Below are 48036 nucleotides of genomic sequence, written 5' to 3' on the forward strand. Positions count from 1 at the left end.
CATTGGAGCTCTTCTACGTGGTGTTGATCGTGAGGGGATTGAGCGTGGTCAAGTTTTGGCGAAGCCCGGTTCTGTTACGCCTCACACTCGTTTTAAAGCAGAAGCTTATATTTTGACGAAAGATGAAGGTGGTCGTCATACTCCGTTTTTCACGAATTATCGTCCACAATTTTATTTTCGTACAACGGATGTTACAGGAATTGTGACCCTTCCCGAGGGAACGGAGATGGTTATGCCAGGTGATAATGTTGCTATGGATGTTTCTTTGATTGTTCCGATTGCTATGGAAGAGAAGCTTCGTTTTGCTATTCGCGAAGGTGGTCGTACTGTTGGTGCAGGTATAGTTTCTAAGATCATTGAATAAAGAATGGTGAGTAAAAGACGTCTTTGTCGTTAAAGACGTCTTTCGTGACAAGGAAATAAAAGAGCATGAACAATCAGAATATCCGCATTCGTTTGAAAGCGTTTGATCATAGAATTCTTGATGCTTCGACGCGTGAGATTGTGTCGACTGCTAAGCGTACTGGTGCGAATGTCCGTGGTCCGATTCCGCTTCCAACGCGGATTGAGAAGTTTACGGTTAACCGTGGACCGCATATTGATAAGAAGAGTCGTGAGCAGTTTGAGATGCGCACACATAAACGTCTTCTTGATATTGTTGATCCAACACCTCAAACGGTAGATGCGCTTATGAAGCTTGATCTTTCTGCTGGGGTGGATGTGGAAATTAAGCTCTGAAGTTTGAGGACAGAAGGAACGATCAGATGCGTTCAGGTGTAATAGCACAGAAGCTGGGTATGACCCGCGTTTATAATGATGCTGGTGAGCATGTACCGGTGACAGTACTTCGTTTGGAGAATTGTCAGGTTGTTGCTCAGCGTACAGTTGAAAAGAACGGTTATACTGCTGTTCAATTAGGTGTGGGATTTTCTAAGGTTAAAAATACTTCGCAGGCTCTTCGGGGGCATTTTGCTAAGGCTTCTGTGGAGCCAAAAGCGAAAGTAGCGGAGTTTCGTGTAAGCCCTGAAAATCTTCTTGATATTGGTACGGAGATTACAGTGGAGCATTTTGTTCCAGGGCAGAGAGTAGATGTGACGGGTACGAGTATCGGTAAGGGTTTTGCTGGTGTTATGAAGCGGCATAACTTTGGTGGGCATCGTGCGTCACATGGTAACTCGATTACACATCGTGCTCATGGTTCTACAGGTCAGTGTCAGGATCCGGGTAGGGTCTTTAAAGGTAAAAAGATGGCTGGCCATATGGGGCAGGTCCGTGTAACAACACAGAATATTGAAGTTGTTTCCACAGATGTTGAACGTGGTTTAATTTTAGTTCGTGGTGCTGTTTCTGGTTCTAAGGGTGCTTGGATTTTGATGCGAGATGCTGTAAAAAAGCCTCTTCCTAGTAATGCGCCAAAGCCTGCTGGTATTCGCCAACGTGCGAAAGAGAAAATGGAAGGGGTTGCTCCAGTTATGGAAACCTCTGACGCTGAGGGAGCCGTATGATGGATCTTGTAATTAAAACCCTTGATGGTAATGAGGCTGGTAAGTTAGAGGTTTCTGAGAATATTTTTGGTCTTGTTCCGCGTGAAGATATTTTACAGCGTGTTGTTCGTTGGCAGCTTGCTCGTCGTCAGCAGGGAACGCATCAAACGCAGGGGCGTTCAGATGTGTCGCGAACAGGAGCAAAGATGTTTAAACAAAAAGGAACGGGTCGTGCTCGGCATTCATCTGCTCGTGCACCGCAGTTTCGGGGGGGGGGTAAGGCGCACGGTCCTGTGGTGCGTAGCCATATGCATGATCTGCCTAAAAAAATTCGCGCTTTCGGAGTGCGTCTTGCTTTGTCAGCGAAATTGAAAACGAATGATTTAATTATTGTTGATGATCTGAGTGTTAAGGATTCTAAAACGAAGACGCTTGTTTCTCGTTTTTCTATGCTTGGGTTGGATAATGCTCTTTTAATTGGTGGAAAAGAAATTGATGTGAATTTTTCTTGCGCTGCATCGAATATTCCTAATATTGATGTTTTACCAATTCAAGGGATTAATGTTTATGATATCTTGCGTCGCAGCAAACTTGTTTTGTCAAAAGCGGCTGTTGATGCTCTTGAGGAGCGTTTTAAATGACAGATCTTCGCCATTATGATATAATTGTTAGTCCAGTTATTAGTGAAAAGTCGACCATGGTTTCTGAGTACAATCAGGTTGCTTTTAATGTTGCACCGAAGGCGACAAAGCCTGAGATTAAAGCTGCTGTTGAGGCGCTTTTTAATGTTAAAGTTAAAGCGGTTAACACGATAGTTCGCAAAGGTAAGGTAAAACGTTTCAAAGGGATTGTTGGTCGGCAGAGTGATGTGAAAAAAGCGATCGTGACTTTGGCTCAAGGTCAGTCTATCGATGTTTCAACAGGTCTTTAGAGAGGCTCGGAGATAAAAATAATGGCACTTAAGCACTTTAATCCAACTACGTCCGGGCAGCGTCAACTTGTTATTGTAGATCGCTCTTGTCTTTATAAGGGTAAATCTGTAAAGACTTTAACTGAAGGGTTGTCATCAAAAGGTGGGCGTAACAATCATGGTCGAGTTACTGCTCGTTTTCAGGGTGGTGGACATAAGCGCAGTTATCGGTTTGTTGATTTTAAGCGTCTTAAACGTGGTGTTCCTGCGAAAGTTGAGCGTTTAGAATATGACCCAAATAGGACGGCATTTATTGCTTTAGTTCGTTATGAAGATGGGCAATTAAGTTATATTCTTGCACCACAGCGCCTTGCTATTGGTGATACCATTATAGCTGGTTCAAATGTTGATGTTAAACCGGGTAATGCTATGCCACTCGGTAATATGCCTGTAGGTACAATTGTTCATAATGTTGAAATGAAACCGGGAAAAGGTGGCCAGATTGCGCGTTCAGCTGGTACTTATGCACAGTTGGTTGGACGAGATCAAGGAATGGCTATTCTTCGTCTTAATTCCGGGGAGCAGCGTTTGGTATCTGGCAGTTGTTTTGCAACTGTTGGTGCAGTTTCTAATCCTGATCACGGGAATATTAATGATGGTAAAGCGGGTCGGTCGCGTTGGCGTGGTAGACGTCCACATGTTCGTGGTGTTGCTATGAATCCGGTTGATCATCCACATGGTGGTGGTGAAGGTCGTACATCGGGGGGGCGTCATCCAGTGTCTCCTTGGGGTAAACCTACAAAAGGTAAGCGTACGCGCTCTAATAAAGCCACTGATAAGTTTATCATGCGTACGCGTCATCAGCGCAAGAAATGAGAAAGGTAGTCTGAAGTGGTTCGTTCAGTTTGGAAAGGTCCGTTTGTTGACGGCTATCTTCTTGGAAAAGCAGAAAAGGTCCGTGCGAGTGGGCGCAATGAAGTTATTAAAATATGGAGTCGTCGCTCTACTATTTTGCCGCAATTTGTTGGTTTGACTTTTGGTGTTTACAACGGTAATAAACATATTCCTGTTTCTGTTTCTGAAGAGATGGTTGGGCATAAGTTTGGTGAGTTCGCTCCCACTCGGACTTATTATGGGCATGGTGCAGATAAGAAAGCGAAGAGGAAATAGGTGATGGGAAAAGCTAAGGTTCCGCGCCAGCTTAAAGATAATGAGGCGAGAGCTATTGCTCGGACAATTCGTGTTAGCCCACAAAAACTTAATTTGGTTGCTGCTATGATTCGTGGTAAAAAGGTTAATGTTGCGTTGGCTGATTTGACGTTTTCACGTAAACGTATTGCGAGTACAGTGAAGAAAACTCTTGAATCGGCGATTGCAAATGCAGAAAATAATCACGATCTTGATATTGATTCGCTTATTGTTGCAGAAGCCTATGTTGGTAAGTCGATCGTGATGAAGCGTTTTCATGTTCGTGGTCGTGGACGCGCTAGCCGGATTGAACGTCCGTTTTCACATCTTACTATTATTGTTCGTGAAATTACCGAAAAAGTGGAGGCCGCATAATGGGTCAGAAGATCAATCCAATAGGACTTCGTCTTGGAGTTAATCGGACTTGGGATTCCCGTTGGTATGCTGATAGTGGTGAGTATGGGCGTCTTCTTCATGAGGATTTGAAGATTCGTTTGTATGTACTTGAAGAGCTTAAACAAGCAGCTATTTCCAAAGTTGTTATTGAGCGTCCGCATAAGAAATGTCGTGTGACGATTCATTCTGCACGTCCAGGTTTAATTATTGGCAAAAAAGGTGCTGATATTGAAAAACTTCGTCGTAAACTTTCGGAAATGACAAATGCTGAAACTTCATTGAATATTGTGGAAATTCGTAAGCCTGAAATTGATGCCACGATTATTGCACAATCAATTGCTCAGCAGTTGGAACGTCGTGTTGCTTTTCGGCGTGCAATGAAGCGTGCAGTTCAGTCGGCTATGCGTCTTGGGGCAGAGGGAATTCGTATTAACTGTTCTGGTCGTTTAGGTGGTGCTGAAATTGCTCGTATGGAGTGGTATCGTGAGGGGCGTGTTCCTCTTCATACTTTGCGTTCTGATGTTGATTACGGTACAGCAGAAGCTAAAACTGCTTACGGTGTTTGTGGTGTTAAGGTTTGGGTCTTTAAAGGTGAGATTTTGGAGCATGATCCGATGGCTTCAGAACGTCGTGCTACAGAGGCTGACCATTCTGGTTCTTCGTCGAATCGTCGCCGCGAAAGTGCTTAGTTTTTATGATTGAACTAAAATTTGGAGTAGAGAGCAATGTTGCAGCCAAAGCGCACAAAGTTCCGTAAACAGTTTAAAGGCCGTATTCACGGTGTTTCGAAGGGTGGTACGGATTTAAATTTCGGTGCTTACGGTTTGAAGGCTGTTGAGCCAGAGCGGATTACTGCCCGCCAAATTGAAGCGGCGCGTCGTGCGATCACGCGTTATATGAAACGTTCTGGTCGTGTATGGATTCGTATTTTTCCGGATCTTCCGGTTACGTCTAAGCCGACCGAGGTTCGTATGGGTAAGGGTAAGGGAAGTGTTGATTATTGGGCTGCACGTGTTGCGCCTGGGCGCGTCATGTTTGAGCTTGATGGGGTTTCTGAGGATGTGGCACGTGAGGCGCTAAGGCTTGGTGCTGCAAAGTTGCCTATTAAGACACGTTTCATACAGCGTATTGCTGAATAAAGAGGTTAAGCGATGAGAGCCACAGAATTACGGGCGCAAACGCTCGACCAAATGAAAGATGAATTGGCTAAGTTAAAGAAAGAGCAGTTTAATTTGCGCTTTCAAAAGGCGACGGGTCAATTGGAAAAGACTGCACGTGTTAGGCAAGTTCGTCGTGATATTGCGCGTGTGAAAACTTTTCTTCATCAGAAGATAAATGAAAGTAAGGTTTGAGGAAATAGAGAGATGCCTAAACGCATTTTGCAGGGTGTTGTTGTTAGCGACAAAAGCGATAAAACTGTAGTTGTTAAAGTGGAACGTCGTTATTCTCATCCACTTCTTAAAAAGACTGTTCGGCAGTCTAAAAAGTATAAGGCGCATGACGAAAGCAACCAATTCAAGATTGGAGATCAGATTTCTATTCAGGAATCTAAGCCAATTTCGAAAGATAAGTGTTGGATTGTTGTTAAAGGCAGTGTAGCGTAGTTTAACTAGGTTTATTGTCTTAGAATTTAGCAGCGGCTTTGCTTCCATTGGTAGATTTGAAGGCAGTGGCTTTATCATTGTTTGGCAGGCAGATCCGGATGTTTTAGAGGCAAAACCGGATATAAATATTTGAGAGAAGGTGGCCAGTCATGATTCAGATGCAAACAAATCTCGACGTTGCCGATAACTCTGGTGCTCGTCGTGTCATGTGCATTAAGGTGTTAGGCGGTTCAAAGCGGAAATATGCTTCGGTCGGTGATATTATTGTTGTTTCGGTTAAGGATGCTATTCCTCGTGGCCGCGTTAAGAAGGGTGATGTGATGAAGGCTGTAGTGGTTCGTACTGCTAAGGATATTCGTCGCGCAGATGGGAGTGTCATTCGTTTTGACAGTAATGCTGCTGTTTTGGTGGATAATAAGAAAGAGCCGATCGGTACACGTATCTTTGGACCAGTTCCTCGCGAACTTCGTGGTAGGAATCATATGAAGATCATTTCGCTCGCTCCTGAAGTGTTATAAGGAGTTGATGTTATGCAGAAGATTCGAAAAGGTGATAAAGTTGTTGTTTTATCCGGTAAGGATAAAGGGTGTAGTGGTGAAGTAATTAAGGTGAATCCGAAGGAGAATAGAGCTTTTGTTCATGGGATTAATATGATCAAACGTCATCAACGTCAGACACAAAAGCAAGAGGCTGGGATTATTTCTAAGGAAGCTTCGATTCACTTATCTAATTTGGCGATTGCTGATCCTAAGGATGGTAAGCCAACACGTGTGGGTTTTCGGATGAATGCAGATGGTAATAAGGTTCGTTTTGCCAAGCGTTCGGGAGATTTGATTGATGGCTGAGGAAAAACAGACGCCGCGTATGAAGGTGCATTATTTTGAAGTGGTTTGTAAAACTCTTCAAGACAAATTTAATTATAAAAATGCGATGCAAATTCCGCGTGTTGATAAAATTGTGGTCAATATGGGGATCGGTGAAGCAACTACTGATTCTAAAAAGCCTTCTATTGCTGCTGAGGATCTGGGATTAATAACAGGTCAGAAGGCTGTTGTTACTCGTGCACGTAATTCTATTGCAACCTTTAAGGTTCGTGAAGGTATGCCTCTTGGGGCTAAAGTTACGTTGCGCAAAGATCGTATGTTTGAGTTTTTGGATCGTCTTGTTACGATTGCGCTTCCGCGAGTTCGTGATTTTCGTGGTTTGAATCCAAAAAGCTTTGATGGTCGTGGTAATTTTGCTATGGGTATCAAAGAACACATTGTATTCCCAGAAGTCAACTATGATAAAGTTGATCAAATTTGGGGTATGGATATTATCGTTTGTACGACAGCGAAGACGGATGATGAAGCGCGTGAGTTATTGCGTGCTTTTAATTTTCCTTTTCGTTCGTAACGGCAAACGTAGCGAGGTAAGATTATGGCCAAAGTGAGTGCCGTTGAAAAAAATAAACGTCGTGAGGTGATGGTAAAGCGTTATGCTGCACGTCGTGCGCGTTTGAAAGCGATCGTTATGGATCAGAAACTTTCTCTAGAAGAGCGGTTCAGAGCTTCTGTTCAGTTAGCGGAGTTGCCACGTAACTCTGCGAGGGTTCGTGTTCGTAATCGGTGTGAGGTTTCGGGGCGCCCACGGGCCTATTATCGTAAATTAAAAATGTCGCGGATTGCGTTGCGTGAACTTGGCTCTATAGGCCATATTCCGGGCATTGTTAAGTCTAGTTGGTAAGAGGAGATTGCTCAATGTCTATGTCGGATCCTCTTGGTGATATGTTAACGCGTATTCGGAATGCGCTTGCTCGTAGAAAAAACAAAGTGGTTACACCTGCTTCGAATCTTCGTGCCCATGTTCTTGATGTTCTTAAATCGGAAGGTTATATTCGCGGGTATAATCAGGTTGATTTAGGTGATGGAAAATCTGAGATTGAAATTGAATTGAAGTATTTTGAAGGTTTAGGTGCTATTCGTGAGATTTCACGTGTTTCAAGACCAGGGCGTCGTGTGTATGTTTCTGCTAAATCAATTCCTCAGGTAGCGAATGGTCTTGGTATTTCGATTTTATCGACTCCTAAAGGCGTTATGGCTGATCATGAAGCACGTGAACAGAATGTTGGCGGGGAACTTCTTTGTCGTGTTTTCTAAGTGGTTGTAAGAAAACAGAAGAAAAATAGGTTAGAACAATGTCTCGTATTGGAAAAAAGCCCATTTCAGTTCCTTCTGGGGTTACGGTGACTGTTGAAGGTCAGCTGGTTAAGGCAAAAGGACCAAAAGGTGAATTAAGTTACATCGTTAATGATGAAGTTTTGGTAAAGCTTGAAGAAAGTATTGTAACGGTTTTACCACGGGATCAATCGAAAGATGCTCGCTCTAAATGGGGAATGTCACGCTCAATGATTGAGAATCTTTTTTGTGGTGTGAAGGATGGTTTTGAGAAGAGGCTGGAGATTAATGGTGTTGGTTATCGTGCTGCTTTGCAGGGTAAGGATGTTCAACTTTCATTAGGATTCTCACATGATGTGGTTTATAAAGTTCCATCGGGTGTGACTGTAACGGTACCTAAGTCTACTGAAATTGTTATTTCTGGGATTAATAAACAGCAAGTTGGGCAAGTTGCTGCGGAGATTCGTGAATATCGCAGACCTGAGCCTTACAAAGGCAAGGGTATTAAACATGCAGATGAACGTATCTTCCGTAAAGAAGGTAAAAAGAAATAAAGGTTTTGCATCATGGTTTCATCTAAGAATATCATTCAGCGTCGTGCACGGCGTGTTCGTCGTAGAATTAAGATGGTTTCTAATGATCGTCCGCGGCTTAGTATTTATCGTTCGAATCAAAATATTTATGCTCAAATTATTGATGACTTGCGGGGGTGTACGCTTGTTTCGGCATCTACCATTGAGGGTGATTTGAAAAAGACATTAAAACGTGGTTCAGATAAAGAAGCTGCTTTAGCTGTTGGTAAATTAATTGCGGAACGTGCAAAAAAAGCTGGTGTGAATGAAGTGGTTTTTGATCGTGGTGCATATGTTTACCACGGTAGAATAAAAGCTTTGGCTGAGGCTGCTCGTGAAGGTGGTTTAAGTTTCTAAAATGCCTTATAAAAATTTTAGTAAGGTTTTTTTTAGGATATATCGTATAGGTTTCTCTGGTTTGATGGGGAAGCTTTATTGTGGTGCTTCCGGAAAAGAAAAAGGAATTAGGAATGGCACAAAAAGAACGTAGTGAACGAGATGAGCGGGATAGTGAGTTGGTCGATAGACTTGTTCATATTAACCGTGTTGCTAAAGTTGTGAAGGGTGGTAGGCGTTTTGGCTTTGCTGCTCTTGTTGTCGTTGGAGATCAAAAGGGGCGTGTGGGCTTTGGTCATGGTAAAGCGCGTGAAGTGCCAGAAGCGGTTCGTAAAGCTACGGAATCTGCAAAGCGTGGGATGATTTATGTTCCGTTGCGTTCTGGGCGTACGTTGCATCATGATCTTGAAGGTCGTCATGGAGCAGGTCGTGTTCTGTTGCGTTCGGCTTCCGCTGGTACCGGTATTATTGCTGGGGGGCCAATGCGTGCTATTTTTGAAACTCTTGGTATGCAGGATGTTGTTGCAAAATCATTAGGATCATCTAATCCTTATAACATGGTACGTGCAACTTTTGATGCGTTAAAGAATCAAATGCATCCTAGAGATATTGCAGCTCAACGTGGTCTTAAATATTCGACTTTGCAGGTGCGTCGTCAACATTTAGTTGATGCAGAAGGGTAGTTTCTGAGATTATCAGAAAAGGAATTAAGAAATGGTTCAGGAAAAATCTCAGAATGGTAGGACTATAACAGTCGAACAAATTGGGAGTCCGATTCGGAACTCACAGGTGCAGCGTGCGACCTTAAAGGGGCTTGGATTGAATAAAGTCCGGCGGCGGCGTGTTTTGGAAGATACGCTTTGTGTTCGCGGTATGATTTCCAAGGTTCGGCACCTTGTTCGCATTGTAAATGAAGCTTAAAGATTGCGGGAGAAGAAGATATGAAACTCAATGAGCTGCGTGATCGTGAAGGTGCAACAAGGAGTCGTAAACGTGTCGGGCGTGGTATTGGCTCCGGCATTGGTAAAACTGGTGGTCGTGGTGTGAAAGGACAAAAGTCTCGTTCTGGTGTTTCCCTTAATGGTTTCGAGGGTGGGCAAATGCCTGTTTATCGTCGTTTGCCAAAGCGTGGGTTCAGAAATTTTTTTGCTAAGACCTATAACGAAGTTTCGTTGGGGCGTATTCAATTGGCTGTTGATTCTGGTAAATTGAATATTGAAAGAGCTGTTGATATTATTACCCTAAAAGAGGCTGGTATTATTCGTCGTGCGAAAGATGGGGTGCGTCTTCTTTCTGACGGTGAATTAAAGTCAAAAATTGTATTTCATGTTTCTGGTGCTTCTAAGGCGGCCCGTCTTAAGATTGAAAAAGTTGGTGGTCAGGTTGTTTTTCCTGAGACTGCGCAGTGATTTTGGGATATGAATGATGTTCTGAAAGTGTATGTGCACTTTATTTGAGGACGTTTTTTGTGGAGAATTCTTTAAATTTTAGATTTATTTATGTAGTATAGTGTTTTTAAATTATACTGCTGTGATTTTAAAGAACTGGAGTGGTGGAGACGTTTTATGGCATCAGCGGCAGAGCAATTTGCTTCCAATATAAACTTCGGGACTTTCTCACGTGCGACCGAGTTGAAAAAGCGCATTTGGTTTACTCTAGCTGCTCTTCTCGTGTATCGTTTTGGTACTTATATTTCTCTTCCTGGTATTAATATTGATGCTTTACGACAGACGTTTGAGCATCATGCGTCTGGCGTTTTGGGTTTGTTTAATATGTTTGCTGGGGGTGCTGTTGGGCGTATGGCGATTTTTGCACTGGGGATTATGCCTTATATTTCAGCATCAATTATTGTCCAGTTGCTCACTTCAATTATCCCTTCGTTGGAAACTCTTAAAAAAGAAGGTGAAGTGGGGCGTAAGGTTATTAATCAGTATACTCGCTACGTCACAGTGGTATTGGCGATACTGCAGGCTTTTGGTATTGCGGTTGCGCTTGAAAGTGGTATAGGAACAGGGCTTCAAATTGTTATGGAGCCGGGTCTCATGTTTCGCGTTTCTTCTGTCATTACACTTGTTGGTGGAACGATGTTTTTGATGTGGCTTGGTGAGCAAATCACATCGCGCGGTGTTGGGAATGGGGTTTCTCTGATTATTTTTGCAGGTATTGTGGCTAATCTTCCTTCAACTTTTGCTCAACTTTTGACTGCGCATAGTCAAGCTGATTTGTCAACTTTTTTGTTGATAGTGATCGTTGTTGTTGCTGTTTCTGTTATAGGGATTATTGTTTTTGTAGAGCGTGCACAACGGAGAATTCTTATTCAGTATCCAAAACGCCAGGTTGGTAACCAGATGTTTCAAGGTGATATGTCGCACCTTCCTTTGAAGTTAAATACGGCTGGTGTTATTCCACCTATTTTTGCTTCATCTTTGTTGTTATTGCCTGCAACTGTTAATAATTTTTCTGATAAAATGCCACAGTGGGTTCAGTCTGTTTCTTATTCTCTCGGTCATGGACAGCCGCTTTATATGATTGTCTATGCACTTTTAATGGCGTTTTTTTGCTTTTTTTATACGGCTGTTGTATTTAATCCAAGCGATACAGCGGATCAGTTGAAAAAGCATTCTGGTTTTATTCCTGGGGTTCGTCCTGGCGAGCGTACGGCTGAATATATTGATTATGTTTTGACACGTATTACTGTTGTGGGGGCGGTTTATATTATTTTGGTTTGTTTGTTGCCGGAGTTTATGATATCTGCCCTACAGGTTCCTTTTTATCTTGGGGGCACATCTTTATTGATTGTTGTTACTGTTACACTTGATACTATTGCTCAAATTCAGGGGCATCTTGTTGCACACCAATATGAAGGGTTGATTAAAAAGTCAAAACTTCGTGGAGGTAAGCGGAATCGATGAGAATTGTTCTTTTAGGTCCTCCTGGGGCAGGCAAAGGTACACAGGCTAAAATGTTAACAGAGTTGTATCATATTCCTCAGCTGTCAACAGGTGATATGTTACGTGAAGTTATTATAAAAGAGACGGAAATTGGTAAACAAGCTAAGGCTATTATAAGTTCTGGTGCTTTGGTTTCTGATAGTATTGTTAATCAAATTGTATCTGAGCGAATCGATGAGAGTGATTGTGTAAACGGTTTTATTTTGGATGGATATCCACGAACTGTTGGGCAAGCAAAAGCTTTGCAGGGGAATCTACAATCAAAAAATATGCAGCTTGATGCTGTTATTGAGCTAACTGTTGATGAGAATGCGTTGATTGAGCGGATGAAGAAACGTGTTCAGGAAACGATAGCTACTGGTGGTCATGTTCGTTCAGATGATAATCCTGTTGCTTTTGCAAAGCGATTAGTGGAATATCGTGAAAAAACGGCGCTTCTGTCACAATTTTATTTAGAAAGGGGATTATTGAAGGTCGTTGATGGAATGCTTGATATTGTTGAGGTATCAGATATGATTAGAAAGTTTCTTCAATAAGAAAATTCTCAGAAATAAATGAAAAGTGTTGACTTTTGGGATAAAATCTATCAGAAAATGCTTTAATTTATTTTACTAAAGTAGTCGGATTCGGAGTATATTTATACCGAGTCACTTTTCTGTAAAGTACATCAGGTATTTTATGGTTGATTGTCAATGTTACCAAGGAGAATAGGCGTGGCTCGTATTGCTGGCGTCAATATCCCGGCAAATAAGCGTGTAGTTATTGCGCTTCAGTATATCCACGGGATTGGACCAAAATTTGCTCAAGAAATTACTAAAAAGGTTGGCATTCCTGTGGGACGTCGTGTGCACGAGCTTTCAGATGCAGAAGTGTTGCAGATTCGTGAAGCAATAGATCAAGGTTATCAAGTTGAAGGTGATCTTCGTCGCGAGGTTGCGATGAGTGTTAAGCGTTTAATGGATCTTGGCTGTTATCGTGGTTTACGTCATCGCCGTTCTTTGCCTGTTCGTGGACAGCGTACGCATACAAATGCGCGTACGCGTAAAGGTCCAGCTAAGGCGATTGCCGGTAAGAAGAAATAATAATCTCTTTAATTTACAAAAGGGTTTATTTATTACATATTCTGTTTCTTGTTAAAATTTTTAACAGAAATAAGAAAGGTGGAGCTGCTGGTGTTACGGCGGTGAGGAGATCATTGAAAGGAAAATTATGGCCAAGGAAGCCACACGTGTTCGTCGTCGCGAGCGTAAGAATATTTCGTCAGGTGTTGTGCATATCAATTCAACATTTAATAATACAATGATTACCATTACGGATGCTCAGGGAAATACGATTGCTTGGTCGTCTGCTGGTGCTCAGGGATTTAAAGGTTCGCGGAAATCTACGCCTTTCGCTGCGCAGGTTGCGGCAGAAGATTGTGCTAGAAAAGCGCAGGAACATGGTATGCGTTCCTTGGAAGTTGAAGTTTGCGGACCGGGCTCGGGTCGTGAGTCTGCTTTGCGCGCATTGCAATCTGTCGGCTTTGTGATTACTTCTATTCGTGATGTAACACCAATTCCTCATAATGGATGTCGTCCACGGAAAAGGCGGCGTGTTTAATTGGGTATTGTTTTTTGTTGTCAGAGATTTCTCTGATGTTCACATTGGCCGTTACGATTGAATGGTGGCGGAACTAAAGAACGGGAATAAAAATATGATCCAGAAAAACTGGCAGGAACTGATTAAACCCAATAAGGTTGAGTTTTCTAGGCATGATAATTTGAACGTGTCGAGTATGGTTGTGGAACCTCTTGAACGCGGCTTTGGTTTGACGTTAGGAAATGCGCTTCGTCGTGTGTTGTTGTCTTCATTGCGGGGTGCGGCAATTACGGCTGTACAAATTGATGGGGTATTGCATGAGTTTTCATCGATTCCAGGTGTGCGTGAGGATGTCACAGATATTATTCTTAACATTAAGGAAATTGCACTTCGTATGCAGGAAGAGGGTCCTAAGCGGGTTGTTCTCTCTAAAGAGGGGCCAGGCGTTGTGAAAGCTGGAGATATCAATGTTATTGGAGATATGGAAGTTTTGAATCCAGAGCATGTTATCTGTACGCTTGATGAAGATGCTGAAATTCGTATGGAGTTTATTGTCAATACAGGCAAAGGTTATGTTCCATCTGATCGCAATTCCGTTGATGATGGGCGGATAGGGCTTATCCCCATTGATAGTCTTTATTCACCAATTCGTAAGGTGTCTTATAAAGTAGAGAATACCCGTGAAGGTCAGGTTCTGGATTATGATAAGTTAACGCTTACAATTGAAACCAATGGTGCTGTTAACGGGGAAGATGCTGTTGCTTATGCTGCGCGTATTCTTCAGGATCAATTGGCGTTGTTTGTTAATTTTGAAGAACCAGAAAAGGACGATGTAGAAGAAACTGATTCTGAACTTGCGTTTAATCCTGCACTTCTCAAAAAAGTGGATGAGTTAGAGCTTTCAGTTCGCTCGGCAAATTGTCTTAAGAATGATAATATTGTTTACATCGGTGATCTTATTCAGAAGACGGAATCTGAAATGCTTCGGACACCAAATTTTGGGCGTAAATCGTTGAATGAAATTAAAGAAGTTTTGGCATGTATGGGACTACATCTTGGTATGGAGATTTCTGCATGGCCACCTGAAAACATTGATGATCTTGCTAAACGTTATGAAGATCAGTATTAGAGTTAGAATTTAAGGAGAAGGTTCATGCGCCATAGTAACTCAGGCCGCAAGTTGAATCGGACTGCCAGTCACCGTAAAGCGATGTTTGCAAATATGGCGATTTCGCTGATCGAGCATGAGCAGATTGTGACAACGCTTCCAAAGGCTAAGGAAATTCGTCCTATTGTTGAAAAGTTGGTAACATTGGGAAAGCGTGGAGGTTTGCACGCGCGCAGACAAGCAATTGCGGCACTTCGTGATTCAGGGAAGGCTGCGAAATTATTTGATACGCTTGCACCACGTTATGCAACGCGTAATGGTGGGTATTTGCGTATCATGAAAGCGGGGTTTCGTACCGGTGATAATGCTCCTATGGCTGTTGTTGAGTTTGTTGATCGTGATGTTGATGCGAAGGGTGCTATAGATCGTATGCGTGCGGAAGAGGATACAAAGCAAAAGGAAGTTTCTTCGTGAAATAGAGAGTGTTTTCTTTTTGTAAAATGTGAGGAAGCCGCCTTTTTATGGCGGTTTTTTTGTACGTATTTTATGTTAGATTTTTAAAGCGTTAAATATTATGAAAGATTACGATATATTGAATTATTTTATTTTTATAATATTTACTGTTCAAGTGGTTGTTTTTTTCTCCATTATAAATATTAATGAAAATCCTTAGTTTATGAAGGATAAGGGGGGCTTATCTTCTTACTAAGAAAAATGGGTTACTTTTAAGGAGTGAATAATGAGATATTCTTTTTGGGTGTGGCTTTTTTTTGCTGTTGTGGCACAGGTATCTTTTTATTGCGCGTATGCTCAAGTTCCGCAAACACAAAAAGAAATGACTCTTTCATTTTCTCCTTTAGTCAAAAAAACTATTCCATCTGTTGTCAATATTTATGCAGCTCGAAAAATTAAAGCACGTTCACCTTTTGAGGGGGACCCATTTTTTGAACAGTTTTTTGGTCGTTTTCAAAATAATCTTCCTGTACGTAAGCAATCTTCATTAGGGTCTGGTGTAATTGTTGATTCACGTGGTTTGATTGTTACGAATTACCATGTCATTAAGGATGGAAGCGAAATTAAAGTGGCTCTTTCAGATGGGCGAGAATTTGATAGTAGAGTTGTGCTCAAAGATGAAGCAACAGATATTGCTGTGCTTGAAATTGATGTAAAGGATGAGCAGTTTCCTGCTCTTTCTTTGGGAGACTCTGATGCCGTTGAGGTTGGTGATCTTGTTTTAGCAATTGGTAATCCTTTTGGTGTTGGTCAAACGGTTACGAGTGGTATTGTTTCAGCACAGGCACGTACGCGTGTTGGGATTTCTGATTTTGACTTTTTTATTCAGACAGATGCGGCCATTAATCCGGGAAACTCTGGTGGGGCTTTGGTTGATATGAAAGGACAGTTGATCGGGATTAATACGGCTATTTATTCACGTTCAGGTGGTTCTGTAGGAATTGGTTTTGCTATTCCAGCAAATCTTGTAAAAGTAATGCTGGATACTGTGAGAGGTGGTGAGAAATATTTTGTACCCCCTTATATTGGTGCCTCTTTTCAAAATGTTACACCTGATATTGCAGGTGGCTTAGGTTTAGAACGTCCCTATGGTGCTCTTGTTGTTGAAATTGTCAAAGATAGTCCTGCTGCGAGAGCTGGCTTAAAAGTGGGTGATGTTATTTTGAGTGTACAAGGGGTGCGTGTTGATAGCCCTGATAGTCTTGGATATCGTTTGATAACAGCTGGCACTGGGAAAAGTCTTGATTTGGAATATTTACGAAATGGGAAGACTTTAAAGACAAAAATAATGGTTGCATCGATATCAGCATCTGTTTTTTCGAAATCTGAAAAAATTACCAGTGAAGGTCCTCTTTCTGGTGCTGAAATCTTAGATTTAACACCACAAAATAGTCGGCGTTTTCATCTGTCTAGCTCTGCAAGAGGTGTCGTGATTCTGAATGTTGATGAAATGAGTAATGCTTCGGGTATTTTTCGTCCAGGAGATATTTTGCGTGTTGTTAATGGACATAAAGTTCAAACAGTTGCTCAGTTGAAAAAGATTCTTATGCAAGGTCGCCCTAATATGTGGCAATTGGAATATGAACGTGATGGTATGTATATTCGTCAGTTTATTCGCTGAGGTTTTTTTTGGATAAAGATTTTTTTACTTCATCTTTTGATCTCCAGGCTCATAAAAATCGTCCGCTTGCAGAAAGAATGCGTCCTCGTTCTCTTGGTGATGTCATAGGACAAAATCACTTGCTTGGAGAGATGGGGATGCTTTCACGTATGTTGTCCTCTGGCTCAATTGGGTCGATGATTTTTTGGGGACCTCCAGGCACAGGAAAAACAACAGTTGCACGTTTATTAGCGCTTGAGACAAATTTTGTTTTTGAACAAATTTCTGCTATTTTTACGGGAGTTTCTGAGCTTAAGAAAATTTTTGAAAGTGCTCAGATGCGTTTTATGTCTGGAAGCCAAACACTTTTGTTTGTTGACGAAATTCATCGGTTTAATCGTGCTCAGCAGGATAGTTTTCTTCCTATCATAGAAGATGGTACTGTAATTCTTATAGGGGCAACAACGGAGAATCCTTCATTTGAGCTTAATGCAGCCCTTCTTTCTCGTGCACGTGTTTTGTCATTTCACCCACATACCAGTGAAAGTTTGGATAAGCTTTTGAAACGTGCTGAAGAAGTGGAGGGAAAGTCTCTTCCTTTGGATGATGAAGCCAGAAATGTTTTGATTGAAATGTCTGATGGTGATGCACGGGCAGCATTAATATTGGCCGAGGAAGTGTGGGGTTCTGCACGATCGGGAGAGATATTTGATGCTCTTGCTTTACAAGCAATTATTCAGCGTCGTGCGCCAATTTATGATAAGGGACGGGATGGTCACTATAATCTCATTTCAGCGTTTCATAAATCGGTTCGTGGATCTGATCCTGATGCTGCTCTTTATTATTTGGCACGGATGTTAGATGCGGGCGAAGACCCTCTCTATATTGGGCGAAGATTAGTTCGTATCGCTGTTGAAGATATCGGTTTAGCGGATCCACAAGCTTTGGTCATTTGTAATGCTGCGAAGGATGCTTATGATTATTTAGGTTCCCCAGAAGGAGAGTTGGCTTTAGCGCAAGCATGTCTTTATGTTGCAACGGCACCAAAATCGAATGCGGCATATCTTGCTTATAAAGCAGCTATGGATTGTGCGCGCAAAAATGGTTCTTTGCCTCCTCCCAGACATATCCTTAATGCACCTACGAAATTTATGAAAGAAGAAGGATATGGGCATGGTTATCGTTATGATCATGATGAGCCCGATGCTTTTTCAGGACAGGAATATTTTCCAGAACAGCTTGGGCGTCAGATTTATTATCAACCACAAGAACGTGGTTTTGAGCGCGAGATTATAAAACGTCTTGAATGGTGGAAAAAACTGCGGCAAAAACGAACTCAATAAAGAAAGTCTCGTTGAAAGAGGCTTTTTATTGTTTGCAGGCTGACTTTATTCTTCTTCTATGATTGTTGCTATGAGTGATAATGGAATACAGCTTTCAAAGGTTTATTGTTTTTGTAGAGTGAAAAACTTTCTTTTTGAGACGATAGGTTTCATACTAGATCTGAATGAATTTTGAGACACTCTCATTTTGTATAGCTTTTTTGTCTTCATGGTTTAAGTGGAAGGCAGAGTTTTGAGATTGTTTGACAATGGGATTGTAAGGTGCCAAGAGGGCGGTGTTGAGCTTTGTTGAGTTTCTTGACTGTATGGAAGAAAATCGATGAAGAGACATGTCTGTAGAAACAATTGATAGTTTCATAGAAATTGTCATCGAAGTTGGCGCTGAAGAAAAATGTTGCGTTGAAATTTAAATTGTTTCTTTTTTAAAGGAGCGCTATAAATGCTTTAGGTTTCTATCTCTGGAGATATTTGATTGAAGTTTTTTGTGCCATAAAATAAGAAATTTTTTATGTGTGTTTATGAGAAGTTGTGGGCATAGTTGTGGGCATATATGCTGAGAGAAATGGAAATAGTCTGTGAAAATCTAAACTCAAGGCTTTCGTGAAGGTAAAATAACAGTGTAAACAGGAGATTAGATTATAATGAATCGATCAAGGATATAGTCGTGGATAAAACAAAAGCTCTCGATGCTGCTCTCTCACAAATTGAACGTTCTTTTGGTAAAGGCTCGATTATGCGTCTTGGACAAAAAGAGCAGGTCGTTGAAATTGAAACAGTTCCGACGGGATCATTATCCTTGGATATTGCTTTAGGTGTTGGGGGATTGCCGAAGGGGCGTATTGTTGAGATTTATGGACCAGAGAGTTCTGGAAAAACAACATTGGCTCTTCATGCTATTGCTGAGGCACAGAAAAGTGGGGGAATCTGTGCTTTTATTGATGCGGAGCATGCTCTTGATCCTATTTATGCGCGTAAACTTGGTGTTGATTTGGAAAACTTGTTTATTTCTCAACCAGACACCGGTGAACAGGCGTTGGAAATTACAGAAACATTAGTTCGTTCTGGTGCTGTTGATGTGCTTGTTGTGGATTCTGTCGCAGCTTTAACACCACGTGCAGAAATTGACGGTGAAATGGGTGATGCTTTACCTGGATTACAGGCACGGTTAATGAGTAAAGCTCTGCGAAAATTAACGGCATCAATTTTCCGTTCTAACTGTATGGTTATCTTTATTAATCAAATTCGCATGAAAATTGGTGTGATGTTTGGTTCTCCTGAAACAACAACAGGTGGAAATGCTTTAAAGTTCTACGCGTCTGTCCGTTTGGATATTCGTCGCATTGGATCCATTAAGGATCGGGATTTGATTGTTGGCAATCAAACACGTGTGAAAGTAGTGAAAAATAAGTTGGCTCCTCCGTTCAAACAGGTTGAGTTTGATATTATTTATGGTGAGGGTATTTCTAAATTAGGTGAGTTGATTGATTTAGGTGTTAAAGTTGGCATAGTGGAGAAATCTGGCTCGTGGTTTTCTTATAATTCTCAACGTTTGGGACAAGGGCGAGAAAATGCCAAGCAGTTTTTGCGTGAACATACGGAAATAGCTGCAGAAATTGAAACGGCTTTACGTCAAAATGCTGGTTTAATCGCGGTTGAGTTGTTAGAAAATGCAGGATCAGAAGTGACAGAAAGTGATGAAGAAATTTGATGGAACCTTTGTTCAGATGCAGTTCCTTCCTTTCAGTTTTTTCTGTTTTTGAGAGTTTTTAAAAATAAGATCGCTTATTTCTAAGTTTTTTGAATAAAGATTCCACTCTTTGATTAAATTGACTCCAAGTGTATCAACGAGAATATTTAATGAGGAGAGGTTTACCTTTATGGTTTTATGCTGTCTTTAGCAGGTAGAAATATGAATAGTGTTAATAGCATACGGTCAACTTTTCTGGATTATTTTTATCAAAATGGACATAAAGTCCTTCCTTCTAGTCCGCTTGTTCCGCGTAATGATCCCACGCTTATGTTTACAAATGCAGGAATGGTGCAGTTTAAGAATGTTTTTACGGGACTTGAGCAGCATTCTTATAAAAAAGCAACAACAGCGCAGAAATGTGTCCGTGCGGGCGGAAAACATAATGATCTTGATAATGTTGGCTATACGGCACGTCATCACACATTTTTTGAAATGCTGGGTAATTTTTCTTTCGGTGATTACTTTAAAGAAGAGGCCATTTTTTTATCATGGAATCTTTTAACAAAGGAGTTTTGCCTTCCAAAAGATAAATTGTTGGTGACAATTTATCATAGTGATGATGTTTCTGCTGAATTGTGGCGTAAGATTTCAGGTCTTCCAGACGAGAAAATCATTCGGATTGCGACAGCGGATAATTTTTGGGCGATGGGAGATACAGGCCCCTGCGGTCCTTGTTCAGAGATTTTTTATGATCATGGTGATCAAATCTGGGGAGGTCCGCCTGGAAGTAAGGAAGAAGATGGGGATCGATTCATTGAGATTTGGAATCTTGTTTTTATGCAATATGAGCAAGTGGACAAGGAGAAGCGTGTTGATTTGCCTCATCCTTCTATTGATACCGGTATGGGATTAGAGCGGATTGCTGCGGTTTTGCAGGGGGTTCATGATAATTATGATATTGATCTTTTTCGTACATTAATTGGTGCCTCACAAGAGATAACAGGGGTTCAGGCAACGGGTGATTTTGTTGCAAGCCATCGTGTGATTGCGGATCATCTTCGTTCATGTGCGTTTTTGATTGCTGATGGTGTCCTTCCTTCCAATGAAGGGCGTGGGTATGTTTTACGTCGTATTATGCGTCGCGCTATGCGCCATGCGCATCTTCTCGGTGTTAAAGAACCATTGATGTGGCGTCTTTTGCCTGCTCTCATTCGTGAAATGGGGCAAGCTTATCCCGAACTTGTGCGGGCTCAGTCTTTGATTTCAGAGATCTTGAAATTGGAAGAAATGCGTTTTCGTAAAACTCTTGACCGAGGACTTGGTTTGTTGAATGAAGCGAGTACGCATCTGAAAGAAGGGGATCATTTAAATGGTGAGGTTGCTTTCAAACTTTATGATACTTATGGCTTTCCCTTTGATTTGACACAAGATGTTCTTCGGCGTCGTGGAATATCTGTTGATGTTGAGGCTTTTGATAAAGCAATGGAGCACCAAAAAGAGGAAGCGCGTGCCAATTGGTCTGGTTCTGGTGAATCTGTAACAGAAACAATTTGGTTTTCTGTTCGTGATAAAGTGGGGGCTACAGAATTTTTGGGTTATAAGGAAGAAAAAGCAGAAGGCATTATAACCGCTCTTGTACGTGATGGTAAAATTGTTGATCATATTTCTTCAGGGCAAAAAGCATTTCTTGTTGTGAATCAGACACCTTTTTATGGCGAATCTGGTGGGCAGGTTGGTGATAGCGGTATTATTTCTGGTGAAAATTTTATTTTTGAAGTGCATGACACTCAGAAAAAAGGTGAGGGTGTTTTTATCCATATTGGAGAAGTCAAATCTGGTCAGGCAAAGACCTCTGATTGTGTAAAATTAAAAGTGGATGTTGTTCGCCGTAAAAAAATTCGTGCAAACCATTCTGCTACTCATTTGTTACATGAAGCTTTACGTCAAGTTTTAGGATCTCATGTGACACAAAAAGGCTCTTTTGTCTCTCCGGATCGGTTGCGTTTTGATTTTTCTCATCCCAAATCAGTCTCTTTAGAGGAATTGAAAAAAATAGAAGATTTAGTAAATGATATTGTGTTGCAAAACACGGAGGTCATTACACGGCTTATGCTTTCTGATGAGGCAATTTCTGAAGGAGCAATGGCATTATTTGGTGAAAAATATGGTGATGAAGTGCGTGTTGTTTCTATGGGAAATAGGACTGAACAGGGAGGATTAAAAAAACACTGGTCAGTTGAGCTTTGTGGAGGCACACATGTGGAGAGAACAGGGGATATTGGTGTCATTCATATTGTTTCTGAGAGTTCTGTTGCCGCTGGAGTTCGTCGTATTGAAGCTTTAACAGGGATGGCTGCACGCCTTTATCTTTGTCGTCAAAACGAGAGAATCCGTGAAATTGCTGACCTTTTAAAAACTTCTTCTTCTGATGTGGAGGAGCGTCTTCAGATTTTGCTTGATGATCGTCGTAAACTTGAAAAAAAGTTAAATGATCTCCGTAAAAACATAGTGTTCAGTGACGGGATAATGAAAAATGGTCAAGAAGATATGAGCATCATCAATGGCATTTCTTTTATGGGGCGTGTTGTTCAGAATATTTCACCAAGGGATCTTAAGATATTGGTCGATTCTGGAAAAAAACAGGTTGGATCTGGAGTGGTTGCTTTTATCGGCGTTTCGGAGGAGGGTAAGGGCAGTGCTGTTGTCGGTGTTACGGATGATTTAACCGATAAATTCAGTGCTGTTGACTTGGTGCGTATTCTTTCGGGTGCTCTTGGTGGTCAAGGTGGTGGTGGTCGTCCAGATATGGCGCAGGCTGGTGGTCCTGAGGGCAATAAGGCTGATGAAGCATTGATAGCGTTAAAGGCTTTTCTTGAGGAATAATTTCTAATTATTGGGTTGCATTGTTTTTTAAAGAGAAAAGATTTTTACTTGAAAAAATCTTTGGCGTCTGAAAGCATCTTGAAAAGAGTTTGATATGCAATTTTTTTCCAAAAAATCAAAATTCAAACACTTACTTAAGGGGAATTTGCGTGAAAAGATACATCTTATAGGGTGTATCTTTGGAATTTCTATTCTTTAGCATTTCTTTATGTATCTCTCACTTTTAAAAAAGATCTATAAAACCAATATGCTCTTTTAGATATAAAGGGAAGTGTTTCCTTATAATGGATAACATTCTGATGTATAACAATAATTTTATTGCTTTATACATGGAATGAAAGTCGTGAATATTGTAAATTCTCTCATTTCACACCTCTTTATCTTGAATTCATCAAAGCTATTCTCTTTCCCATCATAAGGAGGGGCGGATAAAATTCTTAAAGAAAGAATGTAAGTGCTGCTTATAAACTGTCTTCATGCAATGGCCTCACACTATGACCTGAAAACATAATGATGAGATTGGCTTATTGTTTCACAAGCGTTAAGATGGTTATGCTTATGGTTTCTTCGATGCTTTCTTTTTACACGTGGTGTCGTAAAATGGAACCACATTTCCATTTTTTTCTTTTGTTTTGAGCGGACTTGTTGTTAAATTATCGGTTTTTAAGAGTTTATAAAAGCGTCCCCCTTTATTGACGAGTTCTTGAAAGCTTCCTTTTTCAATTAAATGTCCTTGTTCCATGAAGAGTACAATATCAGCATCACGTATTGTTGAAAGCCGATGTGCTATAATGAAAGTGGTGCGATTATGACTTATGCTTTCAAGAGCTTCTTTAACATGCGTTTCTGTTTCCACATCAAGAGCACTTGTTGCTTCGTCTAGAATAAGAATGGGAGCATTTTTTAAAACGGCGCGTGCGATTGCGAGTCTTTGCTTTTCACCACCTGACAATTGAGAGCCACGTTCGCCAACCATTGTGTCGTAACGATCTGCTTTTTTCAGAATAAAATCATGGGCAGCTGCTATTTTGGCTGCGTCGTAAAGTTCCTCACGCGTTGCGTCTGCTCTTCCGATTGAAATATTGTCGTAAATACTGCGGTTAAAAAGTCCTGCGTCTTGAAACACTGTTGCTAAAGATTTGCGCAAGGATTCGCGATTAATGGAGCGTATATTTATTCCGTCAATAGAGATATGCCCAAATGTAGGGTCGTACACACGTTGCAACAGGTTGATGAGTGTTGTTTTTCCAGCACCTGTTGGTCCTACAATGGCAACTGTTTGTCCTGTTTTCACTTCAAAGGAAATATCAAAAACGCCTTGAGAAGAATTAGGGAACTTATAGGTAACATCATGAAATTGTATTGTTCCTTTAACCTCTTGGAGGGAAGATAAATTTTCGGGCTCTTTGCAATGAAAGGTAGAATCTTCCATTGCAAAGAATTCTTGTAGTTTTGCTTGTGAGGATATGGTTAAATGAATAAAACTGCTCATTTGATCGAGACGGCTAATCATTAATTGTGCAAATCCGACAAAAGCAACAACTTCACCTACACGAAGTTGGTCTTTTGCTACAAAAAAAGCACCAAGAAGAAGGACACAAACGATTGAAATGGTTGAAGCCATTCGGTTTAAGCCGCTTGCAAGAGCCCACCAATTAAGAACAGGATTTTGTTCTTTAAGGAGATCTTCTGTGTGTTGATGCAAGATAGAAGTTTCTTCCTTTATTCGGTTATAACTTTGTACAACGGAAATGTTAGAGATTGAATCACTGACATGTTTAAAAAGATTATGATGATAGCGCTCTACAGCAGATTGTCCGTCTTTTGTTTTTCGCATTACTAAACGTGCAATCAATACATAGATTATAGCGAGGAGTGCTAAGACTGTTGAAAGACGCCAATTCATATTAAAGGCTATGGGAATAAGAATGAAGAATGTGACAAGAGTTGAGAGATGTTGACGCATAAAATCCAACCATATGGTTGACATGCAGTCTACAGCACGCAAAAGTACATGAAGCGTATTAGAGGTTCCACGCTGGTGATGCCAAATTAAAGGCATAGCGATGATACGTTCAAAAGATTCCGTTAAAACGGCTAAGCGGCGTCTATGCGCTAAGCGGTCGGCGCTACGAGCAATAAGAACATAAGCAATAATATGAGAAAAACCAAAGCATATCCAAATTGTAAGGGTCGGGATAATCGCTGATTTTTTTGCAATAGAGTCAATGACACGCCCAAATAAAATAGGTTCTGCAATAGTGATAATAGCCAACATAACATTGGCAGTACAGATTAAAGCAGATATATTTTTTTCTCTGTTGAGATAAGAGAGAACACGCGTATAAGTTTTGAATAAGGACACAGGTGATGATCTCCATTCGCTCTGCAAATATTTGTTATTGCTAGACTTTGAGCTAATAAAATTTGAACGGTAAGAAAATGCAATTTTCAATACGGTTTGTAATATGGTGTGATAAAGCCGATTCTATGGACTAGAGATCTTGGTATTTGTACGGAAAACAGAGAAATGCAAGAATAAGTCAACAAATGATATGGGCAAGAATATGAGCAAGGGAACTTGTATGGCAGGTGTAGAAATAAAAAAGATTGAGCCAGATGAAAATGGAATGCGTTTAGATCGTTGGTTTAAAGTGCATTATCCAGGGCTTGGATTTGGGTATTTACAAAAATTACTACGTTCTGGTCAGATACGGGTTGATGGTGGACGTGTCAAGGCTGATACACGTCTTCTCCTGGGACAAGCTGTTCGCGTACCACCTTTGCCTGTTGATGACAAAGAAAGTTTTCTTGTAACGGATAAAACACTTCGTGGGCAGGATAATGCAACCGCTTTAAAAAAAATGCTGCTCTATGAAGATTCTAAAATTTTTGTTTTTAACAAACCTTCAGGTCTTGCCGTGCAAGGTGGCTCTGGTTTAACGCGTCATGTGGATAGTATGCTTGAAGCATGGCGTAATAAAAAAGGTGAAAAGCCGCGGTTGGTTCATCGTCTTGACCGTGAGACATCAGGTGTGCTTGTTGTTGCTCGATCTAGGGGGGCTGCACAGGCTTTGACGGCTGCTTTTAGAACACGGGAAACGAAAAAGACTTATTGGGCATTGGTTCGGGGAGTGCCTAAGAAAAAGCAGGATAAAATTTCAACATGGATTGTGAAGGAAAATACGGCACAAGGTGATAAAATGCGCGTTTGTGAGCATGGGGAGCCAAATGCGAATCATGCCGTTTCTTACTATCGTGTTTTAGATACGCGAGGGCGGGCTCTTTCTTGGCTTGAAATGGAACCTTATACAGGGAGAACACATCAGCTACGTGTGCATGCTGCACATATGGATCATCCGATCATTGGTGATTCAAAGTATTTTTTTTCTGATAGTAATTGGACGTTACCGGGAGGAATTCAAAATCGGCTTCATCTTCACGCACGCCGTATTCGTATCCCTCATCCTTCGGGAAAAATATTAGATATTGTCGCACCTTTACCACCGCATATGGTACAAAGCTTTAATCTTTTGGCTTTTAACGAAAGTGATGGTGATACAGAAGAATAAATTTCTTAAAGCTTATTCTTTTGAGTTTATAAAAATTTTATGTCGATTTCGTAAAGTGTATAAAAGTACAACTTGTTATGAGGAGAGCTCTTTATCATGGCTGCCCTTTAGGTATTGTGTTTTTTTATGATGAGTTCACGGGTGCCATGTCATAAATTCTTATTTGCAGTTTCTTTATCCTCTCAAGTTGTAAAATATTGTTATTTAGGGCTAGGATATAGGCTATTAAAATTTACTTGTTTAGTATTTTTTGTTTTAGAGTTCTATATTCATTGATGTGTCTTCGCAATTGGTTGGAAGCTAGGATGGTGAGTAAAAAGCTTATTGCTTCATCATTTTTTGCGTCATGGGTGTCTTTTTCTTCTTTAAAAACTCTGTGAGAAATATTTTAAAGTCCTTGATATAGAAATTGCTCTTTGAGATGAATAGTTTACAAGCAAAAGGGTATACTCTGTTTCATCATCACGTTTTATCATTGAGTTGCAAATTAAGACGAATATTGTTTTACAAATTGCTAGTCCTGTCCACGCAATGTATAAATTATAGCCTGTATAATGGTTGGGATGTGCGTCATAAAGATGTAGGTGGTTTTACTCTCTAAAATGTGCTGTAAATTGCCTCTTCATATCATTGTTATGAATGCGTATTATTTTTTATAAAAGGATGTTCGATATTTTTCAAATTTTAAAATATTATCAGTAGGGGTTCTTACTTGTTTCGGGGTTTCTTTAAAGAGGTATTATACATCTGATCCAATCTATCATAGAAAGTTAGCACTGTTTACAAAGGAATGTTATCATTTCTTATCTCAAAGTTTATTGAGAGGTACAAAATATAAAAAATGGTAAATTGATTGAAAATATTAGAGGTAAAATAATATGCGTGAAATTTTAGATCATTTTTCTATGCCATTAAACAAAAATCATTCTGTTCAAAAAACGCAAAAGCTGTCATGTCAGCCACTTCCCAAACGATTTTATAGAGAAGTGAAAACGGTTTGTGAAGAAGGTGGTTTTTCTATTTTTTTAGATGGATCTTCAGTAAAAACGCCGGCAAGGCGTCATTTTCTTGTGCCAACGGAAGCCTTTGCTAGATTAGTGGCACATGAATTTGAGAACCAGACAGAAGTGATTGATCCAGCAAAAATGCCCATTACGCGTCTTGTTAACACTGTTATTGATGGTGTCGCTGATGATGTACAAGCTATTTTTGAAGATCTGTTGCGGTTTGTTGCATGTGATATGATTTTTTATCGTGCTCAAACACCAAAGGAGTTGGTACAGCGGCAATGCGAAAAGTGGGATCCTTTACTGGATTGGGTAGAAGAGAAGATTGGTGCACGTTTTTATTTGGCAGAAGGGCTTATGCATGTTGAACAACCACGGGAATCTGTTCAAGCGGTGAGCACTTATCTCCGTCAATTTAAGTCTTCTTATATGTTTGTAGCACTTCATACAATGACAACCTTAACGGGCTCTGCTCTTATTGCTCTTGCTGTTGCTGCGAGAAAAATTGATGCAGATTACGCTTGGGAGATTGCGCATTTGGATGAAGATTGGATGATAGAACAATGGGGGGGGGACGAAGAAGCAACGACGCATCGTGCCTATAAGAAAGCTGAATTTGAGGCGGCTGCCACAATTGTTGCAACCTGCTTTTAAAGATGAAACATCTTTTATATATGCACCTTTTTGCTTGATCATGGTATTTTTATAATTTTTTGAGGGTTAATTTTTATTTTTTCAAGCCCAGGAAATGACTCATTGCTGATGTTTAAGAGGGTTTCATCATCACCGCGGATAAAATACCACTTGTTGTTATCAAAAAGGGCAATAATCTCTGTTTGAATAGAGCATTTTTTTCCAGCATTTGTTACGGTTACAAACTCTATAGGTATAATGAAATAAGGGATACCATTATCAAGTTTGCCTTCACGTTTTTGTTCTTGGTTTATGTGTATATTTTCAATTTTATAATTTTCCCTAAGCCGTTCTATTTGACTTTTCATGATTTGTTGGAATTGTGATTTACTGAATTTTTTTTGGGCAGTTAAGCTGTCTATGATTTGAGGAGGAATTGCGTCTAGGATGGCGTTTGAATCAGAATTTTGAATCGCTTTGCTATAAGAAAACAGAGCCTTTTCAAGCTCTAAGAGTTTTGGATCTGTAATTGTATAAGCTTGAGTTGTCTGTAAAATAAGGGCAATGCATAAGAGAATAGGGAAGGAAAGACGAATTCGCAGCATTAGAAACCTTGTTGATTGGCTTGAAGAGATTCAAGCGAGATTATAAAGGAAAACACATTGGCAAAAAGCGACTTTTGCTCTTTTTTGAGGGGAGTATCCACAAAAATGGAGATTTTAATCTCCATTTTTAATCATAAGAAAGACCTCATTATTCTTTAAACAGAATAGTACATATCAAATTCGACAGGATGAGGTGTTGTTTCGTAGCGTAAGACTTCTTGCATTTTTATTTGGATGAAGGAATTAATTTGATCATCATCAAAGACGTCGCCAGCTTTAAGAAAAGTACGATTTTTATCAAGTGCGTCAAGTGCTTCACGCAAACTTCCTGAAACCGTGGGAATTTCTTTGACCTCTTTTAAGGGAAGGTCATAGAGATCTTTATCCATAGCATGTCCGGGATGAATTTTATTTTTGATACCATCAAGACCAGCCATTAAGAGTGCTGCAAATGCTAAATAGGGATTTGCTGTCGCATCTGGAAAACGCACCTCTACACGCTTTGAATTGGGTGAAGCGCTCATTGGAATACGGCAAGATGCTGAGCGGTTGCGTGCAGAATATGCAAGAAGAACAGGCGCCTCATAACCTGGGATTAAACGCTTATAGGAGTTTGTAGATGGATTGGTGAAGGCGTTGATTGCTTTTGCATGCTTAATGATACCACCAATAAAAAATAAGCAGGTTTCTGATAATCCAGCATATTCATTTCCTGCAAAAATTGGTTTGCCATCTTTCCAAATGGACATATGAACATGCATGCCTGAGCCGTTATCACCAAAAACGGGTTTTGGCATGAAAGTTGCAGTTTTTCCGTAGCTGTTCGCTATTTGATGCACAACATATTTAAAAATTTGCATTTTGTCAGCTTCGCGAACAAGCGTATCAAAGCGAATACCCAATTCATGTTGTCCTGCTGCGACTTCATGATGATGCTTCTCTACGCGGACGCCCATATCTTTAAGTGCTGAGAGCATTTCAGAGCGTATATCTTGACAGGAGTCAATGGGAGGGACTGGAAGGTAACCCCCCTTCATTCGTGGGCGATGAGCAAGATTGCCCGTCTCATACTCTGTATTGTCATTGGAGGGAAGTTCACTTGAATCAAGTTTAAATCCTGTATTGTAAGGATCCGTTTTATAGTGCACATCATCAAAGATAAAAAACTCTGCTTCCGGACCTACATTGATCGTATCTCCAATTCCTAAAGATTTCATATAAGCTTCAGCTCTCTTGGCGATAGAGCGAGGGTCTCTCCGATAAAATTCTCCAGAAACAGGATCAAGAACGTCACAGAATATGATTAAAGTTGATTGAGCAAAAAAGGGGTCAATATGCGCTGTTTCTGGATCTGGCATCAAAACCATGTCAGATTCATTAATTGCTTTCCAGCCGGCAATTGAAGAGCCATCAAACATGACGCCATCACTAAATGTATCTTCACTGATTTCTGCGACATCCATTGTAACGTGATGCAACTTTCCTCGTGGATCAGTAAAACGCAAGTCGACAAAACGAATTTCGTTGTTTGCAATCTGTTTGATAATATCTGAGGCGGTTGTCATATTCAATTTCCTTATGTGGGATTGAGGTGGATAAAAAGGTAAATCTTGTATTCGCTTAAAGGGTCTCTCTCTCGGATTTATCCGTACCGATACGAATGACATCATCGATGGAAAAAACAAATATTTTTCCATCTCCGATGTGTTTTGTTTGAGCGGCTTTACGTATTGTGTTGACCGTTTGTTCCAGCTTTTCATCGGCAACAACAATTTCAATCTTTACTTTAGGAAGAAAGTCAACAACATATTGAGTCCCACTATAAAGTTCTGTATGTTCTTTCTGACGACCAAAACCTTTTGCTTCTGTTACTGTGATACTATGTAAACCAATTTCTTGAAGTGCTTCTTTCACTTCATCAAGTTTGAAAGGTTTTATGATGGCTTCAATTTTTTTCATGCTGAAACGATCTCCAACGTTATTTGATCCTTTTAGATCACATCACATTATATTGGCAACTGGGAGATGTCCAACAGATACTTTGTGCACAAAAAGTTGAAAATAATTCGATATTTTTCGAGAAATGTTTTTTAAAGTGTAAAGGGAAGGGGGGATTCGGGAGAAGAGTTATAAGATTTGTAAAGAAAAAATGATAGAATAAGAGGTGTTTGGTTTTGGAGCCTATCACATTATATTTTATAAAAGCTGAATGATAATATAATGGTAAAGATGAGGACTGGTTCTTAAGACTTTGTGTTCTTCCAAGACCAAGCTGTTTTTACATTTCAGAAATGCTTCAAACAGATATATCATATATTCGGTTCTCTCTGGTATGTAAATTTTAATAAGCAGAGAGAAAGCATTGAACTGTCTTAGCATTTGTCTCAAATATGTTGTTGCGTTGAGATGAGAGGTTGATTTACAGGCAATAGCAAAGGCTTTTCTTTCAGGAAACAATGCTATAAAACATAGGATATATCAGCAATGATGGGCGATATGTTCTCGTTTTTTCTCTGAAATTTTGTGAAATCATAACCGTAATACACCTAGTTTTACGTTTACTTAATTCTTATAGGCGTTTGCACATATCCTTTGCGTTATCTTTATAAAATCAGATTGAGGGCGATATATAAACTTTCTCTCCTTAAAAATGGAAGGGGGCTTTAAGAGGAAGGATGGGAGAGAGGTCGACGCAGCAAAATTTCTTTTAGGAATTTTCCTGTATAAGAAGTGGGAATATGAATAATATCTTCAGGACGTCCAACTGCAACGATTTCACCACCACGGTCTCCACCTTCTGGTCCTAAATCGATAATCCAATCTGCTGTTTTTATAACTTCAAGGTTATGTTCAATGACGATGACGGTATTGCCTTGTTCAACAAGTTCATGTAGTACCTCAAGAAGTTTAGAAATATCATGGAAATGCAAACCTGTTGTTGGTTCATCCAGAATGTAAAGTGTACGACCCGTGTTTTTCCGTGAAAGTTCTTTGGCAAGTTTTACACGTTGGGCTTCACCACCAGAAAGCGTTGTGGCTTGTTGTCCTACTTTTATATAGCCAAGACCTACTCTCATGAGAGTTTTCATTTTATTATGAATGGCGGGAACAGCTTGAAAAAATTCCTCAGCTTTTTCGATTGTCATATCTAAAATATCGGCAATGGATTGACCTTTAAACTTTACTTCTAATGTTTCTCGATTATAGCGTTTTCCTTGGCAGACGTCGCAAGTAACGTACACATCAGGTAGAAAATGCATTTCAATTTTGATGACTCCATCACCTTGACATGCTTCGCAGCGTCCTCCTTTTACATTAAATGAAAAACGTCCTGCTTGATAACCGCGTGCTTTTGATTCTGGAAGTTCGGCAAACCAATCACGGATTGGGGTAAATGCACCCGTATAGGTTGCTGGATTAGAACGTGGGGTGCGTCCAATGGGTGATTGGTTGATATCAATGACCTTATCTAGAAGTTCTAATCCTTCAATTTTCTCATAATTTGCGGGGCTTTGATGAGTCCCCATGATATGGTGTGAGGCTGCTTTAAAAAGAGTTTCAATGAGGAATGTTGACTTTCCTCCACCGGAGACGCCCGTTATACATGTGAAGGTTCCAAGTGGGATGCTAGCACTGATATTTTTGAGGTTGTTTCCTTGGGCTCCGATAACTTTAAGCATTTTTGATTTTGATATTTTTCGTCTTTGGGCAGGGACTGTTACAGCCATTTTTCCTGAAAGATATTGGCCTGTGAGAGAGGAGGGATTTTTTATAATTTCTTGTGCCGTCCCTTGCGCGATAATTTCGCCACCATGAACACCTGCGGCAGGTCCCATATCAACGACATGGTCTGCACTTAGAATGGCATCTTCATCATGTTCAACAACAATAACTGTATTGCCAAGGTCACGCAGATGGTGCAACATTTTTAGAAGACGTTCATTATCGCGTTGGTGCAAACCAATAGAGGGTTCATCTAAAATATAAAGGACACCTGTAAGACCAGAACCAATTTGCGAGGCTAACCGAATGCGTTGACTTTCTCCTCCTGAAAGGGTTCCAGAACTTCGAGATAAGGTAAGATATTCAAGTCCCACATGGTTTAAAAACGCTAAGCGTTCACGAATTTCTTTTAAAATACGGGTTGCAATGTTACGTTGTTGTTCAGTGAGATATTGATGAATAGTGGCAAACCACTCATCTGCTTTTAGGATAGAAAGTTCTGATATTTGCCCAATATGAAGTCCATGGATTTTGACAGCGAGCGCTTCTGGTTTTAGACGGTAGCCATGACAAGAAGGACAGGGTGAAGAGGACATATAACGCTCAATTTCTTCGCGTGACCATACCGAATCAGTTTCTTTCCACCGTCGCTCCATATTAGGGATGATTCCTTCAAAATTTTGCGTTGTTTTATGCGAACCTGAATCATTTTTATAAACAAAGGAGATTTCTTTTCTTTTTGTGCCGTAAAGAAGCGCGTGTCGTGCATCCTCTGAAAGCACACACCATTTGTCTGTCAGTTTAAACCCATAAACTTTTCCCAATGCTTCTAAGGTTTGGTTATAGTAGAATGAAGATGATTTAGACCAAGGTGCAATTGCTCCATTTTTTAGGGTAAGATCTTTATTGGGTATAATTTTTATCGGATCTATTGCTTTTTTTGTGCCAAGTCCGCCGCACATAGGGCAAGCCCCAAAAGGGTTGTTAAAGGAAAAAAGGCGTGGTTCAATTTCAGGAATAGAAAATCCAGAGACGGGGCAGGAAAATTTTTCCGAAAAAATAAGCCGTTGGTGTGTTTCATTTTTTGATTTATAAGCGGTTTCCTTTGTAGTTTCTTTTTTATCCACAGGTTTGTCTGCCATTTCGGCAACAGCTAGTCCATTTGTTAATTGTAAACAGGTTTCTATACTGTCTGCTAAGCGAGAGGTTATGTCACTTTGTACAACAATGCGGTCTACTACCACATCTATGTCATGCTTGTATTTTTTATCAAGAGGGGGAATATCAGGGATTTCGTAAAATTCTCCGTCTACTTTAACGCGTTGAAATCCTTTTTTTAAAAGCTCAGTGAGCTCTTTTTTATATTCTCCCTTTCTGCCTCTTACTAAGGGAGCCAGGATAAAAATCCGTGTCCCTTCTGCTAAGGTCATTACTTGATCAACCATTTGGCTGACTGTTTGACTTTCAATGGGAAGCCCAGTGGCTGGAGAATGAGGAATACCAATGCGCGCAAAGAGAAGGCGCATATAATCATAAATTTCAGTAACAGTCCCTACCGTTGAACGAGGGTTGCGGCTGGTTGTTTTTTGTTCAATGGAAATGGCTGGAGAAAGGCCATCTATTCTGTCAACATCTGGTTTTTGCATCACTTCAAGAAATTGACGTGCATAGGCAGAAAGGCTTTCAACATAACGGCGTTGACCTTCAGCATAAATTGTATCAAAAGCGAGGGATGATTTTCCTGATCCAGAAAGCCCTGTGATAACGATCAGTTTGTCACGAGGAAGATCGATGTCTACATTTTTAAGGTTGTGCTCACGTGCGCCGCGAATGGAAATGTATTTTTGAAAAGCCATATTTTATCCTTGGCATAGGTCATAACAATAAAACATCCACAGTAGGATAAAATTGTTTTTTAGAATTACAACCTGTTTCATTTTCTTTTACGAAGATAAAGATGCAAGTTTTGCGCAAAAATATAACTTTGTGGGAAAAAATATAAAGAAAATCTTTTTCTTGCCTAACTAATGGAATAGACTATGCGTTTTTATCATCTTTTGTTATAATTGCACGATACGATCTTTAAAAGAAGGGCGGAAAATCCATGCTGAAAGTCAATTATAGATATCTGAACGACAAGATCAAGATGATGATCACTATACAATAAAGGTTGTTTTGTGAATTAAAATTTTGGAGTTTATGCAATGGCTGGTAGCCTTAATAAAGTTATTTTAATTGGTAATCTTGGTGCGGATCCTGAAGTCCGTCGTCTGAATTCTGGTGACCAAGTGGCAAATTTACGTATTGCGACTTCAGAAAGTTGGCGTGATCGTAATACGAATGAGCGAAAAGAACGAACGGAGTGGCATAATATTGTTATTTTTAACGAAAACCTTATCAAAGTTGCAGAACAATATTTAAAAAAAGGCAGCAAAATTTACATTGAAGGTCAATTACAAACACGAAAATGGCAAGATCAAAATGGCAATGACCGTTATACAACGGAAGTTGTTTTGCAAAAATACCGCGGAGAGTTGCAAATGCTTGATGGACGAGGAGCCGCTGGTGGGGAGCAAGGTGCCAATCAGTCAAGTGAAAGTTATGATAGCAGCAGTTTTGGTGACAGTCACTCAAATCATAAGGGCACTTTTGGTCAAAGCAATCAGCAATTGAGAGAGGACTTCTCACATAAATTAGATGATGATGTCCCTTTTTAATGATCTTTAAAGATTTTAGTATTGTACTTTATTTTCTTTTTTGAAATTCAGCAAAGCAGCTCTCGTCAATTTTGTTTGAGATTTTTAACATAAATAACGTATTGAAAACTATTGTTAAATCTCTTTTCTATTGCAGGAGAGAAATTGGCATTTTAATCTGTTTTTCGCTATACAAAGAGTTGAAATGATTCTTTTTTTGAAAGTCTTGAAACTGTGACCGATCTTACTCCACACCCAGAACGTGATGCGCTGACCGGTATTGAACCAATCAGTATTGTTGATGAAATGCAACGCTCTTATCTCGATTATGCGATGAGTGTGATTGTTTCGCGTGCACTTCCAGATGTACGTGATGGGCTCAAGCCAGTTCATAGGCGTATTCTTCATGCCATGAATGAGATGGGGCTTTCTTTTAATAAGCCGTATCGTAAGTCTGCCGGGGTTGTTGGTGAGGTCATGGGGAAATTTCACCCCCATGGTGATGCGTCAATTTATGATGCTTTGGTGCGTATGGCACAGGATTTCTCTTTAAGAAATCCACTGATTGATGGTCAGGGAAATTTGGGTTCTATTGATGGCGACCCGCCTGCGGCAATGCGCTATACAGAATGCCGCTTAGAAAAAGTTTCAGAAGAGCTTCTCGCTGATATTGATAAAGAGACTGTTGATTTTCAGGATAATTATGATGGGCGCGAGCGTGAACCGGTTGTTTTACCAGCGCGTTTCCCTAATCTTTTGGTCAATGGATCAGGTGGTATTGCCGTGGGAATGGCAACTAATATTCCTCCCCATAATCTTGGTGAGGTTGTGGATGGTTGTATTGCTTTGATTGATGATCCTGATATCACACTTGATAAGATCATTGAAATTATTCCTGGTCCTGATTTTCCCACTGGCGGCATTATTCTTGGTCATTCTGGAGTCCGTTCGGCTTATGAAACGGGACGCGGCTCAATTATTATGCGTGCTAAGGTTGATATTGAAGAAATTCGTAATGGTCGACAGGCAATCATTGTCAGTGAAATACCTTATCAAGTGAATAAGGCAACGATGATTGAGAAAATGGCCGAATTGGTGCGTGATAAACGCATTGAGGGAATTTCTGATTTACGTGATGAATCTGATCGTGATGGATATCGGGTGGTTATTGAACTCAAGAAAGATGTTGTTGCAGAAGTTGTTTTGAACCAATTATATCGTTACACACCACTGCAAACGTCTTTTGGTTGCAATATGGTTGCGTTAAACGGAGGAAAACCCGAACAGATGACGTTGCTTGATATGCTGCGTGCATTTGTTTCGTTTCGGGAAGAGGTTGTTAGTCGGCGAACAAAGTATCTTTTGCGTAAAGCACGTGAGCGCGCGCATGTTTTGGTTGGTCTAGCACTTGCTGTTGCCAATATTGATGAAGTTATCGCGCTCATTCGCAAAGCACCTGAGCCGCAAACAGCACGTGCACAATTAATGGAGCGACGTTGGCCAGCCGCTGATGTGGCACCTTTGATTAAACTTATTGATGATCCCCGTCATATTATTCATGAGGATAATACTTATAATTTATCTGAGGAGCAGGCGCGTGCTATTTTAGAATTGCGTTTGCAAAGATTGACGGCTCTTGGGCGTGATGAAATTGCTGATGAATTGAATAAAATTGGAATAGATATTACTGATTATCTTCATATTCTGTCTTCGCGTTTACGAATAATGGAAATTGTTAAAGATGAACTAAAAGCTCTTCGTGAGGAGTTTGCAACGCCCCGGCGCACCGTTTTTGGTTTTGGTAGCGCTGAAATGGATAGTGAAGACCTCATCGCACCGGAAGATATGGTGGTAACGGTGAGCCATAGTGGCTATATTAAGCGTGTACCTCTTAACACGTATCGTGCGCAACGTCGCGGCGGTAAGGGGCGCTCTGGTATGTCAACCAGGGATGAAGATTTTGTAACACAATTATTTGTGGTGAATACGCATACTCCGGTTCTTTTCTTTTCTTCGCGTGGCATTGTTTATAAGGAAAAAGTGTGGCGTTTGCCGCTGGGTACACCACAATCGCGTGGGCGCGCTTTGATTAACCTTCTTCCCTTACAACAAGGTGAGCGTATAACAACGATTATGCCACTACCAGAAGATGAGGAAAGTTGGAGTGCCTTAGATGTTATGTTCGCAACGACACGTGGGACTGTGCGCCGTAATAAATTATCGGATTTTGTTCAGGTTAATCGTGGTGGAAAAATTGCCATGAAACTTGATGAAGAAAGTGATGAAATTCTGTCTGTTGAAACTTGTACAGAATATGATGATGTTGTTCTAACAACGGCGAATGGACAATGTATTCGTTTTCCAGTTGTTGATGTTCGTGTTTTTGTCGGAAGAAATTCAGTAGGGGTTCGTGGTATTAATCTGGCTGAAGGTGATAAAGTCATTTCGATGACTCTCTTAGAGCATGTTGAAGCAACAGCGGTTGAACGTTCTGCTTACGTTAAGCGTATGATTAATGAACGGCGTGCTATGGGGACTGATTCTGAAGAGAGTGTCATTCTTGATGAAGAAGATGAAGGCGTTGAAACAGAGTTAACAGAAGAGCGCTATGCAGAGCTTCATGCACGCGAACAGATGCTTTTAACGGTGAGTGAGTTTGGTTATGGAAAGCGGTCTTCCTCCTATGAGTTCCGAATTTCGGGACGTGGTGGTAAAGGGATTCGTGCAACAGATCCTTCTAAAACGGCTGAAATTGGTAAATTAGTGGCTGTTTTTCCGGTGAAAATGCAAGATCAAATTATGCTGGTGTCAAATGGGGGACAGCTTATTCGCGTCCCTGTTGATGGAATTCGTATCGCTGGTCGCTCCACCAAGGGGGTGACAATTTTCAACACAGCAGAAGGGGAAAAAGTTGTATCGGTTGAGCGTATTTCTGAGCCTGAAGATGATGATAGCCAATTAGAAGATGAAGCAGAGGAAAAGCATTTTGAGACGGTTGATGTGAACGAGGAAGAATAATTCTAAAGGGAGAAGAGTAAAAGAATGAAAATTGCTCTTTATGCGGGTTCTTTCGATCCTTTTACAAATGGTCATCTTGATATTTTAAAAGGCAGTTTTGTTCTGGCTGATAGAGTGGTTGTGGCTATAGGTGTGCAGGCTCAAAAAAAAACGCTTTTCAGCTTTGAAGAGCGTGTTGATTTAATTACCAAAGTGGGTAAGGATCTGTTAAACATAGGTCCTGATCGGTTGCAAGTTATTTCATTTGACACTCTTTTGATCGATAAAGCGCGTGAAATTGGCGCTTCGTTTCTCATTCGTGGATTACGTGATGGTACTGACTTTGATTATGAAATGCAAATGGCGGGGATGAATGGCATTATGGCTCCTGAATTGCAAACGGTTTTTTTGCCAGCAAGTGTTTCTGGACGCGTGATAAGTTCTACATTGGTAAGACAGATCGCCTCTATGGGAGGGGATGTCGCCCCTTTTGTCCCTGCACATATTGCTAAAGTTTTACGCTTAAAGTTTTAATCTTTAGGAAAATGATGATGTATTTTAGAGTTTTTTCTGTTGTGACATGTCTTTTTTGTTTTTTGTCCTTTCATGCTATCGCTCATAATCCTCACAGTGCTGATGATTCTAATATTCTTGTCCTCTCCCTCAAAAATGGTGATGTGGTTATCCGTCTTCGCCCTGATTTTGCACTACAGCATGTTGTGCAAATCAAGAAGTTAACAGAGGAAGGTGCTTACAACAATGTTGTCTTTCACCGTGTTATTCCGGGTTTTATGGCGCAGACTGGTGATGTAAAGTTTGGAAAAAAGGATAGTGCAGATTTTGATCTTAAACGCGTTGGTACAGGTGGCTCTCATTATCCCAATATACCGGCAGAATTTTCAAAGGAGCCATTTAAGCGTGGCACCGTTGGAATGGCACGTGCACAAGATCGTGATTCCGCTAATTCTCAATTTTTTATTTGTTTTGAGGATGCTGCTTTTTTAAATGGTCAATATACCGTTATTGGAGAGGTCATAAAGGGAATGGATGTTGTTGATAAAATTAAAAAAGGCACAATACATAACAATGGATCTGTAAAAAATCCTGATGTTATTAAGACTGCTACCTTACAAGCTGATCAATGAAATAAAGAGACCATTACATGTGTGAGACGAAAGATTTAGAAAATACCTTAATTCTTGAAACAACAAAAGGGAGAGTTGTTATTGAACTTTTGGCTGATTTGGCTCCTGGTCATGTTGCACGTATTAAAGAGTTCGTGCGTGAAGGCGCTTATGATAACGTTGTCTTTCATCGTGTGATTGAGGGCTTTATGGCGCAAACGGGTGATGTGCAATTTGGGAAAAAGGATAGTGAAAAATTTAATTTATCACATGTGGGAATGGGTGGTTCAGAAAAACCTAATCTGACGTCAGAATTTTCAAATATTCCTCATAAGCGTGGTACAGTTTCTATGGCACGCAGTCAGGATCCAAATTCTGCTAATTCACAATTCTTTATTTGTTTTACCGATGCTCCTTGGCTTGATCGTCAATATTCCATATGGGGGCGGGTTATTGATGGTATGGAAAATATCGATCAAATTAAACGCGGTGAGCCTGTTGTAGATCCTGATGTCATCATTAAAGCGACGATTGCTGCTGATACAAAATAGTATCATTGTATTTATTTTAGCTATAAGATCATCATGCCATGATGTTTTCATTTTCGTTGTTGTTTGAGTGTAATAGAAATCAGTTCTTGTGCCTCTCATGAATAAGAGGCAGTGGTTGTTATGCATTATTTTTATTTTAAGTTTTCTTAGCCTTTAGGAGGCGATGGGTTTGTGGTGTGTTGTTTGCACATTGATAAATGACATTATCCAATAAAACAGTAGGCTTTAAATTTGCTGTTTAAGAGAAACTGCTTATTTGCAATTTTTGTACAATAAGCCAGTTTGACTAGGATTCACCGTTTTTATAGATATTTTGTACTTTACCTGAAATTTGCTTGCGTTTTCTATTATTATGTAAGTGAAATTTGAAAAAATAATCAAATCTACATTAGCACGGTAATTGATTTTCTTGGATGAGAGGATCATTTTTCTTTGTCTTAAAATGTTCGGTTGCAGTCAGTCACCTTCGTGAGACAATCTTGTTCTCTTTAATGAGGAAAATTGTCATGTTATGTTTTCTCTTTCGTTTATGACCTCATAACGTCTTTTACAAGGGGAGAAATGCGGTGAAGAGTTATTGTCTTTCTTGAAAGAAAGATGAAGAGAATATTTTGTTGAAGATTTTTAAGGATGCAAAGCACCTAATTGGAGTGATATAAGATCATTGGAGTATAGTTATAAAATATTTCATTAATGTCCACCATAATGTCTCTCTTTGTGTATATTTTTATTCTCATATTGAGACACAAGATATGAAGGTGAAAATGCGTATTTTTACTCTTGTAAAAAGGTGATAAAGTTATCTTCGATTGGTTTGTCTCTTATTGGAAGTGATGAGGTGTCTTTACGCTTTTACCATTTTATAGAGAGCTATAAAATTTTTATCTATGAAATAATAATATGCTGATTTGTAATGATAATTTAGCTTTTGTATATTGAGTGAAAACTTTAAATATTGTCCACTTCTTTCCTTTTTATGATGTGTCAATCAGAACTGTTCTCCTGCTTGTGACAACTATGGGCAATGTGTGATAAATTATTTAGGATAAGGCGTTATAAACTATCGCAATGCCAGTGTTGTTGGAAAATTATACTGCAAGCTGCTAGGTATGATGCGGTGGCGTTTTGCTTTGTAGATAGAATCTATTCTAAGTTTTATTTTGTATTGAGAATTTTTTACTCATGCAAAATTTTGATCAAGAGGAAAAATATCCGGAACAGGTTCTTATTGAAAAGCCGTTTCACCATTATTTCCTTTGGTCAATTAAGCATAGATATCTTGAAAATCTTATCAGGGGACTTTCATTCTTTGTACGAGATGAGGTTATTATTTTGTTTGTGATTACTGCTTGGTAATAAAACTTTATTTCTCTCGTTTGAGCTTTTTATGCTAGTGACAATATCTAGCGAATCGAGAAACAATCCATAAATTTTATGATGTAGTGAGCAAGAGAGATAGAGCTTTTCTTTTGATGGAAAGCTGAATTTATAGAAGCGAAAAGACGAGAGTGATGATAAAAACATTTCATTATAGAAAAATTGCTCAAGATGGTTATGCGCGTCGTGGTGAAATTATAACGGGTCGTGGGTGTATCCGCACACCCGCATTTATGCCTGTTGGGACGGCAGGAACCGTTAAAGCTATGTATATGGATCAGATACGTGCTCTTGGAGCAGATATCATTTTAGGCAACACTTATCATTTAATGTTGCGTCCAGGAGCGGAGCGTGTCGCGCGTTTAGGGGGCTTACATGAATTTTCACGCTGGTTTGGACCTATTTTAACCGATTCTGGTGGGTTTCAGGTCATGTCGCTTGCGGGGATTCGTAAAATTACAGAACAAGGTGTTCTTTTTCGCTCTTACATTAATGGGGCGTATTATGAAATGAGTCCAGAGCGTTCTATTGAAATTCAAGGTCTTCTTAATGCGGATATTCAGATGCAGTTGGATCAGTGTATTGCATTACCTACAAGTGAGAAAGAAATGGAAGCTGCTATGGAACTTTCATTGCGGTGGGCGCAGCGTTGTAAGACAGCTTTTGGCGATCAGCCAGGCAAAGCAATGTTTGGGATTGTTCAAGGCGGTGATAATATGAAATTGCGCGAACATTCTGCCAAAGCGTTAAAAGAGATGGATTTGAAAGGCTATGCGATTGGAGGTCTTGCGGTTGGTGAACCGCAGAGTGTGATGACAGCTGTGTTGGAGGCTACTTGTCCCATTTTGCCAGAGGATAAACCGCGCTATCTTATGGGGGTTGGAACCCCTGACGATATTTTGCAAAGTGTTGCTCGTGGTATTGATATGTTTGATTGTGTTATGCCAACGCGTGCGGGGCGTCATGGTTTAGCTTTTACGCGCTTTGGAAGAATTAATTTGCGTAATGCGCGTTATGCCGAGGATCCACACCCTCTTGATTCACGGTCGTTTTGTCCTGCTGCCTCTGATTATAGTTGTGCTTATTTACATCACTTGATCAAATCAGGTGAATCTCTTGGTGGTATGTTGTTAACTTGGAATAATCTTTTTTACTACCAACAGCTTATGCAGGGAATTCGTGACGCCATTGAAGAAGGATGTTATGCTGATTTTTGTGCTGAAACGCGTGCTTTGTGGATGCAAGGACGTTAAGTATGAATTTTATAAAGATTATTTTTATATTGCTTCATTCATTTTGTATCTTTAGTTTTTAAAGATTGACTTAAAAATACTTTTTTTAAAAAAATAACAACATATTGATTTATAATGATAACTTGTCTTTATGTATCTTGAATCATAACCTCGAGTATTCGTAAGATTCTCTCATTTCAAATCTCTTCATGTTGAGAAAATTTTGTGCACTTGGCTTATACATTATAAGCGCGAGTAACATGTGGATAAAATTAGTGAAGAAAGGAGGAAAAATACCTCTCATGAACAACCTTCATGCAAAAGCTGTTGGCAACATACATGAGCTGGTAAATAGAATGATAGTGCCGGCGTGCATAAAATTGCCCTATTCTAAAAGATAAACGTGCAATTTATTGGTTTATGTTTCTACAACGCGTCACACACAGAAACCGTTACTCCGGTACGCGCTACCTGATCCGGAGAAAAACAGTTTGTTTCTGTTTCTGATGACTGTTTAGATCAACAATGTTAATGAGGAGTTAGCGAACCCTTAAGGAAGTATGAAAATTGCATTTTTTATGAGATGTTTTGTGTTTTTTTATCAGTGAAATCATGAAGTCTCAATAAAAACTCTTGATATGCTTTGTTTGTGCATGAAATCATCAAGGTGTTTCGTTGTTGTGTTAAAAAATTTTAGAGTTTAATGGCGGTAAAAAGTTCTTCTATAAATGATTCTAAAGCTGTCTAGGTTTGAATTAAAGCTTTAGAAAGTAAAAGTAGTTAAAATTTCAAAGCGCGTGATTTATATTAGCCTGACAATGATGTTTTCATTGTGGGAATTCTATTTAAATTATGGCATGTGCAGTTGTCACGTCGTTACAGGGTTTTATGCATAATAATATATTAAAGGGTAAAATATCTGCTGTTTATGATATCTCTCTAAATAATTATACTGTTTTCTAAAAGCAAAGCTCTGATTTTATTATAATAACACATTGATTTATAATGATAATTTGTTGTTATTTGCCTTGAAACATAACCCCGAATATTATAAGATTTTCTCATTTCAAACCTCTTTATGCTAAAATAATTTTGTTCATTTGCTTGTCCACTATAAGCGAGATTGGCATGAGGATAAAAAATATCAAAGAAAAGGGGAAAATGCCTTTCATGAATCACCTTCATGCAAGGGGTGTTGCAACAGCATGAGTTGGTCAATAGAGCATGAGCTTGTGGATAGAATGACAATGCCGGCATGTGGTAATTTTAATATTTTTGTTGGAAAGTCTCAGCCAGCAATATAAGAAGATCGTGCATTTATTTATACAGCTTACAGATATTCACGATGAAAGTTTCGCTCTATGAGAAATGATAAAATGAAAAATTCGTATAGAGAAAATTTTCTTGTATCAGAAATGAATTCTAGAACGCGGCGTTTGACAATTTTAGCTTTTGCAGTGGGAAGCTTTGCTATTGGTACTGCTGAATTTGTTGCAATGGGACTACAGCCAGAGATGGCACGGAGTTCTTATGTTGATATTCCGACAGCAGGGCAATATATTTCTGCTTATGCACTGGGTGTTGTGATTGGAGCGCCTCTTTTGGCACTCGCAACAGCTAAGTTACCGCGCAAAGCTGTTTTGATAGGGCTGATGTTTTTTTATGCACTGGCAAATATTGCGAGTGCTTTTTTTTCTGATTTTGGCATATTAGTGGTATTGCGGTTTATTAGTGGTCTGCCTCATGGTATTTATTTCGGTCTTGCGACTATGGTGGCTGCTTCAATGGTGAAAATGAATGAGCGTTCTAAAGCTGTTGGTTATGTTATGCTTGGTTTAACGATTGCGACGGTTTTGGGAGCACCAGGTGCGACCTGGATTGGTCAGCTTGTTTCCTGGCAGACTGCTTTTATTCTTGTAGGGATCATCGCTTTATTGTGTTGTTTGCTTATTTGGAAGTTCTTACCTTTTGTTTCAAATACCCCCATAACAAGTCCTTTAGATGAATTGGGGGTATTAAGAAAAAAGCAAGTGTGGCTTCTCTTGGTGATGGTTTCGGTTGGCGCGTCAGGATTATTTTCTGTTTTTACTTATATTAAATCAACATTAATGCATATTTCTTGTGTTTCACTTGATTTTGTACCATTTATTATGCCGTTAGTCGGATTAGGAATGGTTGTGGGGAATATTGGAGGACCCAAATTGGCAGCAAAACTTGGTATTTCGCCGCTGATATTTTTTGCGATGCTTTGGAGTGTATTTGTTTTTTTTCTTTTTTCTTTTTATCCTATACTCCAATAACGGTAGCGTTAGGATGCTTCCTTGTGGGGACTTCTTTTGCAGCGATGCCTTCTATACAAACAAAAATTATGGATGTTGCTCTTCATGGACAGATTTTAGCAGGAGCGTTAATGCAGTCTGCATTTAATATTGCCAATGCGCTTGGAGCAGAATCTGGAGCGTGGATTTTAAAGTTAGGTTATAGTTATGAATATACTTCTCTTGTAGGAGGTGTTTTAACCCTATGTGGATTATTGATTTTTTGTTTTTCATGGTATGCAGAAAAGCGTGGTTGATATTTCTTTATCATTATTGAGATAGGAAATATTTTTGTTTATTTTGTTGTTTTTCCTGCTGGGTTTTTATCTATATTATGAGAAACACGGAGAGCCAATGGAATACCAAGGAAAAATAAGAGACTGATGAGTGTTGCAATAAGGGTTTTTGCGGCTAAAATCATTCCTATTGTTCCTCCAGGATTAAAGAGGCCAGCAAGATTGGTGATTATCCCTGCAAGTATTGCACTTAATGCAGCTGAAAAAAGCTGTACAGAGGTTAGAGATTCGCTAGCCCGTAGAGAATCTTCATCTGTTGCGCATTGTAGGATCCGTGTTAACAAATGCGGCCATGCTATGCCAGCGCTTATTCCGATAGCGAACAAAGATAAACAAATCATAAGAATATATCTAGGTGCGGAAACTTCTGTTGGGATAAGCCACAGAAGAATGCTTATGCCTAATAGGCTTAATATGGGGGAATATATAATGACTTTGCGAATTTTTTTTGCAGATATCCCAGCACTTGATAGGGCCCCACATGTCCAACCAAGGCTCATGAGCGTTGCCATATAACCAGCAATAAGTGGAGCTTGTCCATGAAGTTTTTGCAGAAAAAGTGGGAAATAAAGCTCTATACTATACACTATGATTGTCATAATGAGGATCAATGTGTAAACAGGAAAAAACTCAGAAGAGAAGGAAAAAGAATTGCGCGGTAACATAGGGTGAAGTGTAGATAACTCAATTTTTATTAAAATAAGAAGAAGACTGAGTCCGATAACAAGTCCGCAAATTTTTGCAATCGTAGCTTCCATAGCTCCTCCAGAGGAAATGATAAAAATCATCAAGGTGAGTGTAAAAAGTTGAGGGAGGGGAAGAGGGGATTTTGGAACATAGTTTTTATTTTCTTTTGGTAAAACTTTTAAGGCTATAAGTGAGAAAATGATTGCTAATGCGCCGATGATCCAAAAAGATATTCTCCATACGCCATATTGTACAGAAATACCACCAATAGCTGGTCCTAACAAAGTTGATATTCCCCACATTCCTGAGATAATACTCAATGAATGCGACCATAAGGATGGCTTGAAAACAATACGTACCATAGAATAGGAGAGGGATAGTAAAGAACCGCTTCCAAACCCTTGAATAAAGCGTCCTATTAAAAATAATGGCATTGTTAAAGCAATGCTGCATATGAAAGTGCCTAAGATAAAGATGAGTCCAGAGAGTACATAAGCTCTGCGAGGCCCTATCTTTGCTAATATTTTTGTTGTAAGTGAAGTCCCCAGGAGGGACGCTGTAATAAAAACAGTCACTACCCACGAATAATAAAGCTCACTGCCAATATCATTTATAAGAGAGGGCAAAATAGTAACAACGATATAAACACTGGTCGCGTGTAATATAACACCGCCTGTAAACGTTAAAAACAGAACACCACTTTTGCCCAATAAAAGTGCAGACCAGCTTTGTTTTTCCACTGTTTTTGCTTTTTAGTAAAAATTTGACCTTTTCACTTTATAAGGCAGTTTTTTAAATTTTCCAAGAGCAGATTCAAAGCTCTTCTTTGCAAAGAGCTTTGAAAAATAAGTTATATTTCAGTTGCCCATTGCTTTTTTGAGATTTTCATCAATTTTATCAAGAAAACCTGTTGTAGAAAGCCATTTTTGTTGAGGTCCAATTAAAAGAGCAAGATCTTTGGTCATAAAACCTGCTTCAACGGTTTTAATACAAACTTCTTCTAATGTTGTGGCAAAGTTTTTTAATGCTTCATTGTTATCTAGTTTTGCACGGTGTGCTAAACCACGGGTCCATGCGAAAATAGAGGCAATGGAATTTGTTGACGTTTCTTCATTTCTTTGATGCTGACGGTAATGGCGTGTTACGGTTCCATGTGCAGCTTCGGCCTCAACGATTTTACCATCTGGTGTCATGAGAACAGAAGTCATAAGACCAAGAGAACCAAAGCCTTGAGCAACAATATCAGACTGGACATCACCATCATAGTTTTTACATGCCCAAACATAGCCACCTGACCATTTAAGGGAAGAGGCTACCATGTCATCAATAAGACGATGTTCATAGTGTAATTTATGACTTTCAAATTCATTTTTGAATTCGCTATCAAATATTTCTTGAAAGATGTCTTTAAAACGACCATCATAAGTTTTTAAAATGGTATTTTTTGTTGCAAGATAGACAGGAAGTTTCCGCTGTAGCCCATAATTAAAAGATGCTCGCGCGAAGTCACGAATTGATTCATCAAGATTATACATAGCCATAGCAATTCCTGCGCTTGGAGCGTCAAAAACTTCATGTTCTATAACTTGGTTATCATCGCCAACAAATTGAATACTTAATTTTCCTTTGCCAGGAAATGTAAAATCAGTTGCTTTATATTGGTCACCAAAGGCATGACGTCCGATAATAATTGGTTTTGTCCAGTTAGGAACAAGACGGGGAACATTTTTGCAGATAATAGGTTCACGGAAAATAATCCCTCCTAAAATATTGCGAATTGTTCCATTGGGGGATTTCCACATTTTTTTTAAGTTAAATTCTTTAACACGTGCTTCATCAGGCGTAATCGTTGCACATTTTATGCCAACCCCATATGTTTTGATAGCATGGGCTGAATCGACAGTGATCTGATCATTGGTTGCATCTCGATTTTCGACGGAAAGATCGTAATATTTTAGATCAATGTCGAGATAGGGATGAATCAGTTTGTCCTTGATATATTTCCAGATGATACGAGTCATTTCATCTCCATCGAGTTCAACAACGGGGTTTTCTACTTTGATCTTTGCCATTAGAAGTCCTTTTTACTTGAGTGATATTATTTTATAACACTTTCAGACTTATAATGAAAAGTGAAAACAAGAGCGATAGAGATGAATAATACAAACGTAATTTAACGAGATCGTTCTTCATAGATATTAAGTTTTATTAAGAAATTTGTTCATTAAAAGAAGTTAATATCTTTGCTAAGATATGACGATTGTCTAGTTGAGGAAAAGCTTCTCTCAATGTAAGGGTTCAATGAATATTTATAGAGAGTATAAAAAAGTTTTTTTCTATGGAGTAAGCGTACGGAGCTATATGATTTAGAGGGAGAGATAGCATTTCAAGAAAATGGATCAAATGCTTGAAGTGAGCTTTTTAACCTTCTGATTCTTTTTATCATGAAGTTGTTGGCATGCTTGTGAGGCTGCTGAGGCATTTTTTACATTAAAAGGTGGAGCAGAAAGAATTAGGAGTGGTGATTCTTTTCCTCTAAAACGAGTCGCCAAAATGTGGTTACGGAGTATAGTACTTAGAATCCTATTCTCCTACTTTTATTTGGGGATCCCTAAGATTTCAAAAAAGTAGATAAGCGGTCGACTGATTAAAACAGATGCTGGCGGTTTGTGGAGTTCAGAAGTTGAGAAAGAGGTCAAGAGCTTTGAAGACGATCTGAACAGTCTCAAAACAAAGATGGGTAATTTTATCTCTCTCAATGAAAAAGTAAGGTGGCGTTATGGAAACTAAATTGTCGCGTGTAAGATTTTTTGCAAATACTTTGCTACTAAAAATAGCTCATTTACCTCCTCTGGAAACTAATGTTTACGTGCGCTTGCATTTAAAAATGTTACGTACTGGAGGAG

47 protein-coding genes and 1 pseudogene are annotated in these 48036 nt (G+C 39.7%); 41 read left to right on the plus strand and 7 right to left on the minus strand.

Annotation, left to right across the window (positions count from 1 at the left end; genetic code table 11):
- From BN67_RS11375 to alaS, 32 genes are all read left to right on the plus strand, one after another.
- Positions 1-364: EF-Tu C-terminal domain-related protein (locus tag BN67_RS11375; RefSeq protein WP_019222540.1), on the plus strand; the 364-nt coding region annotated here is incomplete at its 5' end.
- A gap of 65 nt (positions 365-429) precedes the next feature.
- Positions 430-738 carry a 30S ribosomal protein S10 gene (rpsJ, locus tag BN67_RS02295; RefSeq protein ID WP_005865051.1) on the plus strand — a complete coding sequence of 103 codons (309 nt, stop codon included), beginning with the start codon at positions 430-432 and terminating at the stop codon, positions 736-738.
- A gap of 26 nt (positions 739-764) precedes the next feature.
- Positions 765-1505 carry a 50S ribosomal protein L3 gene (rplC, locus tag BN67_RS02300; RefSeq protein WP_019222541.1) on the plus strand — a complete coding sequence of 247 codons (741 nt, stop codon included), beginning with the start codon at positions 765-767 and terminating at the stop codon, positions 1503-1505.
- Positions 1505-2125, plus strand: coding sequence for a 50S ribosomal protein L4 (gene rplD / locus BN67_RS02305; RefSeq protein ID WP_019222542.1), 621 nt, complete (start codon positions 1505-1507; stop codon positions 2123-2125). The genes rplC and rplD overlap by 1 nt, the downstream gene beginning before the upstream one ends.
- Positions 2122-2415 carry a 50S ribosomal protein L23 gene (locus BN67_RS02310; RefSeq protein ID WP_019222543.1) on the plus strand — a complete coding sequence of 98 codons (294 nt, stop codon included), beginning with the start codon at positions 2122-2124 and terminating at the stop codon, positions 2413-2415. Before rplD ends, BN67_RS02310 begins: the two co-directional genes overlap by 4 nt.
- 21 nt (positions 2416-2436) lie before the next feature.
- Complete coding sequence (gene rplB, locus BN67_RS02315) at positions 2437-3270, plus strand: 50S ribosomal protein L2 (protein WP_019222544.1); 834 nt, start codon at positions 2437-2439, stop codon at positions 3268-3270.
- 15 nt (positions 3271-3285) lie between these two features.
- Positions 3286-3564: a 30S ribosomal protein S19 gene (rpsS, locus tag BN67_RS02320; protein WP_004855734.1), complete on the plus strand. Its 279-nt coding sequence runs from the start codon at positions 3286-3288 to the stop codon at positions 3562-3564.
- Between the two features lie 3 nt (positions 3565-3567).
- Complete coding sequence (gene rplV / locus BN67_RS02325; RefSeq protein ID WP_026088123.1) at positions 3568-3957, plus strand: 50S ribosomal protein L22; 390 nt, start codon at positions 3568-3570, stop codon at positions 3955-3957.
- Complete coding sequence (gene rpsC / locus BN67_RS02330; protein WP_019222546.1) at positions 3957-4667, plus strand: 30S ribosomal protein S3; 711 nt, start codon at positions 3957-3959, stop codon at positions 4665-4667. The genes rplV and rpsC overlap by 1 nt, the downstream gene beginning before the upstream one ends.
- A 36-nt stretch (positions 4668-4703) precedes the next feature.
- The gene (rplP, locus tag BN67_RS02335) at positions 4704-5117 is read left to right on the plus strand and encodes a 50S ribosomal protein L16 (protein ID WP_019222547.1); all 414 of its coding nucleotides are present in this window, start codon (positions 4704-4706) and stop codon (positions 5115-5117) included.
- 12 nt (positions 5118-5129) lie between these two features.
- Complete coding sequence (rpmC, locus tag BN67_RS02340; protein ID WP_019222548.1) at positions 5130-5330, plus strand: 50S ribosomal protein L29; 201 nt, start codon at positions 5130-5132, stop codon at positions 5328-5330.
- 12 nt (positions 5331-5342) lie between these two features.
- Positions 5343-5582: a 30S ribosomal protein S17 gene (gene rpsQ / locus BN67_RS02345; protein ID WP_019222549.1), complete on the plus strand. Its 240-nt coding sequence runs from the start codon at positions 5343-5345 to the stop codon at positions 5580-5582.
- A 149-nt stretch (positions 5583-5731) separates the two neighbouring features.
- Positions 5732-6100: a 50S ribosomal protein L14 gene (rplN, locus tag BN67_RS02350; RefSeq protein ID WP_004855715.1), complete on the plus strand. Its 369-nt coding sequence runs from the start codon at positions 5732-5734 to the stop codon at positions 6098-6100.
- Between the two features lie 12 nt (positions 6101-6112).
- Positions 6113-6427 (plus strand): 50S ribosomal protein L24, encoded by a 315-nt coding sequence (gene rplX / locus BN67_RS02355; RefSeq protein ID WP_019222550.1) that lies wholly within the window; start codon positions 6113-6115, stop codon positions 6425-6427.
- On the plus strand, positions 6420-6977 hold the full coding sequence (gene rplE, locus BN67_RS02360) for a 50S ribosomal protein L5 (protein ID WP_019222551.1): 558 nt from the start codon (positions 6420-6422) through the stop codon (positions 6975-6977). The genes rplX and rplE overlap by 8 nt, the downstream gene beginning before the upstream one ends.
- A 24-nt stretch (positions 6978-7001) precedes the next feature.
- Complete coding sequence (gene rpsN / locus BN67_RS02365) at positions 7002-7307, plus strand: 30S ribosomal protein S14 (RefSeq protein ID WP_019222552.1); 306 nt, start codon at positions 7002-7004, stop codon at positions 7305-7307.
- A 14-nt stretch (positions 7308-7321) separates the two neighbouring features.
- On the plus strand, positions 7322-7720 hold the full coding sequence (gene rpsH / locus BN67_RS02370) for a 30S ribosomal protein S8 (protein ID WP_019222553.1): 399 nt from the start codon (positions 7322-7324) through the stop codon (positions 7718-7720).
- Between the two features lie 38 nt (positions 7721-7758).
- Positions 7759-8292: a 50S ribosomal protein L6 gene (rplF, locus tag BN67_RS02375; RefSeq protein ID WP_019222554.1), complete on the plus strand. Its 534-nt coding sequence runs from the start codon at positions 7759-7761 to the stop codon at positions 8290-8292.
- Positions 8293-8304: 12 nt separating this feature from the next.
- Positions 8305-8667, plus strand: a complete 363-nt coding sequence (rplR, locus tag BN67_RS02380) for a 50S ribosomal protein L18 (RefSeq protein WP_019222555.1) — start codon at positions 8305-8307, stop codon at positions 8665-8667.
- A gap of 113 nt (positions 8668-8780) precedes the next feature.
- On the plus strand, positions 8781-9329 hold the full coding sequence (rpsE, locus tag BN67_RS02385; protein ID WP_026088124.1) for a 30S ribosomal protein S5: 549 nt from the start codon (positions 8781-8783) through the stop codon (positions 9327-9329).
- A gap of 31 nt (positions 9330-9360) precedes the next feature.
- Positions 9361-9567 carry a 50S ribosomal protein L30 gene (rpmD, locus tag BN67_RS02390; protein WP_019222557.1) on the plus strand — a complete coding sequence of 69 codons (207 nt, stop codon included), beginning with the start codon at positions 9361-9363 and terminating at the stop codon, positions 9565-9567.
- Between the two features lie 20 nt (positions 9568-9587).
- Entirely contained in the window at positions 9588-10055 is a 468-nt protein-coding gene (gene rplO / locus BN67_RS02395; protein ID WP_019222558.1) for a 50S ribosomal protein L15, read from the plus strand.
- A gap of 156 nt (positions 10056-10211) precedes the next feature.
- Positions 10212-11558: a preprotein translocase subunit SecY gene (gene secY, locus BN67_RS02400; protein WP_019222559.1), complete on the plus strand. Its 1347-nt coding sequence runs from the start codon at positions 10212-10214 to the stop codon at positions 11556-11558.
- Positions 11555-12133 (plus strand): adenylate kinase, encoded by a 579-nt coding sequence (locus tag BN67_RS02405; RefSeq protein WP_019222560.1) that lies wholly within the window; start codon positions 11555-11557, stop codon positions 12131-12133. Before secY ends, BN67_RS02405 begins: the two co-directional genes overlap by 4 nt.
- 177 nt (positions 12134-12310) lie before the next feature.
- Positions 12311-12679, plus strand: a complete 369-nt coding sequence (gene rpsM, locus BN67_RS02410) for a 30S ribosomal protein S13 (protein WP_019222561.1) — start codon at positions 12311-12313, stop codon at positions 12677-12679.
- Between the two features lie 127 nt (positions 12680-12806).
- The gene (gene rpsK, locus BN67_RS02415; RefSeq protein WP_005865097.1) at positions 12807-13196 is read left to right on the plus strand and encodes a 30S ribosomal protein S11; all 390 of its coding nucleotides are present in this window, start codon (positions 12807-12809) and stop codon (positions 13194-13196) included.
- A gap of 94 nt (positions 13197-13290) precedes the next feature.
- Positions 13291-14304 (plus strand): DNA-directed RNA polymerase subunit alpha, encoded by a 1014-nt coding sequence (locus BN67_RS02420; protein WP_019222562.1) that lies wholly within the window; start codon positions 13291-13293, stop codon positions 14302-14304.
- 24 nt (positions 14305-14328) lie between these two features.
- The gene (gene rplQ, locus BN67_RS02425) at positions 14329-14757 is read left to right on the plus strand and encodes a 50S ribosomal protein L17 (protein WP_019222563.1); all 429 of its coding nucleotides are present in this window, start codon (positions 14329-14331) and stop codon (positions 14755-14757) included.
- Between the two features lie 265 nt (positions 14758-15022).
- On the plus strand, positions 15023-16417 hold the full coding sequence (locus BN67_RS02430) for a DegQ family serine endoprotease (protein ID WP_019222564.1): 1395 nt from the start codon (positions 15023-15025) through the stop codon (positions 16415-16417).
- Positions 16418-16425: 8 nt separating this feature from the next.
- Positions 16426-17739, plus strand: a complete 1314-nt coding sequence (locus tag BN67_RS02435; RefSeq protein WP_019222565.1) for a replication-associated recombination protein A — start codon at positions 16426-16428, stop codon at positions 17737-17739.
- A gap of 664 nt (positions 17740-18403) precedes the next feature.
- Entirely contained in the window at positions 18404-19447 is a 1044-nt protein-coding gene (recA, locus tag BN67_RS02440; RefSeq protein WP_019222566.1) for a recombinase RecA, read from the plus strand.
- A 201-nt stretch (positions 19448-19648) separates the two neighbouring features.
- Positions 19649-22312, plus strand: a complete 2664-nt coding sequence (gene alaS / locus BN67_RS02445; RefSeq protein WP_026088125.1) for an alanine--tRNA ligase — start codon at positions 19649-19651, stop codon at positions 22310-22312.
- 556 nt (positions 22313-22868) lie between these two features.
- On the opposite strand, the gene BN67_RS02455 is transcribed toward alaS, so the two are convergent.
- Positions 22869-24677, minus strand: a complete 1809-nt coding sequence (locus tag BN67_RS02455; protein ID WP_019222569.1) for a glucan ABC transporter ATP-binding protein/ permease — start codon at positions 24675-24677, stop codon at positions 22869-22871.
- A 220-nt stretch (positions 24678-24897) separates the two neighbouring features.
- Here BN67_RS02455 and BN67_RS02460 point away from each other — a divergent pair, with 220 nt between their 5' ends.
- Positions 24898-25884, plus strand: a complete 987-nt coding sequence (locus BN67_RS02460) for an RluA family pseudouridine synthase (protein ID WP_019222570.1) — start codon at positions 24898-24900, stop codon at positions 25882-25884.
- Positions 25885-26762: 878 nt separating this feature from the next.
- Positions 26763-27545 (plus strand): ATP12 family chaperone protein, encoded by a 783-nt coding sequence (locus BN67_RS02465; RefSeq protein WP_019222571.1) that lies wholly within the window; start codon positions 26763-26765, stop codon positions 27543-27545.
- Positions 27546-27583: 38 nt separating this feature from the next.
- Here the strand turns inward: BN67_RS02465 and BN67_RS02470 are convergent, their stop codons facing one another.
- The 4 genes from BN67_RS02470 to uvrA form a co-directional block, all read right to left on the minus strand.
- Positions 27584-28129 carry a hypothetical protein gene (locus BN67_RS02470; RefSeq protein ID WP_019222572.1) on the minus strand — a complete coding sequence of 182 codons (546 nt, stop codon included), beginning with the start codon at positions 28127-28129 and terminating at the stop codon, positions 27584-27586.
- A 155-nt stretch (positions 28130-28284) separates the two neighbouring features.
- Positions 28285-29694, minus strand: a complete 1410-nt coding sequence (gene glnA, locus BN67_RS02480; RefSeq protein ID WP_019222574.1) for a type I glutamate--ammonia ligase — start codon at positions 29692-29694, stop codon at positions 28285-28287.
- Positions 29695-29749: 55 nt separating this feature from the next.
- Positions 29750-30088 carry a P-II family nitrogen regulator gene (locus BN67_RS02485; protein ID WP_019222575.1) on the minus strand — a complete coding sequence of 113 codons (339 nt, stop codon included), beginning with the start codon at positions 30086-30088 and terminating at the stop codon, positions 29750-29752.
- A gap of 704 nt (positions 30089-30792) precedes the next feature.
- Positions 30793-33708 (minus strand): excinuclease ABC subunit UvrA, encoded by a 2916-nt coding sequence (uvrA, locus tag BN67_RS02490; protein ID WP_019222576.1) that lies wholly within the window; start codon positions 33706-33708, stop codon positions 30793-30795.
- A 348-nt stretch (positions 33709-34056) separates the two neighbouring features.
- Here uvrA and ssb point away from each other — a divergent pair, with 348 nt between their 5' ends.
- The 7 genes and pseudogenes from ssb to BN67_RS12515 all read left to right on the plus strand — a co-directional run bounded on the left by ssb (position 34057) and on the right by BN67_RS12515 (position 44404).
- Positions 34057-34569, plus strand: coding sequence for a single-stranded DNA-binding protein (ssb, locus tag BN67_RS02495; RefSeq protein ID WP_019222577.1), 513 nt, complete (start codon positions 34057-34059; stop codon positions 34567-34569).
- 213 nt (positions 34570-34782) lie between these two features.
- On the plus strand, positions 34783-37566 hold the full coding sequence (gyrA, locus tag BN67_RS02500) for a DNA gyrase subunit A (RefSeq protein ID WP_019222578.1): 2784 nt from the start codon (positions 34783-34785) through the stop codon (positions 37564-37566).
- Between the two features lie 24 nt (positions 37567-37590).
- Positions 37591-38079 carry a pantetheine-phosphate adenylyltransferase gene (gene coaD, locus BN67_RS02505; protein WP_019222579.1) on the plus strand — a complete coding sequence of 163 codons (489 nt, stop codon included), beginning with the start codon at positions 37591-37593 and terminating at the stop codon, positions 38077-38079.
- 17 nt (positions 38080-38096) lie between these two features.
- Positions 38097-38690, plus strand: a complete 594-nt coding sequence (locus tag BN67_RS02510; protein WP_019222580.1) for a peptidylprolyl isomerase — start codon at positions 38097-38099, stop codon at positions 38688-38690.
- Between the two features lie 17 nt (positions 38691-38707).
- Entirely contained in the window at positions 38708-39220 is a 513-nt protein-coding gene (locus tag BN67_RS02515) for a peptidylprolyl isomerase (RefSeq protein WP_019222581.1), read from the plus strand.
- 1511 nt (positions 39221-40731) lie between these two features.
- Positions 40732-41850: a tRNA guanosine(34) transglycosylase Tgt gene (gene tgt / locus BN67_RS02525; protein ID WP_019222583.1), complete on the plus strand. Its 1119-nt coding sequence runs from the start codon at positions 40732-40734 to the stop codon at positions 41848-41850.
- Positions 41851-43205: 1355 nt separating this feature from the next.
- Positions 43206-44404 (plus strand): annotated as a pseudogene (locus BN67_RS12515) (MFS transporter).
- A gap of 38 nt (positions 44405-44442) precedes the next feature.
- Here the strand turns inward: BN67_RS12515 and BN67_RS02540 are convergent.
- Positions 44443-45870 carry an MFS transporter gene (locus BN67_RS02540; protein WP_019222585.1) on the minus strand — a complete coding sequence of 476 codons (1428 nt, stop codon included), beginning with the start codon at positions 45868-45870 and terminating at the stop codon, positions 44443-44445.
- Between the two features lie 117 nt (positions 45871-45987).
- Positions 45988-47202 carry an NADP-dependent isocitrate dehydrogenase gene (locus BN67_RS02545; protein WP_019222586.1) on the minus strand — a complete coding sequence of 405 codons (1215 nt, stop codon included), beginning with the start codon at positions 47200-47202 and terminating at the stop codon, positions 45988-45990.
- Between the last annotated feature and the right edge of the window lie 834 nt (positions 47203-48036).

Source organism: Bartonella rattaustraliani AUST/NH4, from assembly GCF_000312565.1.
Lineage (GTDB): Bacteria > Pseudomonadota > Alphaproteobacteria > Rhizobiales > Rhizobiaceae > Bartonella > Bartonella rattaustraliani.

Excerpts from the sequence above, each read along its gene's own strand:
- rpsJ (WP_005865051.1), top strand. The coding sequence starts at position 430 with ATGAACAATCAGAATATCCGCATTCGTTTGAAAGCGTTTGATCATAGA.
- rplC (WP_019222541.1), top strand. The coding sequence starts at position 765 with ATGCGTTCAGGTGTAATAGCACAGAAGCTGGGTATGACCCGCGTTTAT.
- rplD (WP_019222542.1), top strand. The coding sequence starts at position 1,505 with ATGGATCTTGTAATTAAAACCCTTGATGGTAATGAGGCTGGTAAGTTA.
- BN67_RS02310 (WP_019222543.1), top strand. The coding sequence starts at position 2,122 with ATGACAGATCTTCGCCATTATGATATAATTGTTAGTCCAGTTATTAGT.
- rplB (WP_019222544.1), top strand. The coding sequence starts at position 2,437 with ATGGCACTTAAGCACTTTAATCCAACTACGTCCGGGCAGCGTCAACTT.
- rplV (WP_026088123.1), top strand. The coding sequence starts at position 3,568 with ATGGGAAAAGCTAAGGTTCCGCGCCAGCTTAAAGATAATGAGGCGAGA.
- rpsC (WP_019222546.1), top strand. The coding sequence starts at position 3,957 with ATGGGTCAGAAGATCAATCCAATAGGACTTCGTCTTGGAGTTAATCGG.
- rplP (WP_019222547.1), top strand. The coding sequence starts at position 4,704 with ATGTTGCAGCCAAAGCGCACAAAGTTCCGTAAACAGTTTAAAGGCCGT.
- rpmC (WP_019222548.1), top strand. The coding sequence starts at position 5,130 with ATGAGAGCCACAGAATTACGGGCGCAAACGCTCGACCAAATGAAAGAT.
- rpsQ (WP_019222549.1), top strand. The coding sequence starts at position 5,343 with ATGCCTAAACGCATTTTGCAGGGTGTTGTTGTTAGCGACAAAAGCGAT.
- rplN (WP_004855715.1), top strand. The coding sequence starts at position 5,732 with ATGATTCAGATGCAAACAAATCTCGACGTTGCCGATAACTCTGGTGCT.
- rplX (WP_019222550.1), top strand. The coding sequence starts at position 6,113 with ATGCAGAAGATTCGAAAAGGTGATAAAGTTGTTGTTTTATCCGGTAAG.
- rplE (WP_019222551.1), top strand. The coding sequence starts at position 6,420 with ATGGCTGAGGAAAAACAGACGCCGCGTATGAAGGTGCATTATTTTGAA.
- rpsN (WP_019222552.1), top strand. The coding sequence starts at position 7,002 with ATGGCCAAAGTGAGTGCCGTTGAAAAAAATAAACGTCGTGAGGTGATG.
- rpsH (WP_019222553.1), top strand. The coding sequence starts at position 7,322 with ATGTCTATGTCGGATCCTCTTGGTGATATGTTAACGCGTATTCGGAAT.
- rplF (WP_019222554.1), top strand. The coding sequence starts at position 7,759 with ATGTCTCGTATTGGAAAAAAGCCCATTTCAGTTCCTTCTGGGGTTACG.
- rplR (WP_019222555.1), top strand. The coding sequence starts at position 8,305 with ATGGTTTCATCTAAGAATATCATTCAGCGTCGTGCACGGCGTGTTCGT.
- rpsE (WP_026088124.1), top strand. The coding sequence starts at position 8,781 with ATGGCACAAAAAGAACGTAGTGAACGAGATGAGCGGGATAGTGAGTTG.
- rpmD (WP_019222557.1), top strand. The coding sequence starts at position 9,361 with ATGGTTCAGGAAAAATCTCAGAATGGTAGGACTATAACAGTCGAACAA.
- rplO (WP_019222558.1), top strand. The coding sequence starts at position 9,588 with ATGAAACTCAATGAGCTGCGTGATCGTGAAGGTGCAACAAGGAGTCGT.
- secY (WP_019222559.1), top strand. The coding sequence starts at position 10,212 with ATGGCATCAGCGGCAGAGCAATTTGCTTCCAATATAAACTTCGGGACT.
- BN67_RS02405 (WP_019222560.1), top strand. The coding sequence starts at position 11,555 with ATGAGAATTGTTCTTTTAGGTCCTCCTGGGGCAGGCAAAGGTACACAG.
- rpsK (WP_005865097.1), top strand. The coding sequence starts at position 12,807 with ATGGCCAAGGAAGCCACACGTGTTCGTCGTCGCGAGCGTAAGAATATT.
- BN67_RS02420 (WP_019222562.1), top strand. The coding sequence starts at position 13,291 with ATGATCCAGAAAAACTGGCAGGAACTGATTAAACCCAATAAGGTTGAG.
- rplQ (WP_019222563.1), top strand. The coding sequence starts at position 14,329 with ATGCGCCATAGTAACTCAGGCCGCAAGTTGAATCGGACTGCCAGTCAC.
- BN67_RS02430 (WP_019222564.1), top strand. The coding sequence starts at position 15,023 with ATGAGATATTCTTTTTGGGTGTGGCTTTTTTTTGCTGTTGTGGCACAG.
- alaS (WP_026088125.1), top strand. The coding sequence starts at position 19,649 with ATGAATAGTGTTAATAGCATACGGTCAACTTTTCTGGATTATTTTTAT.
- BN67_RS02460 (WP_019222570.1), top strand. The coding sequence starts at position 24,898 with ATGGCAGGTGTAGAAATAAAAAAGATTGAGCCAGATGAAAATGGAATG.
- BN67_RS02465 (WP_019222571.1), top strand. The coding sequence starts at position 26,763 with ATGCGTGAAATTTTAGATCATTTTTCTATGCCATTAAACAAAAATCAT.
- BN67_RS02470 (WP_019222572.1), bottom strand. The coding sequence starts at position 28,129 with ATGCTGCGAATTCGTCTTTCCTTCCCTATTCTCTTATGCATTGCCCTT.
- glnA (WP_019222574.1), bottom strand. The coding sequence starts at position 29,694 with ATGACAACCGCCTCAGATATTATCAAACAGATTGCAAACAACGAAATT.
- BN67_RS02485 (WP_019222575.1), bottom strand. The coding sequence starts at position 30,088 with ATGAAAAAAATTGAAGCCATCATAAAACCTTTCAAACTTGATGAAGTG.
- uvrA (WP_019222576.1), bottom strand. The coding sequence starts at position 33,708 with ATGGCTTTTCAAAAATACATTTCCATTCGCGGCGCACGTGAGCACAAC.
- ssb (WP_019222577.1), top strand. The coding sequence starts at position 34,057 with ATGGCTGGTAGCCTTAATAAAGTTATTTTAATTGGTAATCTTGGTGCG.
- coaD (WP_019222579.1), top strand. The coding sequence starts at position 37,591 with ATGAAAATTGCTCTTTATGCGGGTTCTTTCGATCCTTTTACAAATGGT.
- BN67_RS02510 (WP_019222580.1), top strand. The coding sequence starts at position 38,097 with ATGTATTTTAGAGTTTTTTCTGTTGTGACATGTCTTTTTTGTTTTTTG.
- BN67_RS02515 (WP_019222581.1), top strand. The coding sequence starts at position 38,708 with ATGTGTGAGACGAAAGATTTAGAAAATACCTTAATTCTTGAAACAACA.
- tgt (WP_019222583.1), top strand. The coding sequence starts at position 40,732 with ATGATAAAAACATTTCATTATAGAAAAATTGCTCAAGATGGTTATGCG.
- BN67_RS02545 (WP_019222586.1), bottom strand. The coding sequence starts at position 47,202 with ATGGCAAAGATCAAAGTAGAAAACCCCGTTGTTGAACTCGATGGAGAT.